46 protein-coding genes, 4 tRNA genes and 1 pseudogene are annotated in these 51,428 nt (G+C 73.7%); 7 read left to right on the forward strand and 44 right to left on the reverse strand.

Going from position 1 to position 51,428, the window contains the following annotated elements; translation table 11 throughout:
• Positions 1 to 63: 63 nt before the first annotated feature.
• From E9565_RS08820 to E9565_RS08900, 17 genes are all read right to left on the reverse strand, one after another.
• The gene (locus tag E9565_RS08820; protein WP_236826429.1) at positions 64 to 675 is read right to left on the reverse strand and encodes a hypothetical protein; all 612 of its coding nucleotides are present in this window, start codon (positions 673 to 675) and stop codon (positions 64 to 66) included.
• Positions 676 to 746: 71 nt separating this feature from the next.
• Positions 747 to 2,015, reverse strand: a complete 1,269-nt coding sequence (locus E9565_RS08825) for an MCE family protein (RefSeq protein WP_236826428.1) — start codon at positions 2,013 to 2,015, stop codon at positions 747 to 749.
• Positions 2,012 to 3,277, reverse strand: coding sequence for an MCE family protein (locus E9565_RS08830; RefSeq protein WP_236826427.1), 1,266 nt, complete (start codon positions 3,275 to 3,277; stop codon positions 2,012 to 2,014). Before E9565_RS08830 ends, E9565_RS08825 begins: the two co-directional genes overlap by 4 nt.
• Positions 3,274 to 4,530 (reverse strand): MCE family protein, encoded by a 1,257-nt coding sequence (locus E9565_RS08835; RefSeq protein ID WP_236834681.1) that lies wholly within the window; start codon positions 4,528 to 4,530, stop codon positions 3,274 to 3,276. The genes E9565_RS08830 and E9565_RS08835 overlap by 4 nt, the downstream gene beginning before the upstream one ends.
• Complete coding sequence (locus E9565_RS08840; RefSeq protein ID WP_236826425.1) at positions 4,530 to 5,519, reverse strand: MCE family protein; 990 nt, start codon at positions 5,517 to 5,519, stop codon at positions 4,530 to 4,532. The genes E9565_RS08835 and E9565_RS08840 overlap by 1 nt, the downstream gene beginning before the upstream one ends.
• Positions 5,520 to 5,557: 38 nt before the next feature.
• Positions 5,558 to 6,625 carry an MCE family protein gene (locus tag E9565_RS08845; protein WP_236834683.1) on the reverse strand — a complete coding sequence of 356 codons (1,068 nt, stop codon included), beginning with the start codon at positions 6,623 to 6,625 and terminating at the stop codon, positions 5,558 to 5,560.
• A complete protein-coding gene (locus tag E9565_RS08850) occupies positions 6,622 to 7,998 on the reverse strand; it encodes an MCE family protein (protein ID WP_236834685.1) in 1,377 nt (458 codons plus the stop codon). The genes E9565_RS08845 and E9565_RS08850 overlap by 4 nt, the downstream gene beginning before the upstream one ends.
• Positions 7,999 to 8,005: 7 nt before the next feature.
• Complete coding sequence (locus E9565_RS08855; protein ID WP_236826422.1) at positions 8,006 to 8,875, reverse strand: ABC transporter permease; 870 nt, start codon at positions 8,873 to 8,875, stop codon at positions 8,006 to 8,008.
• A complete protein-coding gene (locus E9565_RS08860) occupies positions 8,875 to 9,657 on the reverse strand; it encodes an ABC transporter permease (RefSeq protein ID WP_255725871.1) in 783 nt (260 codons plus the stop codon). Before E9565_RS08860 ends, E9565_RS08855 begins: the two co-directional genes overlap by 1 nt.
• 29 nt (positions 9,658 to 9,686) lie before the next feature.
• Positions 9,687 to 10,811, reverse strand: a complete 1,125-nt coding sequence (locus E9565_RS08865) for an ATP-binding cassette domain-containing protein (protein ID WP_308113110.1) — start codon at positions 10,809 to 10,811, stop codon at positions 9,687 to 9,689.
• A gap of 285 nt (positions 10,812 to 11,096) precedes the next feature.
• On the reverse strand, positions 11,097 to 11,492 hold the full coding sequence (gene rplL, locus E9565_RS08870) for a 50S ribosomal protein L7/L12 (protein WP_236826420.1): 396 nt from the start codon (positions 11,490 to 11,492) through the stop codon (positions 11,097 to 11,099).
• A gap of 17 nt (positions 11,493 to 11,509) precedes the next feature.
• Complete coding sequence (rplJ, locus tag E9565_RS08875) at positions 11,510 to 12,103, reverse strand: 50S ribosomal protein L10 (protein ID WP_091929128.1); 594 nt, start codon at positions 12,101 to 12,103, stop codon at positions 11,510 to 11,512.
• 401 nt (positions 12,104 to 12,504) lie between these two features.
• Positions 12,505 to 13,224, reverse strand: coding sequence for a 50S ribosomal protein L1 (rplA, locus tag E9565_RS08880; RefSeq protein WP_236826419.1), 720 nt, complete (start codon positions 13,222 to 13,224; stop codon positions 12,505 to 12,507).
• Between the two features lie 88 nt (positions 13,225 to 13,312).
• Positions 13,313 to 13,741, reverse strand: a complete 429-nt coding sequence (gene rplK / locus E9565_RS08885; protein WP_236826418.1) for a 50S ribosomal protein L11 — start codon at positions 13,739 to 13,741, stop codon at positions 13,313 to 13,315.
• 70 nt (positions 13,742 to 13,811) lie between these two features.
• Positions 13,812 to 14,717, reverse strand: coding sequence for a transcription termination/antitermination protein NusG (gene nusG, locus E9565_RS08890; protein WP_236826417.1), 906 nt, complete (start codon positions 14,715 to 14,717; stop codon positions 13,812 to 13,814).
• A gap of 119 nt (positions 14,718 to 14,836) precedes the next feature.
• On the reverse strand, positions 14,837 to 15,376 hold the full coding sequence (secE, locus tag E9565_RS08895; RefSeq protein ID WP_236826416.1) for a preprotein translocase subunit SecE: 540 nt from the start codon (positions 15,374 to 15,376) through the stop codon (positions 14,837 to 14,839).
• A 70-nt stretch (positions 15,377 to 15,446) separates the two neighbouring features.
• Positions 15,447 to 15,522, reverse strand: a tRNA-Trp gene (locus E9565_RS08900).
• A 239-nt stretch (positions 15,523 to 15,761) separates the two neighbouring features.
• Between E9565_RS08900 and E9565_RS08905 the strand changes: the two genes are divergently transcribed.
• Entirely contained in the window at positions 15,762 to 17,015 is a 1,254-nt protein-coding gene (locus E9565_RS08905) for a pyridoxal phosphate-dependent aminotransferase (protein ID WP_304505746.1), read from the forward strand.
• 25 nt (positions 17,016 to 17,040) lie between these two features.
• Here the strand turns inward: E9565_RS08905 and E9565_RS08910 are convergent, their stop codons facing one another.
• The 6 genes from E9565_RS08910 to E9565_RS08935 all read right to left on the reverse strand — a co-directional run bounded on the left by E9565_RS08910 (position 17,041) and on the right by E9565_RS08935 (position 20,941).
• A complete protein-coding gene (locus E9565_RS08910) occupies positions 17,041 to 17,448 on the reverse strand; it encodes a MaoC family dehydratase (RefSeq protein ID WP_236826415.1) in 408 nt (135 codons plus the stop codon).
• Complete coding sequence (locus E9565_RS08915; RefSeq protein ID WP_236826414.1) at positions 17,445 to 17,891, reverse strand: MaoC family dehydratase N-terminal domain-containing protein; 447 nt, start codon at positions 17,889 to 17,891, stop codon at positions 17,445 to 17,447. The genes E9565_RS08910 and E9565_RS08915 overlap by 4 nt, the downstream gene beginning before the upstream one ends.
• 31 nt (positions 17,892 to 17,922) lie before the next feature.
• Positions 17,923 to 18,087: a 50S ribosomal protein L33 gene (gene rpmG / locus E9565_RS08920; RefSeq protein WP_091770212.1), complete on the reverse strand. Its 165-nt coding sequence runs from the start codon at positions 18,085 to 18,087 to the stop codon at positions 17,923 to 17,925.
• Positions 18,088 to 18,192: 105 nt separating this feature from the next.
• A tRNA-Met gene (locus tag E9565_RS08925) sits at positions 18,193 to 18,266 on the reverse strand.
• A gap of 55 nt (positions 18,267 to 18,321) precedes the next feature.
• A tRNA-Thr gene (locus E9565_RS08930) sits at positions 18,322 to 18,394 on the reverse strand.
• 72 nt (positions 18,395 to 18,466) lie between these two features.
• Complete coding sequence (locus E9565_RS08935; protein ID WP_236834689.1) at positions 18,467 to 20,941, reverse strand: bifunctional diguanylate cyclase/phosphodiesterase; 2,475 nt, start codon at positions 20,939 to 20,941, stop codon at positions 18,467 to 18,469.
• A 734-nt stretch (positions 20,942 to 21,675) separates the two neighbouring features.
• Here E9565_RS08935 and E9565_RS08940 point away from each other — a divergent pair.
• Positions 21,676 to 22,107: a pilus assembly protein TadG-related protein gene (locus tag E9565_RS08940; RefSeq protein WP_236834691.1), complete on the forward strand. Its 432-nt coding sequence runs from the start codon at positions 21,676 to 21,678 to the stop codon at positions 22,105 to 22,107.
• Positions 22,108 to 22,164: 57 nt separating this feature from the next.
• On the opposite strand, the gene E9565_RS08945 is transcribed toward E9565_RS08940, so the two are convergent.
• Positions 22,165 to 22,246: transfer RNA gene (locus E9565_RS08945), tRNA-Tyr, on the reverse strand.
• 102 nt (positions 22,247 to 22,348) lie between these two features.
• On the opposite strand from E9565_RS08945, the gene E9565_RS08950 reads away from it, so the two are divergent.
• Together E9565_RS08950 and pstS are read left to right on the forward strand one after the other, a co-directional pair.
• On the forward strand, positions 22,349 to 22,840 hold the full coding sequence (locus tag E9565_RS08950) for a YajQ family cyclic di-GMP-binding protein (RefSeq protein ID WP_236826411.1): 492 nt from the start codon (positions 22,349 to 22,351) through the stop codon (positions 22,838 to 22,840).
• A gap of 127 nt (positions 22,841 to 22,967) precedes the next feature.
• Positions 22,968 to 24,068 carry a phosphate ABC transporter substrate-binding protein PstS gene (gene pstS / locus E9565_RS08955; protein WP_236826410.1) on the forward strand — a complete coding sequence of 367 codons (1,101 nt, stop codon included), beginning with the start codon at positions 22,968 to 22,970 and terminating at the stop codon, positions 24,066 to 24,068.
• Between the two features lie 17 nt (positions 24,069 to 24,085).
• Here the strand turns inward: pstS and htpX are convergent, their stop codons facing one another.
• Entirely contained in the window at positions 24,086 to 24,955 is an 870-nt protein-coding gene (htpX, locus tag E9565_RS08960; RefSeq protein WP_236826409.1) for a zinc metalloprotease HtpX, read from the reverse strand.
• Between the two features lie 215 nt (positions 24,956 to 25,170).
• On the opposite strand from htpX, the gene E9565_RS08965 reads away from it, so the two are divergent.
• Complete coding sequence (locus E9565_RS08965) at positions 25,171 to 27,156, forward strand: 2-oxoacid:acceptor oxidoreductase subunit alpha (protein ID WP_236834692.1); 1,986 nt, start codon at positions 25,171 to 25,173, stop codon at positions 27,154 to 27,156.
• Positions 27,153 to 28,244: a 2-oxoacid:ferredoxin oxidoreductase subunit beta gene (locus tag E9565_RS08970; RefSeq protein WP_236826407.1), complete on the forward strand. Its 1,092-nt coding sequence runs from the start codon at positions 27,153 to 27,155 to the stop codon at positions 28,242 to 28,244. The genes E9565_RS08965 and E9565_RS08970 overlap by 4 nt, the downstream gene beginning before the upstream one ends.
• A gap of 129 nt (positions 28,245 to 28,373) precedes the next feature.
• Here the strand turns inward: E9565_RS08970 and E9565_RS08975 are convergent, their stop codons facing one another.
• Entirely contained in the window at positions 28,374 to 29,750 is a 1,377-nt protein-coding gene (locus E9565_RS08975) for a PLP-dependent aminotransferase family protein (protein ID WP_236834694.1), read from the reverse strand.
• 91 nt (positions 29,751 to 29,841) lie between these two features.
• Here E9565_RS08975 and E9565_RS08980 point away from each other — a divergent pair, with 91 nt between their 5' ends.
• Positions 29,842 to 30,513: a pyridoxamine 5'-phosphate oxidase family protein gene (locus E9565_RS08980; protein WP_236826405.1), complete on the forward strand. Its 672-nt coding sequence runs from the start codon at positions 29,842 to 29,844 to the stop codon at positions 30,511 to 30,513.
• On the opposite strand, the gene E9565_RS08985 is transcribed toward E9565_RS08980, so the two are convergent.
• The 18 genes and pseudogenes from E9565_RS08985 to E9565_RS09070 form a co-directional block, all read right to left on the reverse strand.
• A complete protein-coding gene (locus E9565_RS08985) occupies positions 30,497 to 31,687 on the reverse strand; it encodes a sorbosone dehydrogenase family protein (protein WP_236834696.1) in 1,191 nt (396 codons plus the stop codon). The genes E9565_RS08980 and E9565_RS08985 overlap by 17 nt on opposite strands.
• 22 nt (positions 31,688 to 31,709) lie before the next feature.
• A complete protein-coding gene (locus E9565_RS08990; protein ID WP_236826403.1) occupies positions 31,710 to 32,765 on the reverse strand; it encodes a polyprenyl synthetase family protein in 1,056 nt (351 codons plus the stop codon).
• Positions 32,765 to 34,303 carry an NADH-quinone oxidoreductase subunit NuoN gene (nuoN, locus tag E9565_RS08995; protein WP_236826402.1) on the reverse strand — a complete coding sequence of 513 codons (1,539 nt, stop codon included), beginning with the start codon at positions 34,301 to 34,303 and terminating at the stop codon, positions 32,765 to 32,767. The genes E9565_RS08990 and nuoN overlap by 1 nt, the downstream gene beginning before the upstream one ends.
• Positions 34,303 to 35,892 carry an NADH-quinone oxidoreductase subunit M gene (locus E9565_RS09000; RefSeq protein ID WP_236826401.1) on the reverse strand — a complete coding sequence of 530 codons (1,590 nt, stop codon included), beginning with the start codon at positions 35,890 to 35,892 and terminating at the stop codon, positions 34,303 to 34,305. The genes nuoN and E9565_RS09000 overlap by 1 nt, the downstream gene beginning before the upstream one ends.
• Positions 35,893 to 35,944: 52 nt before the next feature.
• Complete coding sequence (nuoL, locus tag E9565_RS09005) at positions 35,945 to 37,852, reverse strand: NADH-quinone oxidoreductase subunit L (RefSeq protein ID WP_236826400.1); 1,908 nt, start codon at positions 37,850 to 37,852, stop codon at positions 35,945 to 35,947.
• 19 nt (positions 37,853 to 37,871) lie between these two features.
• Entirely contained in the window at positions 37,872 to 38,171 is a 300-nt protein-coding gene (gene nuoK, locus E9565_RS09010) for an NADH-quinone oxidoreductase subunit NuoK (protein ID WP_236826399.1), read from the reverse strand.
• Positions 38,168 to 39,022 (reverse strand): NADH-quinone oxidoreductase subunit J, encoded by an 855-nt coding sequence (locus E9565_RS09015; RefSeq protein ID WP_236826398.1) that lies wholly within the window; start codon positions 39,020 to 39,022, stop codon positions 38,168 to 38,170. The genes nuoK and E9565_RS09015 overlap by 4 nt, the downstream gene beginning before the upstream one ends.
• Positions 39,019 to 39,642, reverse strand: coding sequence for an NADH-quinone oxidoreductase subunit NuoI (nuoI, locus tag E9565_RS09020; RefSeq protein ID WP_255715213.1), 624 nt, complete (start codon positions 39,640 to 39,642; stop codon positions 39,019 to 39,021). The genes E9565_RS09015 and nuoI overlap by 4 nt, the downstream gene beginning before the upstream one ends.
• Positions 39,635 to 41,104 (reverse strand): NADH-quinone oxidoreductase subunit NuoH, encoded by a 1,470-nt coding sequence (nuoH, locus tag E9565_RS09025; RefSeq protein WP_236826397.1) that lies wholly within the window; start codon positions 41,102 to 41,104, stop codon positions 39,635 to 39,637. The genes nuoI and nuoH overlap by 8 nt, the downstream gene beginning before the upstream one ends.
• On the reverse strand, positions 41,101 to 43,611 hold the full coding sequence (locus tag E9565_RS09030) for an NADH-quinone oxidoreductase subunit G (RefSeq protein ID WP_236826396.1): 2,511 nt from the start codon (positions 43,609 to 43,611) through the stop codon (positions 41,101 to 41,103). Before E9565_RS09030 ends, nuoH begins: the two co-directional genes overlap by 4 nt.
• Positions 43,611 to 44,945 (reverse strand): NADH-quinone oxidoreductase subunit NuoF, encoded by a 1,335-nt coding sequence (gene nuoF / locus E9565_RS09035; RefSeq protein WP_236826395.1) that lies wholly within the window; start codon positions 44,943 to 44,945, stop codon positions 43,611 to 43,613. The genes E9565_RS09030 and nuoF overlap by 1 nt, the downstream gene beginning before the upstream one ends.
• A 3-nt stretch (positions 44,946 to 44,948) precedes the next feature.
• Entirely contained in the window at positions 44,949 to 46,031 is a 1,083-nt protein-coding gene (gene nuoE, locus E9565_RS09040) for an NADH-quinone oxidoreductase subunit NuoE (protein ID WP_236826394.1), read from the reverse strand.
• Between the two features lie 73 nt (positions 46,032 to 46,104).
• The gene (locus E9565_RS09045) at positions 46,105 to 47,436 is read right to left on the reverse strand and encodes an NADH-quinone oxidoreductase subunit D (protein WP_236826393.1); all 1,332 of its coding nucleotides are present in this window, start codon (positions 47,434 to 47,436) and stop codon (positions 46,105 to 46,107) included.
• A gap of 16 nt (positions 47,437 to 47,452) precedes the next feature.
• Entirely contained in the window at positions 47,453 to 48,202 is a 750-nt protein-coding gene (locus E9565_RS09050; protein ID WP_236826392.1) for an NADH-quinone oxidoreductase subunit C, read from the reverse strand.
• Between the two features lie 119 nt (positions 48,203 to 48,321).
• Positions 48,322 to 48,873: pseudogene (locus tag E9565_RS09055) on the reverse strand (NADH-quinone oxidoreductase subunit B family protein); the annotation flags it as partial.
• Between the two features lie 13 nt (positions 48,874 to 48,886).
• Entirely contained in the window at positions 48,887 to 49,249 is a 363-nt protein-coding gene (locus E9565_RS09060) for an NADH-quinone oxidoreductase subunit A (RefSeq protein WP_236826391.1), read from the reverse strand.
• An 89-nt stretch (positions 49,250 to 49,338) separates the two neighbouring features.
• Complete coding sequence (locus tag E9565_RS09065; RefSeq protein WP_236826390.1) at positions 49,339 to 50,607, reverse strand: geranylgeranyl reductase family protein; 1,269 nt, start codon at positions 50,605 to 50,607, stop codon at positions 49,339 to 49,341.
• An 88-nt stretch (positions 50,608 to 50,695) separates the two neighbouring features.
• On the reverse strand, positions 50,696 to 51,428 hold a 733-nt coding region (locus tag E9565_RS09070; protein WP_308196111.1), incomplete at its 5' end, for a phosphoribosyltransferase family protein.

Here is a 51,428-nt window from a genome sequence, read left to right on the forward strand (position 1 = left end):
GGTGCGGGCCGGGGGCGCGCCGTGGGGCGCGGGCGGTCTGCCGGTACCTGGCTCATCGGTGCCTCACCCTCCCCGGATGGCCGACAGCAGCCAGCGGCCGTCGACCTCGGTCAGCTCTACCTCGATCCGGTAGCGCAGCAGCTGGGCCTGCTCGTCGGCGTTGCTCTTCTGGGTCGACTCGATGACCAGGAGCGCCGTGGCCTCGCCGGCGTCGGCCCGGGTGATCCCCGCGCCGACGACCTCGGTGCTGACGACGGCCTCGGACTCGAGGATCTGCTGGCGGCGCTCCTCCAGCTGGGCGACCGTCTCCTCCCCCAGTTCGCCGGTCGCCACCTGCTCGATCTCGCGGATGTCGTCGTCGAGGGTGACGTGGTCGAACGAGGTCAGGTCCACGACGTGCGCCCGGGCCGCCTGCAGCGCGTCGACGTAGTCGCCGGTCCGGATCGTCGACGGCTCCGGGCGGGTGGACCAGAGGACGACGGTCGCGGCCACGAGCAGGGCCAGCAGGAGTGCGAGCAGCGGCACCACCGGGACCGCCGGCCCGGCGGCCCGCGCGCCGTCGCCCGCCGGGTCCGCGTCAGCCGTCCCGGCGGCGGGGACCGCGGGCTCCTCGTCGGCGGTGGCCGCGGGCGCACCGCCGCCCCCCGGTGTCCGGGGCCAGGCGTTCCTGATCACCGGCGCATCCTCCTCTGTCAGCTCGGGGCCCGGGCCCGCGGCGCGACCGCGACCGACCCGGACGGGTGGGGTCAGGCCGCGGTGCGGGCGAACGGGCTGGCGCCCAGCAGCTCGCCGAGCAGCTCGTCCAGGCCGGCCAGCACCGGTGGGCGGGTGCCACCGCCGCTCTGCGGCCCGGTGCCGGCGACGCCGCCGGAGCGCCCGATGTTCTGCTCGCCGCGGATGCTGGCGCCGGTCTCGTCGACGCCGTCCCCCGGGTTCGGGTCGGCTCCGTCGACGACCGCGCAGCGCACCGCGTCGGTGTCCAGCGCCTGCACCGCGCCGGGCCCCGGCAGGGCGCCGGTGGGGACGTAGCCGCTGGTGCAGGCGTGCGGGTCGCCGGCGTTCAGGACGAACCCGAAGTGCGCCCGCATCGTGCCGCCGTCGTCGCGCACGACGGTGAACCCGCCCGAGACCACGTCCGGGTAGGTCACCAGGAGCTGCTCGACGCCGTCCAGCCGCGGGATCGTGACCCGGTTGAGGACGTCGAGGTTGCGGATCAGCGGGCCGAGCCCGGGGCCGGCCTCCTCGACCAGGCGCTGCAGGGCGTCGCCGGCGGCGGGGGCGGTCACCAGCAGGCCGCGCAGGTCGGCGTCGCTGGCCACCAGCGTGTCGCTCACCAGCCGCAGGTCGGCCGCCCACTGCTGGATCGCCGAGCGACCGGCCACCTGGGTGTCCAGCACCGTCCGGCTGTCACGGATCAGCCGCAGCGTCTCGGGCAGCGACTCCTGGGCCCGGGCGAGCAGGAGGTCGCCGTTGTCGATGAGCCGGCCGAGGTCGTCCCCGGCCCCGGCGAAGGCCCGGCCCAGCTCGTCGACGACGATCCGCAGGTTCTCCTGGTCCAGCGAGCCGACCAGCTCGTCGACGTCGAGCAGCAACTGCTCGACCGGCACCGGGATCGCGGTGCGCTCCTGCGGGATGACCGCGCCGTCCTCCAGGAAGGGGCCCTCCCCGTCGTCCGGCACGAGGTCCACGTACTGCTCGCCGACCGCGCTCCGGGTGGAGACCACGGCCCTGGTGTCGGCGGGGACGGGCTCCGCGCCGGGGTCGATGGTGAGCGTCACGCGGACCCCGTCCTCGACCAGCTCCATGTCCGTCACCCGGCCCACGGAGACCCCCCGGTAGGTCACCTCGGCGTTCTCGAAGATCCCGCCGGAGTCCCGGAAGTCGGCGGCCACCTGGTAGCCCGTGCCGAGCAGCACCCGGTCCAGGCCGACGTAGGTGAAACCGAGGTAGGCCATCCCGAGGACGGCCACCAGGGCGAAGGCGGTCAGCTGCAGCTTCGTGGTGCGGGTGATCACGGCCGGCCTCCCAGCAGGTCGGGGAGGCCGACGAGGCCGCCCTCTCCGGGCACCCGGCCGACGATGCCCTCCGGCAGCAGCGCACCCGGCCCGGCCCCCCGACCGGGGTCGGCCGTGCCCGTGCCGCCTGCGGGCGCACCGGAGCCGTTGCCCGGCGGGGTGCCCGGGACGCCGCACCGCTGGCCCGTGGGGTCCTCGGGCGCGAGCTCCTCCAGCGCCCCGGTGAGCGGGTCGACGGCGTAGCGGCAGAGCACCTCGGTGAGGTCGAGGTCCAGCGAGGCGGTCATGTTGGTGAACAGGCCGTAGCCCCCGGTGCGCAGGTCCTGACGGTAGTTCAGCGCCGACAGCGAGCTGGCGGGGAACGGGTAGGTGAGCAGCAGGTCCAGCGAGCCGGCCAGGTCCGGGCCCGCGGAGGCGAGCTGGGTGAGGATCGGCTGCAGCAGCCGGAGGTCCTCGACGGTGTTCGCGCCCGCCTGCTCGATGACGCGGGTGCCGACGTCGCCCAGCCGGGCCAGGCTGTCGAGCATCGAGACCAGCAGGTCGCGCTGCTGGTTCACCACGTCCAGGCCGGGGCCGATGGTGTCCAGGGCCGTCTCGATGGTCCCGGTGCGCTCGGCCAGGCTCGTGGCGAGCGCCTCCACGCTGTCCAGCGCCCGGCTGATCTCCGACCGCTGGGCGTCCAGCCCGCCGATGAACGTGTCGAGCTGCTCCAGCGTGCTGCGGATCGCCGTCTCGCGGCCCTCCAGCGCGGTCCCGAGCTCCCGGGTGATCGTCTGCAGCTGGGTGAGCCCCCCGCCGTTGAGGACGAGCGACAGCGCGCCGAGCAGCTCCTCGACCTCCACGTTGCGGTTGGTGCGGTCCAGCCCGATCCGCGCGCCGTCGGCCAGCACGCCGCGCGGCTCCTCCCCGCCGGGGGGTGCCAGCTCGACGAACTTCTCGCCCAGCAGCGAGGTCTGCTGGATCATCGCGACGGCGTTGGCCGGCAGCTCGACGTCGCCGTTGACCGACAGCGTCACCACGGCGGTCCAGTCCTCGCCCAGCTCGATCTCCTCGACCCGGCCGACCGGCACGTCGGCCACGCGCACGCCGGACTGCGGCACCAGGTCCAGCACGTCCAGGAACTCCACCTGCACGGTCCAGGGCTCGTCCCCGAGGTCTGCCCCGCCGGGCAGGTCCAGGGAGTAGGCACCGCGGAAGCCGCAACCGGCCAGCAGCAGGACGCTGCCGGCGAGGGCGGTGACCCGCACCAGGGGCCGGGTCACCGCGGCGCTCCCGCGATCTCGGGCAGCCCGATGAGCGAGCCACCGGTGCGACCGCCGGAGGAGCCGCCGCCGAAGAGCGCGGTGAGCAGCTCCTGCAGGTCGCTCACCCCGTTGCCGTCGACGTCGTCGAGGGCCCCGTCGGCGTCCGCGTCCCCGGAGAGCAGCCGCGTGCAGATCTGCTCGATCGGCGGCAGCTGGAGGCCCTGGGTCAGCGGGTCGGTGAGCACGTCGGGCACCAGGTCGAGGTCGAGCCGCAGCCGACCGGTGGCGCCCAGGATCTGGCAGACGATGACCTCGGGGCTGGTGGCCCCCATCGAGTTGTCCCGCGTGTCCAGCGTCCCGTAGTCGGGGTTGTAGGCGTGCGCCAGGTTGCCCAGCGCGGCGGGTGCGACGTCGAGCACCTCGGCGAGCGCGTCGCGCTGCCGCACCAGCGCCAGCGTGACGTCGGCCAGCCGGTCGACGTTGGTGCGCAGCAGGTCGGTGTTGTCCCGGACGAAGCCCGCGACCTCGCCGAGCGCCTGCGACAGCAGCTGGATCGCCGTGGCGAGGTCCTCGCGCTCCTCCTCGAGCAGGTCCGCGACGGCCGCCAGGTTCTCGTTGAACAGCCCGACCTGGTTGTCGATGCCGGCCAGCGCGCTGGTGAACCGCTGGAGGTTCTCCACCGAGTCGAACAGCCCGTCGCGGTTCTCGGCGAGCGTCTCCACCGCCTGCGAGAAGCCGGCCAGCGTGCGGTTGAGGGCGTCCCCGTTGCCCTGCAGGTTCGCCGCGCCGACGTCGACCAGGTCAGCCAGCGCGCCGTCGGCGTTCGCCCCCGTCGGCCCCAGCGCCACCGCCAGCTCGTCCAGCGCGCCGTAGACCGCGTCGAGCTCCACCGGGGTCGCCGTGCGCTCGACGGGCACCTCCGCGCCGTCCTGCATCGTCGGACCGCCGGAGTACACGGGGGCGAACTGCACGTACCGGTCGGAGACCAGCGAGGGTGCGAGCACCACCGCGTCGGCGTCGGCCGGGATGGCGTAGCCGTCGTCGATCAGCATCTCGACGCGCACGCGGTCACCCTCGGGCCGGACGTCGGTGATCTCCCCGACGTGGATGCCGAGGATGCGGACGTCGGAGCCGGCGTAGAGCCCGACGGCCTGCCCGAACCACGCGGTGACCCGGTACTGACCGGCGGGCCGGAGCACCGTCCAGCCCAGGGCGCCGACCAGCACCAGCGCCGCGGCGAGCGCGACGCCGCGCTGCAGGGAGCCGCTCATCAGTTCCCCTCCCGGCAGGAGACCGGCGCGCCCACGACGCCCGGCCCGCCGCACACGATGCTGCCGACCACGCCGGGCAGCAGGTTGTCCACGAAGCTGTCGAACCACCGGCCGTTGCCCAGGGTGTTGGTGAACACCCGGACGAACGGCGCCAGCCGGTCCACGGTCCGGGCGATGTCGTCCCGGTTGCGCGCCAGGATCTCGGTGACCCGGGAGAGCTGCGCCAGCGCGGGCGTCAGCGCCTCCCGGTTGTCGGCGACCAGCCCGGACAGCTGCGCCGACAGCTCCTGGGTGCTGGTCAGGATCGCGTCGATCAGCTGCCGCCGTTCCTGCACCTCGGTCAGCAGCGTGTTCGAGTCGACGATGAGCCGGGTGAACTCGCCGTTGCGGTCGGCGAGCACGTCGGTCACCGTCCGCGTCGCCGAGAGCAGCTGCCGCAGCTGGGCGTCGCGGGAGGCGATGGTGTCCGACAGCCGGGCCAGCCCCTCCAGCGAGCTGCGCACCTCGTCGGGGGTCTCGGCGAAGGTCTCGGCCAGCACCTCGAACGAGCCGGCCAGCTGGGCGGTGTCGAGGTCCTGCACCGTCGTCGAGAGGTCGGCGAACGCCTCGACGACGTCGTAGGGCGCGGCGGTGCGCGTCAGCGGGATGCGCTCGTCGGGGTCCAGCGGCGCGCTCCCCCGCGGCACGAGCGCCAGGTACTTGGCGCCGAGCACCGTCTCGATCTTGATGGCGGCCTCGGAGCGGTCGCCCACGAACGCGTCCCGGACGCGGAACTCGACCGTGACCGCGCCGTCCTCCAGCGCGAGGCTCTCCACGCTGCCCACCTTCACGCCGGCGACCCGGACCGGGTCGTCGGGCCGCAGGCCGGCAGCCTCGGAGAACTGCGCCCGGTAGACCGTGCCGCCACCGACGAGCGGCAGCGACTGCGCGTTGAACGCCAGCAGCACCAGCACGGCGATGACCGTCAGGCTGACCGCGCCGATCGGCACGGGGTTTCGGCTCCGGAAGGGCCGGGACGGGCGGGCCATCAGCCGCACCCCCGCTCGCCGTTGCGCAGGCCCCCGGTCGGGACCTCGACCGCGTTCTCGCTGCCGTCGGGGTTGCTCACCGGCAGCACGACGTTGCCCGAGGCCCCGCAGAGGAAGAAGTTGAACCAGCTGCCGTTGACCGCCGTGCGGGTGACCAGGTCGAGCTTGGTGGGCGCGAGCTGCAGGAAGTCCTCGAGCACCTCGCCGCTGTCGGCCAGGGTCGTCGAGAGCGCCTCCAGCCCCCGGATGTCGGCGGTCAGCGGTGCGCGCACGTCGACGAGCAGGTCGGTGGTGGCCCGCGCCAGCCCGTCGACGGTCTGCAGGGAGTCGAAGATGGCCTGGCTGTCGCCGGCCAGCCCGGTGACGAACTGCTGCAGGCTCACGATCAGGCCCGACAGCTGCTCGTCGCGGGCGGCGACGCTGCCGAGGACGGTCGTGAGGTTGTCGATGACGCTGCCGATGACGGCGTCCTTGTCCGCCAGCGAGCCGCTCAGCGACGCGATGTGCCGCAGCAGGCTCTGCACCGTGCCGCCCTCGCCCTGGAAGACCTGGATGATCTCGAAGGAGAGCCGGTTGACGTCCGCCGGCGACAGCGCCTGCAGCAGCGGCTGGAACCCGCCGAACAGGGTGGTGAGGTCCAGCGCGGGGGTGGTCTGCGCGAGCGGGATCAACGCGTCCTCCTCCAGGACGCGACCGGCCGAGCCGTCCCCCTCCTGGAGCGCGACGTAGCGCTGCCCCACCAGGTTGCGGTAGCGGATGGTGGCCCGGACCCCGGCCGGCAGCGGGACGTCGGCGCTGACCTCAAGGGCCACCTCGGCGACGGGCCGCTCGGTCCCCTCGGCCAGCCCGATGGCGGTCACCTGGCCGACCCGGACGCCGGCGATCCGCACCTCGTCGCCCTCGACGAGGCCGGCGACGTCGGTGAAGTGCGCCCGGTACGCGCGCTGGTCCCCGTAGCCGGCGTTGGTGATCGTGCTGACCAGCACGTAGCTGGCCAGCACGGTGACGAGCGCGAACGCCACCAGCTTGGTCACCGGCGCGGCCATCCCGCGCAGCGCGCCCCTCACCGGAACGCCACCTGGGTGCCGCGCAGGACGGGCGCCAGCGAGGAGACCGCGAGGTCGGAGACCTGGTCGGGCCCGGTCCCGGTCTGGTGGGCGAGGATGCTGCGCACGAAGTCCAGCTCCGCCGTCGATCCGGCGAGGTCGTGGGGCAGGGAGTTGCCGGCCCGGGGGTTGGGGTCGCCGGCCCCCTCGGGCACGTCGTCGGGACCGCGCCCGCCGAGGCAGGTGGGGTTGCCCGACACCGGGTTGTCGGCCGAGTCGACGCCGTCCTCCGGCGGGGTCGGGCAGTAGTACTCGCCGCGCTCGGCGGCCCGGATCAGCCCGTCGATGTCGTCCAGACCCTGGCAGTCGGGGCCGCTGCGGTCGAGGTAGGCGGGCTGGTCGCCGGGCACGTAGGGGTTGCGCGGCGGAAGGGTCACGACGATGTTCAGGTTCAGCGACGGGTCGCCGTCTGCGCCGAACGCCTCGCTGATCATCGGGTTGAAGCGGGTGAGGCCCTCCAGCAGGCAGGGGTACACCGGCGAGTACTCGGCGAGGACGCCCAGCACCGGCCGCGAGGTCTCGGCGAGCGAGATGATGGTCCGCTCGTTGGCCTCCAGGAAGCCCGCGGTGGCGTCGCCGGCCGCCCGCCCGACGGTGAAGGTCCGGCGCAGCTGCTCCTGCTGGTCGACCAGGGTCGTGCTGGTCACGGCGAGGTTGTCGAGCACCGCGAGCAGGTCGTCGGCGGCCGACTCGTAGGTGTCGGCGAAGTCGGCCAGCCCGGTGATGTCGGCCTGGAGGTCCGGGAGCACGGTGTTCAGCTCGCCGACGTACTGCCCCACGGCGGCGAGGTTGGCGCCCAGCCGGTCACCCCGCCCGCGCAGCGCGTCGGCGACGGCACCGAGCGTGGTGGCCAGGTCCTGCGGCTCGACCGCCTGCAGCAGCGGCAGCAGGCCGTCGATGACCCGCTGCAGCTCGATGGCGTTCTCGCTGCGGTCCTGGCCGATCACGTCGCCGTCGGCGAGCCGCTCGGCGCTGGGCCGGTCGGGCAGCTCGAGGGAGACGAAGCGCTCGCCGAACAGCGTCTTGGGCAGCAGGCGCGCGGTGACGTCGGCCGGGATCTGCTCCAGGAACTCGGGCCGGATCGCCAGCTCGATCTCGGCGCCGTCGGCGCTGGCCCGCACCTCCCGGACGTCGCCCACGATCACGCCCCGCACCTTGACGTCGGAGGCCTCCTGCAGCTGGTTGCCGACCGTGTCCGCCCGCAGCGTCACCCGGGCCACCTCGGTGAACGCCTTCTGGTAGGCGGCCACGGCCAGACCCAGCAGCAGCGCGAGCACGACCAGGAAGGCCAGCCCCTGCAGCCGCCGGCGGACCACCGCCCCGCGCGTGCTCATCTCCCGCTCACCCCGCGATCCGGACCGTCGTCGTGGAACCCCAGATCGCCAGCGACAGGAACAGGTCGATGACCATGACCGCGACGATCGAGAAGCGCACCGCCCGGCCGACCGCCAGCCCCACACCGGCGGGGCCGCCGCCGGCGCGGAAGCCGTAGTAGCAGTGGCTCAGGATGATGACCACCGCGAAGACCAGGACCTTCAGGAACGACCAGAACACGTCCTGCGGCGGCAGGAACAGGTTGAAGTAGTGGTCGTAGGTGCCGGTCGACTGCCCGTAGGCCTGGGTCGTGATGGTGCGCGTGGCGAAGTAGCTGCTGAGCAGGCCGAGCACGTACAGCGGGATGACGGCGACGAAGCCGGCGACGATGCGCGTGGTCACGAGGAAGGGCAGCGACGGCACGCCCATCACCTCGAGGGCGTCGATCTCCTCGTTGATCCGCATGGCGCCGATCTGGGCGGTGAACCCGCAGCCGACCGTGGCCGAGAGGGCCAGCCCGGCCACCAGCGGGGCGATCTCCCGGGTGTTGAAGTAGGCGGAGAGGAACCCGGTGAAGGCCGAGGTGCCCAGCTGGTCCAGCGCCGCATAGCCCTGGAGCCCGACCTCGGTGCCGGTGAAGAAGGACAGGAAGGCGATGACGCCGACCGTCCCGCCGATCACCGACAGCGCGCCCGAGCCGAACGTCACCTCGGCCAGCAGCCGGAGGACCTCCCGCTTGTAGCGCCGCAGGGTGCGCGGCACCCAGCCCAGGGCGCGCCCGTAGAAGCCGAGCTGGTCGCCGAGGTCGTCGAGGGTGTCCAGCGGCCGCCGGTAGACGGTGGTGACCACGCGGCGCAGCCGGATCCGGACCCGGTCGGTGGGTGAGAGGAGCGCCATCACGCCCCCTTCGGGGGGACGAACTGGAAGTAGAGCGCCGTCATCACGAAGTTCACCGCGAACAGCAGCAGGAAGGTGATGACGACCGCCTGGTTGACGGCGTCACCGACGCCCTTGGGGCCGCCGCCCGCGTTGAGCCCCTTGTAGGCGGCGACGATGCCGGCGATGAGCCCGAAGACCAGCGCTTTGATCTCCCCGGACCAGAAGTCCTCCACCTGGGCCAGGGCGCTGAAGGAGGCGAGGTAGGCCCCCGGCGTGCCGCCCTGCAGGACGACGTTGAAGAAGTAGCCGCCGGCCACCCCGACGACGCTGACCAGGCCGTTGAGCAACGTGGCCACCAGCATCGCGGCCAGCACGCGGGGGACGACGAGGCGCTGGATCGGGCTGATGCCCAGGACCTCCATGGCGTCGATCTCGTCGCGGATCTTGCGCGCGCCGAGGTCCGCGCAGATGGCCGACCCACCGGCGCCGGCGATCAGGAGGGCGGTGACGATCGGGCTGGCCTCGCGCAGGACCGCGAGCACGGAGGCGGACCCGGTGAACGACTGGGCGCCCAGCTGCCGGGTGAGCGACCCCAGCTGCAGGGCGATGACGGCGCCGAAGGGGATCGCCACCAGCGCCGTCGGCAGGATGGTCACGCTGGCGACGAACCAGGTCTGCTGGATGAACTCCCGCACCTGGAACGGCCGCTTCGGCATGGCCCGCAGCACGTCGAGGGCGAAGGCGAACAGCTTGCCGCTCGCCGCCAGCGGCCGGGTCGGCGAGTACCTGCCGTCGAGCAGCCCCGGCGCGGCCGGCTTCCCCGTGGCGGTCACCCGTCGCCCCCGGCCCGGGGCAGCACGACCGTGGGTGCCGTCGCGCCGGGCTCCGGCGCCCAGTGCCGGCCGCCCGGGACCGGCGTCGGCCCGAAGACCCCTGCGTCGGCCTGCGCGAGCAGGTCCGCGGGCAGGGAGGCGCGGATGGCCGCGGCGGTGGCCGGGTCGAACGTGTGCAGCATGCGGGCGACCCGCTCCTGCCTGCGGCGCACGGCCCTGCGCTCCGGCAGCCCCGGGGACGGGTCCAGCTGCGGCGGGACGGCGTCGCCACCCGTGGCGCCCTTGGGCCCGATGCCGTTGTGCTGGTCCCCGCCGCGCGCCTCCAGGGCCGCCATCTCCGCCTCGACCTGGGCGACGTCCTTCTCCTCGCTCATGCCGATCGGGCCCTCGCGGCGGCCGTTGAGGAACTGGCGGACCACCGGCTCCTGGGAGGTGAGCAGCTGCTCGCGGGGGCCGAACATCGCCAGGTGGCGGCGGAAGAGCAGGCCGAGGTTGTCGGGCACCGTGCGGGCGGTGCCGATGTCGTGGGTGACGATGAGGAACGTCGCGTCGATCTGGGCGTTGAGGTCGACGATCAGCTGGTTGAGGTAGGCCACGCGGACCGGGTCCAGCCCGGAGTCCGGCTCGTCGAACAGGATGATCTCCGGGTCCAGCACCAGCGCGCGGGCGAGCCCGGCGCGCTTGCGCATGCCTCCGGAGATCTCGCCCGGGAGCTTGCCCTCGGCACCCTGCAGCCCGACCATGTCCATCTTCTCGAGGACGATCCGCCGGATCTCGGACTCGCTCTTGCGCGTGTGCTCGCGCAGCGGGAACGCGATGTTGTCGAAGAGGTTCATCGAGCCGAAGAGCGCGCCGTCCTGGAACAGCACGCCGAAGAGCTTCCGCACCTCGTAGAGGCGGGCCTCGCTGGTGCGGACGATGTCGGTGTCGGAGATGACGATCGAGCCGCGCTCGGGCTTCAGCAGGCCGACCAGCGACTTGAGGAAGACCGACTTGCCGGTGCCCGAGGGCCCCAGCAGGACCGAGATCTCGCCGGGCGGCAGCGTGAGCGTGACGTCGCTCCAGATGTTCTGGCTGCCGAACGACTTGGTCAGCCCCGAGACCTCGACTGCGACGCCCACGTGTCCCCTGCCTCCCGTCCCGGCCCTGCCACCGGCTCCCCGCACCGCCGCACCGGCCCCGGCGGTCCCTGCGCCTCGATCCCCCCGCGTACGGCGGGATCCCAGCGCGTCACTACCGGTCAGTAACGATCACGCCCGGCGAAGGTTACGTGTGTCACGGGGTTTCGGTGACGCGGGTCTCCACGGACGGCGGCAAACCACCCGGACATGCGACAGGGGCCGTCCTCCCGAAGGAGGACGGCCCCTGCCGTGGTGGTGCGTTCCCCGGTCAGGCCGGGGAGGGGGTCACTTGACGGTGACGGTGGCGCCGGCGCCCTCGAGAGCGGCCTTGGCCTTCTCGGCGGCGTCCTTGGCGACCTTCTCCAGGACCGGCTTCGGGGCGTTGTCGACCAGGTCCTTGGCCTCCTTGAGGCCGAGCGAGGTCAGGCCGCGCACCTCCTTGATGACCTGGATCTTCTTGTCGCCGGCGCTCTCGAGGATGACGTCGAACTCGTCCTGCTCCTCGGCAGCGGCACCGGCGTCGCCGCCGCCACCACCGGCGGCGGGGGCGGCCGCGACGGCGACCGGGGCAGCAGCGGTGACCTCGAAGGTCTCCTCGAACTGCTTCACGAAGTCGGACAGCTCGAGGAGGGTCATCTCCTTGAACGCGTCGAGCAGCTCCGCGGTGGACAGCTTGGCCATGGTGTCTCCTTCTGGGGTCAGTCGGTGCTGGCCGCGGCGTCCGCGGCGTCAGCGTCGGGGGTGGTGTCAGCAGCAGCGGCTTCGGGAGCGCCGGCCTCGGCGGGCTTCTTCTCCTTGAGCGCCTCGGCGAGCCGGGCGACCTGCGACAGCGGGGCCTGGAACAGCCCGGCGGCCTTGGTCAGGTTGCCCTTCATGGCGCCGGCCAGCTTGGCCAGCAGCACCTCGCGCGGCTCGACGTCGGCCAGGGCGGTGACCTCGGCGGGGCCGACGGTGCGGCCCTCGACGACGCCGCCCTTGACGACGAGCAGCGGGTTGGCGCGCGCGAAGTCGCGGATGGCCTTGGCGGCCTCGACGACGTCGCCCTCGATGAAGGCGATCGCGGTCGGGCCGTTGAGCAGCGGGGCCAGGTCGGAGTGCCCGACCGAGTCCGCCGCCCGCTTCGTCAGGGTGTTCTTGACGACGGCGTAGCTGCTGCCCTCACCGAGGGAACGGCGCAGCTGGGTCAGCTGCGCCACGGTCAGCCCGCGGTACTCGGTGAGCACCGCCGCGCTGGACGACTGGAACCGCTCGGTGATCTCGTCGATCACCGCGGCCTTCGCCTGCGTGGGCATGGGCCTCCTCTCGTCTGTCGGGCGACTGCTGGACGCTGCACGACTGCGTGCGACGGAGGGCCCGGAGACGAGGAACGCCCCGGCGCAGGGCGCACGGGGCGAGGGGCGGGCGCGGACGCCTGCCGATCGAACCGTCCTCCTGCGCGGGTCGCCCGGAGCTCCGGGACCTTCGATCGCACGCGGACGTGCGACGACCAGCGGTCTTGGGGGGAACGGGAGCAAGAGTACGCGATGAGCGCGGGAAGGCGGTACCCGCCCGGGTGGAAGACGCCGAGATCACGTGGTCTCGGCGCGTCACGAGCCCGGAAGCCCCGAGATCGCGGGATCTCGGCAGGGGGGTCGAAACGAGCGGGGCCCCGTTCCGCGGCGCGGAACGGGGCCCCGGTCGGGCGACGAGCTGCTTACGCGCTGGGCTCGTCCACCGTCAGGTTGCGGGTGCGGTTCGGGTCGACCGGGATGCCCGGGCCCATGGTGGTGGAGATGGTGACCTTCTTGAGGTACCGGCCCTTCGCCGAGGACGGCTTGGCGCGGAGCACCTCGTCGAGGGCGGCGGCGTAGTTCTCCACCAGCTTGGCCTCGTCGAAGGACGTCTTGCCGATCACCAGGTGCAGGTTGGCCTGCTTGTCGACGCGGAAGTTGATCTTCCCGCCCTTGATGTCGTTGACGGCCTTGGTGACGTCGGGGGTCACCGTGCCCGTCTTCGGGTTCGGCATCAGGCCGCGGGGCCCGAGGATGCGGGCGATGCGACCGACCTTGGCCATCTGGTCCGGCGTCGCGATCGCGGCGTCGAAGTCCAGGAAGCCGCCCTGGATGCGCTCGATCAGGTCGTCGGAGCCCACGACGTCGGCGCCGGCGGCCTCGGCCTCGGCGGCCTTGTCACCGGTCGCGAAGACGATGACGCGGGCGGTCTTGCCGGTGCCGTGCGGCAGGTTGACCGTGCCGCGGACCATCTGGTCGGCCTTGCGCGGGTCGACGCCCAGGCGCATGGCGACCTCGACGGTGGCGTCGTAGGCGGTCGTCGACGTCTCCTTGGCCAGCGAGGCGGCCTGGAGCGGGCTGTACAGGTTGTCGCGGTCGACCTTCTCGGCCGCTGCGCGGAACTTCTTGCCGTGCTTCGCCATGGTGGTTCCTCTCCCGGGGTCCGTGCCCCGGTCCTGTGGTGAACGGGCCGGCGAAGGCCCTCCCACGCGATCTGTGTGTGGTGGTGCGTCAGACGACCGTGATGCCCATCGACCGGGCGGTGCCGGCGATGATCTTCTCGGCCTGGTCGAGCGAGTTGGCGTTGAGGTCGGCCATCTTGGTGGTGGCGATCTCGCGGACCTGGTCACGGGTGACCGTGGCGACCTTGGTCTTGTGCGGCTCGCCCGAGCCCTTCTCGACACCAGCCGCCTTGAGCAGCATGCGCGCCGCCGGCGGGGTCTTGGTGACGAACGTGAAGGACCGGTCCTCGAAGACCGAGATCTCCACGGGGATGACGTTGCCGCGCTGCGACTCGGTCGCGGCGTTGTACGCCTTGCAGAACTCCATGATGTTGACGCCGTGCTGGCCCAGCGCCGGACCCACGGGCGGCGCGGGGGTGGCCGCACCGGCGTTGATCTGGAGCTTGATGACCGCGGTCAACCGCTTCCTGGGGGGCATGACTTCTTCCTTCGATCGGAACTACGTGATGTGTGCTGCAGGGCCTCGGTGCAGCGGGAGCACCGAGGTCCTACAACTTCTGGACCTGGCTGAACGAGAGCTCGACGGGCGTCTCGCGGCCGAAGATGGAGACGAGCACCTGCAGCTTCTGCTGCTCGGCGTTGATCTCGTTGATGGTGGCGGGCAGCGTGGCGAAGGGGCCGTCCATGACGGTGACCGACTCGCCCACCTCGAAGTCGACGACGGCGGCCGGCGCAGCGGCGGCGCCGCCCGTGCTCGCCGTCGCGGTCTCGGTGGCCCGCGGCGCCTGCGGCGTGGTGGCCGGGGCGAGGATCTTCACGACCTCGTCGATCGTCAGCGGCGAGGGCTTGGAGGTCGCGCCGACGAAGCCGGTGACGCCGGGGGTGTTGCGGACCGCGCCCCACGACTCGTCGTTGAGCTCCATCCGGACCAGCAGGTAGCCGGGCAGGACCTTGCGGTTGACCTGCGAGCGCTTGCCGTTCTTGATCTCGGTGACCTCCTCGGTGGGCACCTCGATCTGGTAGATGTAGTCCTCCACGTCGAGGGACTGGATGCGTGCCTCGAGGTTGGTCTTCACCTTGTTCTCGTAGCCCGCGTAGGAGTGGACGACGTACCAGTCGCCGGGGGCGATGCGCAGCGCCTTGCGCAGTGCCTCCACCGGGTCCTCGTCCTCCTCCGCCGCGACGTCGGAGTCCTCGGCGGGCGCGACCTGCGGGTCGGTGGCCAGGGTGGCGGGGTCACCGGTCTCGATCTCCGGCGCTGCGTCGGCGACCTCGCCGTCGGAGATCGCGGCACCCGCGGCCAGGTCGGCGGTGTCGCCGGACCCCTCGGCGGCACCGGCCTCGCCGGCGCCGGTCTCGACGTCGGCGGTGCCGCGCTCGTCGAATCGGGCGTCGTCCAGGTCTGTGCCCTCGACCGCGTTGTCGGTCTCGAAGGGCTCGCGGGGGTCGGTCACTACTTCTCCTCGGTGGCGCTCGTCGGCGTCGTGACCGACGGTGCTGCGCTCATCGGTGATCTCGCAAGCTCGATCACGGGGGTCTCTTCCTTGTCAGGGGCGTTCGGGCGCGGAGCGGGTCAACCGAAGACGGCGAGCACGCCCTGCGCGAAGAGCAGGTCGAGGCCCGCCACCAGCGCGACGATGAACGCAACGAACACGATCACCACGGTGGTGTAGGTGATCAGCTCGCGCCGGCCGGGCCAGATGACCTTGCGCAGCTCGGCGACCACCTCGCGCAGGAAGCGCATGATCGACCGGCGCGGCCGCATCTCCTCGGAGCGCGCCCGCTCCGCCGCGGCCCGGGACCGGGTCGGGGTGCCCTCGCGGTCCGGCGTCGCGGCCGACCGCGCGGCACGGCGGGAGGGCGTGGCGGGCTCGTCGTCCTCGTCGCCACCGGCCGTGATCCGGCCCCGCCGACGGGTGGCCCGGTCACCCCGCGGCGCGGCGACGACCTTGTCCTCGTCGGCCTCGGCCTCGCCGGCCACCTCGTCCTCGGCGGCCTCCAGGGCGGCGGCGTCGTCGACCCCCGGCGCCTCGCGGTCCAGCTGCTCGTCGGTGAGCTCGGCGTCGGAGGCGGCGCGCGCGTCGTCCTCGCGGCCCGGCTTCTCGTCGCTCACTGCGCCTCGCTCGCCTCGTCGGTGGTGGCCACTCCCGCGAGGGCCGTCGGTCGGTCGTGCCGTGTCGTGCTGGCAGGGGTGACAGGACTTGAACCTGCAGCCTGCGGTTTTGGAGACCGCTGCTCTGCCAATTGAGCTACACCCCTGTGCCCTCGGGAGGGCCCCGGGCGTCTCGCCGCCACGGTGGCGCCGGGCCCCAGGAGGGGATCCGGGGCACGCCGGTGGCGGGGTCAACAGGCCCCGGTGCAGCCAGTGTACGGGACCGCGGCGGCCGGGAGCCAACGTCCCACCGGGCACACCCCCGGCGAGGGCACCGCCGCGTGCGGTTCCCCGTGCGGGACCGGGCGGGCGGCCCCCGGGGCGTGGTCTTTGACACGATGGGCCCATGACCGACGCCTCCGCCCCGGAGACCGCCCGCACCTCCGAGCTGCCGCCCGCCGCGCGCCGCATCTCCCGTCGCATCGGCGCCATCGCCGAGTCCGCGACGCTCGCCGTGGACGCGAAGGCGAAGGCGCTGAAGGCCGCCGGGAAGCCGGTGATCGGTTTCGGCGCGGGGGAGCCGGACTTCCCGACGCCGGACTACGTCGTCGAGGCCGCGATCACCGCCGCCCGGACGCCGTCGATGCACCGGTACACGCCCGCCGGCGGCCTGCCCGCGCTCAAGGAGGCGATCGTCGCGAAGACCGCGCGCGACTCCGGGCTGCAGCTCACCCCCGCCCAGGTCCTGGTGACCAACGGTGGCAAGCAGGCGGTGTACGAGGCGTTCGCGACGATGCTCGACCCCGGCGACGAGGTCCTGCTGCCGGCGCCGTACTGGACCACCTACCCGGAGGCCATCCGGCTGGCCGGCGGCGTCCCGGTGCCGGTGGTGGCCGACGAGCAGAGCGGCTACCTGGTCTCGGCGGCGCAGCTCGAGGCCGCCCGCACCCCGCGCACCAAGGCGCTGCTCTTCTGCTCCCCGTCCAACCCCACGGGCGCGGTCTACCCGGCCGAGCAGGTCGAGGAGATCGGTCGCTGGGCCCTCGACGCCGGCCTGTGGGTGCTCACCGACGAGATCTACGAGCACCTGACCTACGGCGGGCTCACCGCCCCGTCGATGCCGGTGCTGGTGCCCGAGCTCGCCGACCGCTGCGTCGTGGTGAACGGGGTCGCCAAGACCTACGCCATGACCGGCTGGCGGGTGGGGTGGATCGCGGGCCCGGCCGACGTCGTCAAGGCGGCGACCAACCTGCAGTCGCACGCGACCTCCAACGTCGCGAACGTCTCCCAGGCGGCCGCGATCGCCGCGCTGACCGGCGACCTCTCGGCCGTGGCCGAGATGCGGGCGGCGTTCGACCGGCGCCGGAAGACCATCGTGTCGATGCTGCGCGAGATCCCCGGCGTGGCCTGCCCCGAGCCGCACGGCGCGTTCTACGCCTATCCGTCGGTCAAGGGCCTGCTCGGCCGGCCGATCGGCGGGCGGACCGCGGAGACCAGCGCCGAGCTGGCCGAGCTGATCCTGGAGCAGGCCGAGGTCGCGGTCGTGCCGGGCGAGGCGTTCGGGACGCCGGGCTACGTCCGGATGTCGTACGCGCTGGGCGACGACGACCTCGTCGAAGGCGTCTCGCGGCTGCAGCGGCTGCTGTCCACGGCCGGCTGAGCGGCGGGGCCGGCGGGGACCCGGTTCAGCCCAGCCGGACGACGGCGCGGGCGAGGGAGAGGACCTTCTCCCCCTCGCTGGTGACGGTCAGGTCGACCCGCGCCCGCCCGTCCTCCAGCAGCGCGGCCACCGTGCCCCGCACGGTCAGCTCCGCACCGCGGTCGTCGTCGGGGACGACGACCGGGCGCCCGAAGCGAACCTGGTACTCCAGCAGCGCCGCCGGGTCACCGGTCCAGCCGGTGACCGCCCGGGCGGCCAGCGCCATGGTGAGCATGCCGTGGGCGATGACGCCGGGCAGGCCGACCTCGCGGGCGACCCGCTCGTTCCAGTGGATCGGGTTGAAGTCGCCCGAGGCACCGGCGTAGCGGACCAGGTCGGCGCGGGTGACCCGGACGACCAGCTCGGGGAGGGCGGTGCCGGCCTCGGGAGTCACGCCGGCCCCCGCGCGACGAGCATGGAGGTGGACGTGCAGACCGCCTCGCCCGCCTCCGTCGCCAGCTCCACCCGGGCGGTCAGCAGGTCGTTGCCGGCAACGGTGCGGGCCGCGTCGATCGTGGTGGTGGCGACCAGCCGGTCGCCGGCCCGGATCGGGCGGTGGTGCGTGAACTTCTGCTCACCGTGCACCACCCGGCTGTAGTCCAGGCCCACCTCGTCGTCGGCGAGCACCACGAACGCGGCCTCCAGGCTCACCACGATGGCGAAGGTGGGCGGTGCGATCACGTCCGCGTGGCCCGCGGCACGGGCGGCCTCGGCGTCGTGGTGCACCCGGTCGGTCGCGCCGACCGCCGCCGCGAACTCGGCGATCTTCGCCCGGCCCACCTCGTAGACGGCAGAGGGCGGGTAGCTGCGCCCGACCAGTGCCCGGTCCAGCGCCATGCTCCCGCCCTCGCTCAGCAGCCGCGGACCGTCAGCGGGTCTCGCGGTGCAACGTGTGCTTGCGCTCGCGCGGGCAGTACTTCATCAGCTCGAGCCGGTCGGGGTCGTTCCGCCGGTTCTTGCGGGTGATGTAGTTGCGGTTCTTGCACTCCTGGCAGGCCAGGGTGATCTTCGGACGGACGTCGGTGGCTGCCACGGGAGCGCTCCTAGCCTTGTGGGACAGGACCCGGATCCGGGCCCTGCTGCCGCACCGGCGGGAGCCGACACGGCGACGGACCCGGCTTGCCGGGTCCGTCGGGAGTAGCGGTGACCGGACTTGAACCGGTGACACAGCGATTATGAGCCGCTTGCTCTACCAGGCTGAGCTACACCGCCGGGATGACCACGCGGGCCGGTCTCGCGACAGGACCGGTAGGTCGGGTACTACCAGAGCCCCTTTACGGAATCGAACCGTAGACCTTCTCCTTACCATGGAGACGCTCTGCCGACTGAGCTAAAGGGGCGTGCTCCGAGGAGCCGTCGAAGACTCTACCTGATGCCCCGGGCCGCCTCGCGGGGGGTCCCGGCGAGGTGCGTCACGTCCGGACGAACAGGCGCCGGTGGCTGGCCCCCGGAGCGGCGGAGCGGACGCCGGTGCGCGCGAGCAGCCACTTCTCCAGCCGGTCCTCCGGCAGCGGGCGGCTGATCAGGAAGCCCTGGAGCTTGTCGCAGCCCATCGCGATGAGCTGGTTGCGGGTCATCTCGTCCTCGACGCCCTCGGCCACCACGCACAGCCCGAGGTTGTGGGCCAGCTCGATGATCGACCGCGCGATGAACGACTCCCCCTGGCTGGTGGCCATGGACAGCACGAAGGACTTGTCGATCTTCACCTCGTCGATCGGCAGCTGCCGGAGCTGGGAGAGCGACGAGTAGCCGGTGCCGAAGTCGTCCATCGACAGCCGCAGCCCCAGGTCGTGCAGGTCCTCCAGCACGGAGCTCTCCCGGACCGAGTCGTCGACGACGCTGCTCTCGGTGAGCTCCAGCACGAGCAGCTCACCGGGGACGCCGTGCCGCTCCAGGGCGCCGCGGATGCGGTCGACCAGGTCGGGTTCGCTGAGCGAGAACGCCGAGACGTTGACCGCGACCGACAGCGAGATCCCCTGGTCCAGCCAGCGCCGGCAGCGGGCCAGCGCGAGGTCCAGGACGTGGTCGGTCACCGCGCCGATCCGGCCGATCTGCTCGGCCAGCCCGATCACGTCCTCGGGCGGGATGCTGCCGAAGCGCGGGTGGGTCCAGCGGACGAGGGTCTCCACGGACACGATGTCGGAGGTCTGCGCGTCGATGACCGGCTGGAAGACCACGCCGATCTGCCCGTCGGCCATCGCCTGGGCGAGCTCGGTGCCCAGTTGCAGGCGGCGCAGGCTCTGCTGGTCGAGCACCGGGTGGTAGCTGGCCACGCCACCGGACCCCCCGGCGGCCAGCAGGGCGACGTCCGCGCGCTGCATCAGGGTCCCCGCATCGGTGCCGTGCTCGGGCGCCGCGGCGACGCCGATGGTGAGCGAGACCTCCAGGTCCAGCCCGGCCACGCGGACCCGTGTCGCCGCCGCCTCCCGCAGCCGCCGGGCGGCCTGCTCGGTGGCGGCGAGCGAGAGCCCGGGGAGGAGGACCGCGAACTGCTCGCGCTCCATGCGGGCGAGGAGGGCGCGCGGCGGTGCGTGCTCGCGGAGCAGGCCGGCGGTGACCAGGAGCAGCTCGTCGCTGGCGGCGTGCCCGAGGGTGTCGGTGATGTCGGCGTAGGTGCCGAGGGAGGCCAGGATGAGCCCGGCGCCGGCGGCCCCCTCGGCCAGGAGGGCGTCGACCTCCGCGGCGAGCCGCTGGCGGTTCGGCAGCCCGGTGAGCCGGTCGTGGTCGGCGTCGAACCGGATGCGGGTCAGCAGCTGCTGCTGCCGGATGGCCGCGTTGACGTGGGTGAGCATGGACTCCAGCGCGCCCCGCTCGCTGCGGCCGAAGGAGACGATGTCGCTGCGCCGGTCGCAGACCTCGAGATAGCCCGGTTCGCCGGCGGCCGTGGTCACCGGCGCGCCCAGCAGCTCGGACACGCCCCGGCGCGCCAGTGCGACCGTGTCGCGCTCGTCGGCGCGGCCCGCCGAGACGCGGATCGCGCCGCCCGTCGAACCGACCGCGCGGCGGCGCAGCGGGTCGCCGGAGTCGCCGGGCCCGTCGTACCAGTCCGCACCGTCCTCGGTGGCCACCACGAGACGCGGCCCCTCGTCGAGGTAGGGCGGCAGCCAGAGGGCCACCCGCTCGGCGTTGAGCAGCTCGCGCACGGCGTGGACGATCTGCCGGGTGCCGGCGTCGTCGGGCTCCACCTGCTCGACCCGGCGGGCGAACTCGTAGACCCGCTCGAGGGAGTGGCTCTGGCGGGTGACCGCGGCGAAGCGGCGGTAGACCAGCACGAGCGCGACGACCATCGGCACGACGAGCAGCAGCGACCACACGGTCGTGTGCAGCAGCAGGAGGATGGCCAGGCCGATCGTGACGGCGACCGGCTGCACGACGACGACCGGGACGAAGAGGCTCGTCCAGATCGCCCGACCGGGATACCCCTGGGTGAGGGTGATCGCCCCGGCCACGAGGCCCGCGCCGACCACGTTCGCGGCGAACACGGCGAGCAGGCTCGACAGCCAGGTCGACGGGGTGGCGAGACCACCGGACGGCAGGAGCGCCAGGATGGCGGTGGCCACCCCGGCCTCCAGCACGGCCACGGCGGTGTTGAAGACGACCTTGGCCGTGGGGAGCCGGTGGGCCAGCAGGACGACGGCGACCGCAGCGGCGCGCGTGGCGGCGGTCCACGCGCCACCGACCTCCAGGAGCGCGATGACGAAGGCCACCTCGCTCGCCGAGCTGTGGAAGCTCTGCCGGCGGAACTCGACGTGGACGTTGACCCCTTCCGCGGCCACCGCGGCGACGAGCACCAGCAGGAGGACGGCGGACGGGACGACCAGCGGCTGGTTGGTGAGCAGCAGCAGGGCCACCGGGCAGGCGAGCGACAACCCGAGCAGCGCCGGCATCCACGGGCTGCGCACCGCGGGCGGCCGGCGAGGCTCGCGAACGTCCTGCTCAGGCTCCTGCAACTGCGCTCTCTCCCGGGTCGTGGGGCGGGCGAAGGCTAGCAGCGACCGCGATCACCACCAGCCTCGTCCGCCCCGGAAGAGTCAGTCGACCCGGAAACCGGACAGCGCGTCCATGGGCAGTGACGCTCCGGGGTGCCGCTCGGTGGAGCGGCCACCCCGGAGGCGAGCGCGAACGGTCAGGACGACCGGCGGGTCCACTTCACGCCGCGGGTCCACTTCACGCCGCGGGCCTGGGTGTTGCGCTGCACGGTGCTGTTCATGACGTCTCCCTGTGGGCACGACTGATTGGCTGGTGCGGCAGCCATCCATACGCGCGGGGGCAGAGCGTCGTCGAATACGGACCGCGCGGGAGACACTCCTTCCCGTCACGGACGGCCACAAGCATCTCGATCACGACACGCCGCGGGAGACGCCATGTCGTGACCATCCGCCACGCTGTTCACACGAAGAGTGATCCACTTCACCGGTCGGTGGGCGTCCGGCAGCACGGATGCGACCGGGGCGGCCGCACCGCGCCGGCCGTCCTCGACCGCGCCACCGGCATCCGCCCACCGCGCCGTCCACAGGCGGCGACCGGGGGACACGAGGACGGGTGAACCTCCGTCCACAGTGTCCACAGATCGTGTCCACAGGCGGTGGACGACGGCGGCCGGCTGCCTACGCTCCCGCACGTGCACCCCGACCGGGACGATCGCGAGCGCGGCTCGACGCTCCCGTTCGTCCTGGTCTGCTGGCTCGTCGCGGCCCTCATGGCCTTCGGTGCGATCGCCGCCTCCGACGCCTTCCTCGAGCAGCAGGAGGTGCAGTCGGTCTGCGACGGCGCTGCCCTGGCGGCGGCCAACCAGGCCGACGAGGCGGTCGTCTACGCGCACGGGGTGGGCACCGAGCTGCCGCTGACGCGCGCCGCCGCGCAGGCCGCGGTCGGCGACCAGCTCGCCGACGGCGGGACCGCGCTGGACAGCTGGGCGGCCGAGACCGACGGCGCCGAGGTGACCGTGCGCTGCACCCGCCACGTGGAGATCGCCTTCGGCTGGCTCTTCCTCGGCGGGGAGCGGCTCGAGCGCACCGCCGTCTCCAGCGCTCGGGCCCCGACGGCGCCCTGACCCGGACCGGGAACGGCGACGGCCCCCGACCTGGTGGTCGGGGGCCGTCGTACCGCGTGGCGGGTGAAGGATTCGAACCTTCGTAGGCTAAGCCGACGGATTTACAGTCCGCTCCCATTGGCCACTCGGGCAACCCGCCGCGATGGGTACGCGGGAGAGAGTAACAAGCCAGGGGCCCGGCACGTGACGGGTCCCCACCGACGGGCGCCCCGGCGCCCGTCCCGCACGGAGAGGAAACGACATGGCCGACTCATCCTTCGACGTCGTGAGCAAGGTCGACCGCCAGGAGGTCGACAACGCCCTGAACCAGGCGGGCAAGGAGCTCTCCCAGCGGTTCGACTTCCGCGGCACCAACGCGTCCATCGCGTGGGCCGGCGAGGACGGCGTGACGCTGCAGGCGGACACCGAGGAGCGCGTCTCGGCGGCCCTCGAGGTGTTCAAGGAGAAGCTGATCAAGCGGAACATCTCGCTCAAGGTGCTCGACGCCGGCGAACCCCAGGCCTCCGGGAAGTCCTACAAGATCGGCGCGAAGATCAAGCAGGGCATCGAGTCCGACACGGCCAAGAAGATCGCCAAGCTGATCCGCGACGAGGGCCCCAAGGGCGTCCAGGCGCAGATCCAGGGTGACCAGCTCCGCGTGAGCGGCAAGAAGCGGGACGACCTGCAGGCGGTGCAGCAGCTGCTCCGCGGCGCCGACCTCGACGTCGCCCTCCAGTTCGACAACTACCGCTGAACCGCCGGGACGGACGCCGGAGGCCGGGCACCCGGAACCGGGCGGCGGGCGCGGCCCCGGCGCGTCGGGCCGTACCCTCGTGGACCGGCGTCCGTCCCGGCCGCCCGACGACCCGTGGAAGGCCGCAGTGACTGCCCGCAGGAAGATCGCCGCCCTCGGCGGCGCGGTGGCCATCGGCGGCTTCGCCGTCTTCGCGGCGAACTTCGTCCCGCTCAACGAGCGGGCGAGGGTCGACGAGGGGGCGGAGCTGCTCACCGGCTCCCTCGTCGGCGCCGGCTCCAGCGCCCAGCAGGCGGCCATGCAGGGCTGGTCGGCCGGGTTCACCGCCGTCCAGCCCCGGCTGGACGTCAGCTACGACCCGATCGGCTCCGGTGGCGGCCGCGAGCAGTTCCTCGCCGGTGGCACCGACTTCGCCGGGTCCGACGCCGCGTTGGACGCCGACGAGCTCGCCCAGGCCCAGGAGCGCTGCGGGCCGTCCGGCGTCTTCGAGCTGCCCAACTACATCTCCCCCATCGCCGTCGTCTACAACATCGAGGGCGTCGCGGAGCTCAACCTCTCCCCCGGGACCCTCGCCGGGATCTTCGACCAGCGGATCACCACCTGGGACGACCCGGCGATCGCCGCGGACAACCCCGGCACCGCCCTGCCCGCGTTGCCGATCGCCCCGGTGAACCGCGCGGACGAGTCCGGCACCACCGAGAACTTCACCGAGTACCTGGCCGAGGCCGCGGACGGCGCGTGGCCGCACGAGCCCGACGGCAGCTGGCCGGTGCCCGGCGGTGAGGCGGCCCAGGGGAACTCCGGCGTCGTGGCCGCCGTCCGCGGCGGGCAGGGCACCATCGGTTACGCCGACCTGAGCCAGGCGGGCGACCTCGGCATCGCGAACATCGGCGTGGGCGGGGAGTTCGTCGCCCCGTCACCGGAGGCCGCCGCGGCCGTCGTGGAGAACTCCCCGCGCCTGGAGGGCCGCGGTGCGCACGACGTCGTCATCGAGCTGAACCGGGACACCACCGGATCCGGCGAGTACCCGATCGTGCTGGTCAGCTACCACATCGGCTGCATGGAGTACGACGACCCGGCGGTCGCCGACCGGCTGCAGGCCTTCATGAGCTTCGTGGTCAGCCCCGAGGGCCAGCGGGCGGCCGCCGAGGTCGCCGGCTCGGCCCCCATCTCCGACGGCCTCCGGGAGCAGGCGCTGGACGCGATCGACGCGGTCCGCGCGACCTGACCCGGGGCCCGGGCCGATCAGCGCTGGCCGAGCTCGCGGGCCATCTGCTCCAGGCGGGCGATCCGCTGCGGCATGGGCGGGTGGCTCGCGAACAGCGAGGCCAGGCCCTGCCCGCGGAAGGGGTTGGCGATCATCAGGTGGCTCTGGGTGACCAGCCGGTCCTCCTGCGGCAGCGGGCGGGCGGCCGTCCCGCGCTCGATCACCCGCAGGGCGTCGGCGAGCGCCAGCGGGTCCTGCGACAGCTGGGCCCCGGAGGCGTCGGCCTGGTACTCCCGGCTGCGGCTCACCGCCATCTGCACCAGCCCGGCGGCCAGCGGCCCGAGCAGCATGAGCAGCAGGCCGCCGAGGGCGTTGCCGCCGCCCCGGTCCTCGTCCGGGCGGCCACCGAACAACGAGGCGAACATCGCCATGTGCGCGAGGTAGGTGATCACCGTGGCCATCGCGCCGGCGACCGAGCTGATCAGGATGTCGCGGTTGTAGACGTGCGAGAGCTCGTGCGCGAGCACGCCGCGCAGCTGCCGGCGGTCGAGCAGCTCGAGGATGCCCTGGGTGACGCAGACCGCCGCGTTGCGCGGGTTGCGCCCGGTGGCGAACGCGTTGGGCTGGTTGGTCGGGCTGACGTAGAGCCGCGGCATCGGCTGGCGCGCCTCGGTGGCGAGCTCGCGCACCATCGCGTACAGCTGCGGCGCCTGCGTCTCGGTGACCGGGAAGGCCCGCATCGCGCGCAGCGCGAGCTTGTCCGAGTTGAAGTAGGCGTAGCCGTTGACCGCCAACGCGATGACCAGGGCGATGAACAGGCCCCCTCGGCCGCCGATCAGGGCGCCGGCCATGAGGATCAGCCCGCCCATCAGGCCCAGCAGGAGGGCGGTCTTCAGTCCGTTGGTCATGCGTTGCACGACCCGTCCAACGCCGTCCTCGCACCCCCCGTTCCCGGACGGCGGGCGACCGCTCCCCCGGCAGGGGGTGCCCCGTGGAATGACGGGGCGCACGCAGCCGTTGCCCCGGCGGACGCGGTGGGATCCTCACCGCTGCGGCGTGTCCGGTTGCACATCCCGGGCGCGTGGACACGCACGTAACCTCGCCCGGTGGAGGTAGACCGCTGATGACTGGCACCAACCCGACCGTCGCGCCGTCGGGACCGAACGGCGCCCCGGCCAGCCCGGTGCCCACGTCCGCCCCCGGCGGGCTCGTGAAGAGCGTCGTCGAGCTCGACCGCGTGGTGATCCGGCTGGCCGGCGACTCCGGCGACGGCATGCAGCTGACCGGCAACCGGTTCACCAGCGAGACGGCGTCGTTCGGCAACGACCTCAAGACGCTGCCGAACTTCCCCGCCGAGATCCGCGCGCCGACGGGGACCCTGCCCGGCGTCAGCTCCTTCCAGCTGCAGTTCGCCGACCACGACGTCATGACGCCGGGTGACGCCCCGGACGTGCTCGTCGCCATGAACCCCGCCGCGCTCAAGGCCAACCTGGCCGAGCTGCCCGGCGGTGGCCTGCTCATCCTCGACTCCGACGAGTTCACCCCCCGCAACCTCGCGAAGGTCGGCTACGCGACCAACCCGCTCGAGGACGGTTCGCTCGAGGGGTGGCAGACCGTCAGCGTCCCGCTCACCTCGATGACCCTGGACGCGCTCGCGGACTCCGGCCTGGGCAAGAAGGAGGCCGAGCGCAGCAAGAACATGTTCACGCTCGGCCTGCTCAGCTGGATGTACCACCGGCCGACCGAGGGCACCGTCCGCTTCCTCGAGCGCCAGTTCCGCCGCAAGCCCGAGATCGCCGCGGCCAACATCGCCGCGTTCCGCGCCGGCTACAACTACGGCGAGACCACCGAGGCCTTCGCCGTCTCCTACGAGATCAAGCCGGCCCCGATGAAGCCGGGCCGCTACCGGAACATCTCGGGCAACCAGGCCCTGGCGCTGGGGCTCGTCGCCGCCGGCCAGCGCTCCGGGCTGCCGGTGTTCCTGGGCGCCTACCCGATCACCCCGGCCTCGGACATCCTCCACGAGCTCTCCCGCCACAAGGCCTTCGGCGTCCGCACCTTCCAGGCCGAGGACGAGATCGCCGGCATCGGTGCCGCGCTCGGCGCCTCCTTCGGCGGCGCGCTGGGCGTGACGACGACGTCGGGCCCCGGCGTCGCCCTCAAGGCCGAGACCATCGGCCTGGCGGTCATGACCGAGCTGCCGCTGGTCATCGTCGACGTGCAGCGCGGTGGCCCCTCCACCGGGCTGCCCACGAAGACCGAGCAGAGCGACCTGCTGCAGGCGATGTTCGGCCGCAACGGCGAGGCCCCCGTCCCGGTCATCGCGCCGCGCTCCCCCGGCGACTGCTTCGACGCCGCCGTCGAGGCCGCGCGCATCGCGCTCGCCTACCGGACGCCGGTCATGCTGCTGTCGGACGGCTACCTGGCCAACGGGGCCGAGCCGTGGGCGATCCCGGACGCCGACTCGCTGCCCGACCTCAGCGGAGCGGTCGGGTTCGCCACCGAGCCCAACGGCGAGGACGGCGAGTTCCTCCCCTACCTGCGCGACCCCGAGACCCTGGCCCGCGCCTGGGCGATCCCGGGCACCGCCGGGATGCAGCACCGCATCGGCGGGCTGGAGAAGGCCGACCGCACGGGGAACATCTCCTACGACCCGGCCAACCACGACTTCATGACCCGCACCCGCCAGGCGAAGGTCGACGGCATCGCCGCCACGATCCCGCCCACCGACGTCGACGACCCCGACGGCGACGCCCGGGTCGCGGTCATCGGGTGGGGCTCGACCTACGGGCCGATCGGCGCGGCCGCCCGGCGGATCCGGAGCTCGGGCCGCAAGGTCGCCCAGATCCACCTCCGGCACATCAACCCCTTCCCGGCCGACCTCGGCGAGGTGCTGGCCCGGTACGACCGGGTGATCTGCCCGGAGATGAACCTGGGGCAGCTGGCCCTGCTGCTGCGCGCCAGGTACCTGGTCGACGTGCAGAGCCACACGCAGGTGCGCGGCCTGCCCTTCCGCGCGGCCGAGCTGGCCGCGGTGATCCAGGACGCGATCGACACGGTGCAGCCAGCCGCCGTGACCTCCGCAGCTGTGAACGGAGCCCAGCAGTGACCACCGTCGACATCGGCATGCCGGACGCGCCGACCCCCATCGACGCCGCCATCGCCCGCTCGCTCGAGCAGCACGGTCCGAAGCTGACCGAGCTCAAGGGCAAGGACCTCAAGACCGACCAGGAGGTGCGCTGGTGCCCCGGGTGCGGTGACTACGTCATCCTCAACGCCGTCCAGAGCTTCCTGCCGAGCCTGGGCATCGCCCGCGAGGACATGGTCATCGTGTCGGGCATCGGGTGCTCGTCGCGCTTCCCGTACTACATGAACACCTACGGGATGCACTCGATCCACGGGCGCGCCCCGGCGATCGCGACCGGCCTGGCCGCCGCGCGCCCCGACCTGTCGGTCTGGGTGGTCACCGGTGACGGTGACGCGCTGTCCATCGGCGGCAACCACCTGATCCACGCGCTCCGCCGCAACGTCGACATGACGATCCTGCTGTTCAACAACCGGATCTACGGCCTCACCAAGGGCCAGTACTCGCCCACCTCCGAGGTCGGCAAGGTCACCAAGTCGACGCCGATGGGGTCGCTGGACCACCCGTTCAACCCGGTGTCCCTCGCGATCGGCGCGGACGCCACCTTCGTCGGCCGGGCGATGGACTCCGACCGGAAGGGCCTCACCGACGTGCTGCGCCAGGCCGCGGAGCACAAGGGCACGTCGCTGGTGGAGATCTACCAGAACTGCAACATCTTCAACGACGGCGCCTTCGAGCTGCTGAAGGACCCGGCCACCGGCCCGATGTGGACGATCCCGCTGCGGCACGGCGAGCCGCTGGTGTTCGGGCCGGACGGCGCCTCCTGCGTGGTCCGCGACGACTTCGGTGGCCTCCGGGTGGCCGAGACCAACCAGGTCGACGCGGGCGAGATCGTCGTGCACGACGCCACCCGCCAGGACCCGTCGTACGCGTTCGCGCTGTCGCGGCTGTCCACGCAGGACCTCCGCTACACCCCCATGGGCGTGTTCCGGAAGGTCGAGAAGCCCAGCTACGAGGCGATGATGGCCGAGCAGCTGCACGAGGCCCGGCTGCAGGGCCCCGGCGACCTCGACGCGCTGCTCGCCGGCGGCGACACCTGGACCGTGGACTAGATCGACGGGGCGCACCCCGGGGCCCGCGGGCCCCGGGGTGCGCCCGGACGCCCTACCGGCCCGCTTCCGTCCAGGAGGCGGGCCGGTGGCGTCCCCGGGTGGTCGGGGCCGTCGAGGGCGGCGGGTGGCTCAGGGCCGGGCGTGCTCGCGCAGCACCGCGGTGAGCACCGGCAGTGCCCGGCGCAGCTCCTCCCGCGCGGGGGCGGCGAAACCGACGACCAGGCCCGACCGGCGGCCGGCCCCGTGCACCGTGTGCCGGCCCAGCCCGTCCAGCGCGACGCCCCGCGCCGCGGCGGCCGCCCGCACCTCCTCCTCCGCCGCGGGATCCGGCAGCGGCACGAGGACGTGGGCCCCCGCGGCGTCCCCCTCGGCCCGGCAGCCGGCGGCCGCGACCGCGGCCCGCACCTCGTCCGCCCGCGCGACCAGCTCGCGCCGCAGCCGGCGGAGGTGGCGGGCGAGGTCCCCCGAGGCCGCGAACGCCGCGAACACCCGCTGCCCGGCCCGCGCCGGCCGGGTGCCCGTGGCCGTGCGGCGGGCCAGCAGCGCCGCCCGCAGCGGGCCGGGGGCGACGACCCAGCCGACCCCGAGCGTGGGGCTGAGGATCTTCCCGGTCGTGCCCAGGTGCACCACGACGTCGGGCCCCAGCGCGCCCAGCAGCGGCAGCGGCGCGACGTCGTAGCGCAGCTCGCCGTCGTAGTCGTCCTCCAGCACCCACCAGCCCTCGGCGCGGGCCCGTGCCACCAGGGCCAGCCGGCGCGCGGCGGACATCCGCCGGCCCAGCGGGTACTGGTGGGCCGGCGTGCAGTAGACGGCGGCCAGGTCCGGCGGCAGCGCCTCGACGACCAGCCCGTCGTCGTCCACGGCGGCCGGCACGACCTCGAGCCCGGCATCGCGCAGCGCGCCGACGACCCGCTGGTAGCCCGGGTCCTCCACCGCGACCCGGCTGCCGGGCGGCAGGGTCCCGGCCACCTCGCCCACCGCGGCGGAGGTGCCCGCCGTGGCCAGCACGTCGTCGGGCCCCGCGGCCAGCCCGCGGTGGCGCAGCAGGTGCGCCACGACCGCCGACCGGAAGGCCGGGTCCCCGGCCGGCTCCGGGTGGGCGTCGGGTGCGCCGTCGCCGGCGGCCCGCCAGGCCCGGCGCCAGGCCGCCCGGTCCAGCACCTCCAGGCACGGCGACCCGGCGTGCAGGTCGACCAGCGCCGCGACCTCCGGCGGCCGGGTGGCGGGGACCGGGGCCGCCGCCGGGGCCGCCGTCACCGCGCCGAGGACGTAGGTGCCCGCACCGCGGCGCCCGCCGAGCCACCCCTCGGCGAGCAGCTGGTCGTAGGCGGCGACGGGAACGGTGCGGCTCACCCCGAGGGCGGCGGCGAACGCGCGCGTCGAGGGCAGCCGGTCGCCCGGGCGCAGCCTGCCGTCGGCGGCCGCGGAGCGCAGCGCGTCGGCCAGCTGCACCGACAGCGGCCTCCCCGAGCCGCGGTCCAGCAGGACCGGCGGGACGTCGATCACGGCGCTCCTGCCGACGAGGCGAAGTGGACTGGCTGGAATCTAGCGGATTGGCCGTTCCAGCGGTCCACCCGCGTCGCCCAGGATCGACGTCGTGGACTCCGCCGCCCCCCTCTCCCCGACCGCCCGCAGCACCGTGCGCCGGGGCGCGAAGCGCGCCCGCACGGACCGGACCGACCTGCACGCCGTCCTGGACGCCGGGTTGGTCGGCCACCTCGGCGTGCTGCTCGGCCAGGCGCCCGTGGTGCTGCCGACCGGTTACGGCCGGCGCGGCGACACCCTCTACCTGCACGGCTCGACGGGCGCGGCCACGCTGCGGGCAGCCGCGGCGGGGGCGCCGGTCTGCTTCACCGTCACCCACCTGGACGGGATCGTCTACGCGCGCTCGGCCTTCCACCACTCGGTCAACTACCGCTGCGCGGTGGTGCACGGCGCGGCACGGCCCGTGACCGACCCGGACGAGCGGCTGCTCGCCCTGGAGGTGCTGACCGAGCACCTGGCGCCCGGCTCGTGGGCGGCGACCCGCCGGCCCGACCGCAAGGAGCTGGCCGCCACCGCGGTGCTCGCCCTGGACCTCGCCGAGGCGAGCGTGAAGATCCGCACCGGCCCGCCGGGCGACGACGAGCGCGACCTGGCCGGCCCGGTGTGGGCCGGCGTGCTCCCGGTGCGCACGGTGCTGGGCGAGCCGGAGCCGTGCCCGCTCCTGCCGCCGGGCGCCGCGGTGCCGCCGCGGGTGGCGGACCGGGCGCTCAGCCCTGCGGGGTGACGCGCAGCAGCTGGTCCCGGTCGTCGCCGTTGTCGGTGGTGACGTAGAGCGCGCCGTCGGTGCCCTGCTCCAGGGCACGGATGCGCCCGTGCGTCCCGTCCAGCTCGGGCAGCCGGAACTGCTCGACCACCTGCCCCTGGTCGTCCAGCCGGAGCGCCAGCACGTGCTGCCCGCGCAGCGCCCCCAGCAGGAGCAGCCCGTCGTAGTCGCCCCACTGGTCGCCGTCGAGGAAGGTGCCGCCGCTGGGCGCGATCGGCGGGGCGCCCGAGTCCCACACCGCGGGCACCGCGCCCTCGATCGCCGGGTCGGTCATCGGCACGCTCTCGTCGTAGCTGCCGCCACCGTCGGGGTCCCAGCCGTAGTTGCCACCCGGCTGCAGGAGGTTGACCTCGTCGTTGCGATCGGGGCCGTGCTCGACGGAGTACGTCTGGTCCGTGCCCGGCCGGACGGCCAGCCCCTGCACGTTCCGGTGCCCGTAGGTCCAGATGAGGTCCTCCGCGCCGTCGTCCGGGGCGGCGAAGGGGTTGTCCGGCAGCGGCTCACCGGTCGCCGGATCGGCACGGAGCACCTTGCCGGCCAGCGTCCCGAGGTCCTGCGGGGTCGTGCCGACGGCGTTGTCGCCCGTGCCGACGAGCAGCGCCCCGTCCGGCCCGAACGCCAGCCGGCACCCGCCGTGCCGCCCGGAGCCCTGGTTGACCGGGATCCCGCCGATCAGCGGGTCCTCGACCCGGGTGGCGGCGCTCCAGTCGTCCGCGGCGGCCCAGGCGATCACCTCGATCGAGGCACCCTCGCCGCCGGTCACGCCCTGGCAGGTGTAGAACCGCCGGTTCTCCTCGAAGCCCGGGTCCAGCGCCAGCCCCATCAGGCCCGTCTCGCCGGTGGCGAACAGGTCGCCGAGGTCGGCTTGCACCTCCCGGACCGTGCCGTCGGGGAGGACGGCGGTGAAGCCGCCCGCGCGCTCGTCCACCAGCAGCGTGCCGTCCTCGGCCTGGGCGACGTCCCAGGGGTGGTCGAACCCCTCGGCGACCACCTCGACGTCCAGCGACGGGGCGCCGGCGGGGGCCTCGGTGGTCGGTGGCGCGGCGACCGAGCCGGCGTCCCCCTCCGACCCGCCCGAGCAGGCGGTGACGAGGAGGGTCAGCGCGAGCGGACCGGCGAGCGAGGCACCACGCATGCCCCTCCGGTGCCCAGCACCGCTAGCTGGTACGCGTGACCACGTAGTCGCAGAGCGCCGACAGGGCGTCGCGGACGTCGCCGGGCGGCACCCCGTCCAGCCGGGTCCGCGCCCGGTCGGCGTACTCGCGCAGGACGCCGGTGGCGCGCGCCAGCGAGCGCGAGGAGCGCAGCAGCGCCAGCGCCTCGGCGTGCTGCGCGTCGTCGGTGACCGGGCCGGCCACGAGCTCGCGCAGCCGGGCCTCGTCCGGGTCGTCGCCGGCCAGGGCGAACAGCACCGGCAGGGTGGCGATCCCCTCGCGGAGGTCGGTCCCGGGGGCCTTCCCCGAGACGCCGTCGGTGCTGACGATGTCGATGAGGTCGTCGGAGATCTGGAAGGCGACGCCGACCTCCTCGCCGAACTCGGTGAGCGCGGCGACGAGCGCGGCGTCGACCCCGGCGAAGGAGGCGCCGAACCGGGCCGAGGTGGCGACCAGCGAGCCGGTCTTGTCGGCGAGCACCTGCAGGTAGTGGGCGACCGGGTCCTCGCCCGGCTGGGCACCGACGGTCTCCTTGATCTGCCCGGTGACCAGCCGCTCGAAGGTCCGCGCCTGGATGCGCACCGCCTCCGGACCGAGGTCGGCCAGGATGTCGGAGGCCCGGGCGAAGAGCAGGTCGCCGGTCAGGATGGCGATGCTGTTGCTCCACCGGCTGTTGGCGCTGGGCGCCCCCCGGCGCACGGCGGCCTCGTCCATGACGTCGTCGTGGTAGAGCGTTGCCAGGTGGGTCAGCTCGCAGACCACGGCGCCCTGGGTGACCTCCGCGGCGGAGGCGTCGCCCAGCTGCGCGGCCAGGAGCGCCAGCATCGGCCGGAACCGCTTGCCCCCGGCGGCCATCAGGTGCCCGGCCGCCTCCCGCACGAACGGGTGCTCGCTGCCCACGGCGAGGGCCAGCTCGGCCTCCACCCGGGCCAGCCCCGCCGCCAGCGCCTCCCCGAGGTCGCCGTCGGGCAGCCAGGGGCCGATGGTCGACGCCGGGGTGGAGATCCGGTGCCAGACCTCGGGGGGAGTGCCGTCGACTGCGGCACGGGCTCCGGTCATCAACCAACGAAGATAGCCGCCCGCCCGGCGAGGTCGAGCACCGCCCCGGGGACGACCCCGAGCGCGAGGGTCGCCGCCGCGGTCACCGCGAGCACCAGGGTGGTGGGCACGCCGGGCACGCCCACCGTCGGCCCGTCGGCGACCGGCTCGGAGAAGTACATGAGCACGACGACGCGGAGGTAGAAGAAGGCGGCCACGGCGCTGGCCAGCAGCGCGACGACGGCCAGCGGCCAGGCCCCCTGCTCGATCGCCGCCCGGAACACCGCAAACTTCCCGGTGAAGCCCGCGGTGAGCGGGATCCCCGCCAGCGCCAGCAGGAACAGCGTCATCACGGCGGCGGTGATCGGCGAGCGCGCGCCGAGCCCCGCCCACTGCGACAGGTGGCTCGCCTCGCCGTCGCCGTCGCGCACCAGCGTGAGGACGGCGAAGGCCCCGAGCGTGGTGATGCCGTAGGCGAGCAGGTAGAACATCGTCGCCGCGAGCCCCGAGCCGGTGCCGGCCGCGCCCAGGCCGATGACGCCGGTGAGCAGGAAACCGGCGTGCGCGACCGACGAGTAGGCCAGCATGCGCTTGAGGTCGGTCTGGGTGAGCCCGAGGACCGCGCCCACGACCATGGACACGATCGCGGCGGCGTAGACCAGCGGTCGCCAGGTCCACTCCGCGGTGCCGAAGGCGACGTACAGCAGGCGGAGGATCGCGCCGAAGGCCGCGACCTTGGTGCAGGCGGCCATGAACGCCGTCACCGCGGTCGGGGCGCCCTGGTAGACGTCGGGGGTCCAGGTGTGGAACGGGGCCACGCTGGCCTTGAAGAGCAGCCCGACGACGAGCAGCGCCAGCCCGAGGACCAGCAGCACCCCCCCGCCGTCGGTGCCCACCGCCTCGCGGACCTCGCTCAGGCGGACGCTGCCTGCGGCCCCGTAGACCAGGGCCAGGCCGTAGAGGAAGAAGGCCGAGGCGAAGGCGCCCAGCAGGAAGTACTTGACGGCCGCCTCCTGGGACAGCAGCCGGCGCCGGCGGGCCATGCCGCTGATCAGGTACAGCGGGAGGCTCAGCACCTCGAGGGCCACGAACATGACCAGCAGGTCGTTGGCCGCGACGAACAGCATCATGCCGCCGATCGCGAAGGTCGCCAGCGGGTAGACCTCGGTCTGCACCCGCGGCACGGTGGCCAGCTCCCGGTCGCGCGGGCTGCCGGCGGGGACGGCCGCGCTCACCACGAACGCCGAGCGCGCCGGGTCCAGCGACCGCTCGGCGAACAGCAGGAGGGACAGCGCGCCCAGCCCGGCGATCGTCGCCTGCAGGAACAGGGCGGCGCCGTCGACGGCGAGGGCCCCGACCGCGGTCACCTCGCGGGCGCCCGCGAGCAGCACCGTCGCGGCCAGCGCGCCGAGGGTGCCCACCAGCGCGAGCCCCACCTGGACCGGGTGCCGCACCGACCGCGGCACGAAGGCCTCGACCAGGATCCCGGCGCAGGCCGCGCCGAACACCAGCAGCAGGGGGGACAGCGCCCCCCAGGAGATGTCGGGTGCCTCGATCATCAGTCGGTCCCTCCGGAGGCGCCCATGTCGTCGAGGGTGGCGACGACGGCCGGTTCGATCAGGTCGATCAGCGGCTGCGGGTAGAAGCCGAGCACGAGGATCAGCGCCACCAGGGGCGCGACCACGGCCAGCTCGCGCCGGCCGAGGTCGGCGACGCGCAGCGAGCGGTGCGGGGCGGTGCGCGTGGCGGTCGCGGTCGCGCCACCACCACCGGCGGGCAGGGGCTCGGCCGGGTCCTCCTGCAGCAGCACGCCGCGGGCCGGCCCGTGCATGGTCCGCTGGTACATCAGCAGCACGTAGAGGGCGGCCAGGATGATGCCGAGCGTCGCCAGCACCGTGAACACCGGGCGCTCGGGGAACGAGCCGATCAGCACGAGGAACTCGCTGACGAAGCTGTTGGTACCCGGCAGGGCCAGCGAGGCGAGGCCGGCCACCAGGAAGGCGCCGGCCAGCAGCGGTGCCTTCGCCGCCACCCCGCCGTAGTCGGCGATCCGGCGGGAGCCGCCGCGGGCGATGAGCATGCCGACCACCAGGAACAGCAGGCCGGTCGCCAGGCCGTGGTTGACCATGTAGAGCACCGCACCGGTGCCGGCCTCGGTCGTGAAGGCGAAGATGCCCAGCGCGATGAAGCCGAAGTGCGAGATCGAGGTGTAGGAGACCAGCCGCTTCATGTCGCTCTGCCCCATCGCCAGCAGCGCGGCGTAGAGGATGCCGACCACCGCCAGCACCAGCACGAAGGGGGCGTAGAAGCGGGACGCGTCGGGGAACAGCGGCAGGCAGTAGCGCAGGAAGCCGAAGGTGCCCACCTTGTCCAGCACGCCCACCAGCAGCACCGCGCCGCCGACCGGGGCCTCGGCCCCGGAGTCGGGCAGCCAGGTGTGGAAGGGCACCAGCGGCGCCTTGATCGCGAACGCGATGAAGAAGCCGAGGAACAGCAGCCGCTGGACGTCGGGGTCGATGTCCAGCCGCGTCAGGGTGTCGAAGGCGAAGGTGCCCTCGCCGAGGACGGCGGCGCTCACCACGTAGAGGCCGATCACCGAGGCCAGCATGACCAGCCCGCCGACCAGGCTGTAGACGAAGAACTTGACCGCCGCGTACTGCCGGCGCGGCCCGCCGAAGCTGCCGATCAGGAAGTACATCGGGACGAGCATCGCCTCGAAGAACACGTAGAACACCAGCACGTCGGTGGCGACGAAGACGCCCACCATCATCGCCTCGAGCAGCAGCAGCCAGGCGAAGAACACCCGCACCGGGCGGTGCCCGCCGTCGGCCTCGTGCCAGGAGGCCGCCACGACCAGCGGCACGAGGACACCGACCAGCAGCACCATCACCAGCGCGATGCCGTCGACGCCGAGGGCGAAGTCGGAGCCGAAGTCGGGGATCCAGGGCACCGAGGTGGTGAGCTGGAACCGCGGCCCGCCCGCGTCGAAGGCCAGCGTCGTCAGCACGGCCAGGAGCAGCACCACCAGGCTCACGCCCAGGGCCACCTGCTTGGCCAGCAGCGCCCGCTCGCGGGGCAGGGCCGCGACCACCGCCGCCCCGATCGCCGGCACGGCGATCATCGCCAGCAGCCAGGGGAAGTCGCTCACCGCAGCACGTCCTCTCCGAAGTACCCGTCGGCGCTCCCGACCACCAGCGCGCTCATCCCGCGGTCACCGCCAGCAGGGCCCCGGCCACGACGACCGCGCCGCCGAGCATGCCCAGGGCGTAGCTGCGCACGAAGCCGGTCTGGGCCCGGCCCAGCCGCGACGAGGAGCCACCCAGCCCCGCGGCCAGGCCGTTGACCGCGCCGTCGACACCGCGGTTGTCCACCCACACCAGCGCGCGGGTGAGCCACTGGCCGGGGCGCATGAACAGCGACTCGTTGACCGCGTCGGCGTAGAGCGCGTTGCGGGCCGCGCGGGTAACCGGCGAGACCCGGACCGGCGCGGTGACCGGCACCTCGCGGCGGCCGACGAACAGCCAGGCGGCGAGCACGCCGAGCAGCATCACCAGGGTGACGACCAGGCCGATCACGGCGGGGGCGACCACGTGCTCGGCCTCGGCCGGCTCGCCGAACACCGGCTCCAGCCAGCCCGACAGCGGGGCGGCCGAGACCAGCAGCGCACCCGAGGCGACCGACCCGACGGCCAGCACCACCATGGGCGCGGTCATCACCGGCGGCGCCTCGTGCGGGTGGACACCCTCCTCCCACCGGGCGCGGCCGAAGAAGGTCATCAGCATGAGCCGGGTCATGTAGAAGGCGGTCAGCCCGGCACCGAGCACCGCCACGCCGCCGAGCACCCAGCCCCAGACGTCGTCGCGGTCCAGCGCCGCCTCGATGATGGCGTCCTTGGTGTAGTAGCCGGAGAGGAACGGGAAGCCGATCAGCGCCAGGTAGCCCAGGCCGAACGTCGCGAAGGTGATCGGCAGCCTGTTCCACAGCGCCCCGAACCGGCGCATGTCCACGGAGTCGTCCATCGCGTGCATGACCGACCCGGCGCCGAGGAACAGCCCGGCCTTGAAGAAGCCGTGGGCGAGCAGGTGGGCGAGCCCCGCGACGTAGCCGGCCGGCCCCAGGCCGACGGCGAGGAACATGTAGCCGATCTGGCTCACCGTCGAGTAGGCCAGCACCTTCTTGATGTCGTCGTACGCGCAGCCGGCGATCGCCCCGATCAGCAGGGTCAGCGCACCGACGGCCAGCACCACCGCCCGCGCGGTCGGCGTCAGGTCGTAGATCGGCGCCGAGCGGGCGATGAGGTAGACGCCGGCGGTGACCATGGTGGCCGCGTGGATAAGCGCCGAGACCGGGGTGGGGCCCTCCATGGCGTCGGGCAGCCACGCCTGCAGCGGGAACTGGCCCGACTTGCCGCAGGCCCCGAGCAGCAGCAGGAGCCCGATCGCGGTGATCGTCCCCCCGGCGAGGGTGCCCACCGTGCCGAAGACGCCCGCGTAGGAGGTCGTCCCCAGCTGGGCGAACATGATGAAGATCGCCAGGGCCAGGCCGACGTCGCCGACCCGGTTCATGATGAACGCCTTCTTGGCCGCGGTCGCCGCGCCGGGGCGGGTGTACCAGAAGGCGATCAGCAGGTAGGACGCCAGGCCGACGCCCTCCCACCCGACGTAGAGGGCGACGAAGCTGTTGCCGAGGACGAGCAGCAGCATCGCCGCGACGAAGAGGTTCAGGTAGGCGAAGAACCGGCGGCGGCCCGGGTCGTGCGCCATGTAGCCGATCGAGTAGACGTGGATCAGCGAGCCGACCCCGGTGATCAGCAGGACGAAGACGGCCGACAGCGGGTCGAAGAGCAGCCCGGCGGTGACGTCGAGCTCGCCGGTGGCGACGAAGGTGAACAGCTCGACGTCGGCCGGCGCCCCGTCCTGGCCGGCCAGCTGCAGCGTGCACAGGACGGCCAGCACGAAGGCGGTGGCGACCGTCGCCGTCCCCAGCAGGTGGCCCCAGCGGTCCGTGCGGCGGCCGCCCAGCAGCAGCACCGCGGCGCCGGCCAGCGGCAGCGCGATGAGCAACCAGGACCAGCCGAGCAGCCCGTCCGCGGGCAGCGTCTCAGACACAGGTGTCCCCGTCTCGCCGTCAGTACTTCAGCAGGTTGGCGTCGTCGATCGAGGCGGACCTGCGGGTCCGGTAGATCGACATGATGATCGCGAGACCGACGACCACCTCGGCGGCGGCGACGACCATGACGAAGAGCGCGATGATCTGCCCGTCGATGGTGCCGGTGGACCGCGCGAAGGTGATCAGCGTCAGGTTGACGGCGTTGAGCATCAGCTCGACGCACATGAACACCACGATCGCGTTGCGCCGCACCAGGACGCCGACGGCGCCGATGGTGAACAGGATCGCCGCGAGCACCAGGTAGTAGGAGAGGTTCACCGGTGCTCACCGACCTCGCGGCCGCCCGGGGTGTCGCTGAGCGTGGGGTCCAGCGCACCCAGCGCGGCGTCCGGGGAGCCGAGCTGGTGCCGGCCGGCGCCCCGTGGGAGCCGCTCCACCTGCTGGGGCTCGATCCCGGTGGCGAGGCTGTCCTCCGCGATGCTGCCGTCGGGCAGCGCGCCGGGCGCGGCCACCGACGTCGCCCGCGCGTAGACGCCGGGGCCCGGGAGGGTCTGCGGCCGGTCGGTGAGGAAGCGCGCCCGCGACAGCTCCTTCTGACCGCTGCGGCTGCCGGGCGCCCGCTCGACCTGCGTGAAGACGAGCGCGCCGACGGCGGCGACGATCAGCAGCGCCCCGGTGACCTCGAAGGCGAGCAGGTAGCGGGTGTAGAGCAGGGCAGCGATCGCCTCGACGTTGCCGGCCGCCGGCCCGCCCGGTCCGGCCTGCACCGCCTCCAGCCCCACCACGGGCAGGTCCTGGGTCGCCCGGGCGATGCCGGCACCGACGAGCGCGGCGAACCCGATGCCCAGCAGCGTCGCCGCCACGCGCTGCCCACGGAGGGTCTCGACCACCGAGTCCGAGGAGTCCCGGCCGACGAGCATCAGCACGAAGAGGAACAGGATCATGATCGCGCCGGTGTAGACGATGATCTGGACGGCACCGAGGAAGGGCGCGGACTGGACGACGTAGAAGACGCCCAGCGAGAGCATCGTCAGCACCAGCCAGAGCGCGGAGTGCACGGCGTTGCGGCTGAGCACCATGCCCAGCGCGCCGGCCAGCGCGACCGGGCCGAGGATCCAGAAGACGACCGCCTCCCCGGTGCCGATGACGACCGCGGCATCCGGCGTCACGACCGGACCTCCGGTTCGCGCACGTAGTAGTCCTTCTCGTCGTCGCCGAGCCGCATCGCGTGCGGGGGCGCCTCCATGCCGGGCAGGAGCGGGGCCATGAGCTGCTCCTTGGTGTAGATCAGGTCGCGGCGGTTGTCGTCGGCCAGCTCGAAGTCGTTGCTCATGGTCAGCGAGCGGGTCGGGCAGGCCTCGACGCACAACCCGCAGAAGATGCAGCGCAGGTAGTTGATCTGGTAGACCGCGCCATACCGCTCACCGGGCGAGTAGCGGGCGTCCTCGGTGTTGTCGCCGCCCTCCACGTAGATGGCGTCGGCGGGGCAGGCCCAGGCGCACAGCTCGCAGCCGACGCACTTCTCCAGCCCGTCGGGGTGCCGGTTGAGCACGTGCCGCCCGTGGTAGCGCGGCTTGGTCACCTTCGGCTCGAACGGGTACTGCTCGGTGGTCACCGTCCGGAACATCTGCGCGAACGTGACCCCGAAGCCCTGGGCGGGCGCCGGCACCAGCTTGTCGCGCAGCCCGGGCCGGTCGACGTGGCGCGCGGGCGTCGCACCCGCGGGGCGGTCCACCTCGGCGCCCACCCGCGGGGCGGGGGCCCGCTCGCCGCTGCGGTCGTCACTCATCGCCGTCCTCCTGGGAAGTGGTCGGGCTCGTGCGCCGCCCGGTGCCGACGACCGCGCCGTCGGTGGCGACCGGCTCGCGGCGCAGCCTCGGGGAGGGCGGCACCACGAGGTCCATCGGCGGGACGGGGAAGCCGCCCTCGGACCGGCTGGGGGTGCCGGCCGGGCGCCGCCCCCCGCCGGCCGGCGGCAGCACCTCGGGCTCGGGGTCGGCGGCGTGCACGCCCCCGGCCGCGGCGTCCTCGGCCATGAGCCGGGTGTCCCGGTTGGCCGAGCGGCCGGCGAACGCCAGGCCGAGCAGCACCAGGACCGCGACGGGGACGCCGACGAACAGCGCCACCTGGCCGGTGGAGAGGTCCGCCTCGCGGGAGAGGGTCCGCATCGTGGCGACGACGAGGATCCACACCAGCGCGACCGGGACCAGCACCTTCCACCCGAACCGCATGAACTGGTCGTAGCGCAGCCGGGGCAGGGTGCCGCGCAGCCAGATGAAGACGAACAGCGCGGCCACGACCTTGAGGAAGAACCACAGCAGCGGCCACCAGCCGCTGTTGGCGCCGTCCCAGATCGAGATCGGCCAGGGCGCCCGCCAGCCCCCGAGGAAGAGGGTCGCCGCCAGCGCGGAGACCGTGACCATGTTGATGTACTCGGCGAGGAAGAACAGCGCGAACTTCAGCGACGAGTACTCGGTGTGGAAACCGCCGACGAGCTCGCTCTCGGCCTCGGGGAGGTCGAAGGGCGCGCGGTTGGTCTCGCCGACGACCGCGATCGCGTAGATGACGAAGGAGACCGGCAGCAGGACGGCGTACCAGCTGGGGCCGGTGAACTCCCACCCGAAGAGGGAGACCTCGTTGCCGTCGGCCTGGGCCGCCACGATCTCCGAGGTCGACATCGACCCGGCGTAGAGGAAGACCGCGACGATCGAGAGCCCCATCGCGATCTCGTAGCTGATCATCTGGGCGGCGCTGCGCATGCTGCCCAGCAGCGGGTAGGTCGAGCCCGAGGCCCAGCCGCCGAGCACGATGCCGTAGATGCCCATGGCCGACATGGCCAGGATGATCAGCACGCCGATCGGGGCGTCGGTCAGCTGCAACGGCGTCTGCTCGCCGAAGATGCTCACCACCGGCCCCATCGGGATGACCGAGAAGGCGACGAACGCCGGGATGGTCGCGATCACCGGGGCCAGGAAGTAGACCGGCTTGTCCGCCAGCGCCGGCATGATGTCTTCCTTGAACGCCAGCTTCAGCCCGTCGGCGAGGCTCTGCAGGGAGCCGCGCGGCCCGACGCGGTTGGGGCCGACCCGCTGCTGCATGCGGGCGACGACCTTGCGCTCGAGGACGATGGCGAACAGCGTCATCAGCACCAGGACGGCGAAGACGCCGACCACCTTGATCAGCACGATCCACCAGACGTCCTGGCCGAACTCGGCCAGCGTCGGCTGCTCGGGCGAGGCCCACGGAGTCATCGCGCGTCCCCCAGCGGGTGCGTCGTGGCGCCGGCCGGCACCGGGGCGGCCGACAGCCGGACGACGCCGCCGGGCCCGGTGCCCAGCGTCGTCCGCACCTCGCTGCCGGGTGAGCGCATGGGCAGCCACACCACCTGGTCGGGCATCTCGGTGACCGCCACCGGGAGGCTGATCGAGCCGGTCGCCCCGCTCACGGTCAGCCGGTCGCCGTCGGTGAGGCCCAGGCGGGCGGCGGTGCCGGCGCCGACGCGGGCCACCGGGGGCCGGGCGGTGCCGGCGAGCTCCGGCTCGTCGCGCTGCAGCGTGCCGACGTCGAGCAGCTGGCGCCAGGAGGCGAGCACCGCCTCGTCCTCCCGCAGCGCCGGTGCGCCCGGCGCGGCGACGTCGGGGAGCTCGCCGCCGGCGGCCGAGCGGCGGACGCCCAGGCTCGCGAGCGCGGCCCGTGCGACCTCGGGCGCGGGGAGGCGCAGGTCCACGCCCATCGCGTCGGCGAGCCCGTGCAGCACCCGGCCGTCGCCGAGCTGCCCGGTGCCGTGCAGCGTGGCGTCGAAGGACCGTCGCCGGCCCTCCCAGTCCAGGTAGCTCCCGGCCTTCTCCGGCGCCGCCGCCACCGGCAGGACGACGTCGGCGCGCTCGGTCACCTCCGTCGGGAACATCTCCAGGCTCACCACGAACGAAGCGGCGTCCAGCGCCGCCAGCGCCAGCGCGGGGTCGGGCAGGTCCGCGGGGTCGACGCCGCCGACGAGCAGGCCGGGCAGCCGGCCGGCGCGGGCGGCGGCGAGGATGCCGGTGAGGTCGCGGCCGGGCGCGGCGGGCACCGCGTCGGGGTCCACGCCCCACACCGCGGCCACCTCCGCGCGCGCGGCGGGGTCGTCGACGGCGCGACCACCGGGCAGCAGCGTGGGCAGGGCGCCGACCTCCACGGCGCCCCGCTCCCCGGCCCGGCGGGGCACCCAGGCCACGCGGGCACCGGTCGCCCGGGCCAGCGCCAGCAGCGCGGTCAGGGCACCGGGGGCCTCGGCGAGGCGCTCGCCGGCGAGCAGCACCGCCCCGGGCTGCCGGAGGGCGTCGACCGCGGGCCCGCCCCAGCTCCCCTCGGCGAGCGCGTGCAGCGAGCGGGCCTCGGCGCCCGGCAGGGTGGTGAGCACCGTGGCCTGCAGCTTCTCGGCCGCGCGGGTGGCGAAGGGCGCGAGGTCGAACACGGCGAGGCCGCCGGTGCGCACGGCCCGCCGCAGGCGGAGGAAGAGGATCGGCGACTCCTCCTCGGGCTCCAGCCCGGCGAGCAGCACCGCCGGGGCGGACCCGAGGTCCTCGTAAGTCACCGCTCCCGTCGCGGGACCGGTGCCGGCCACGACCGCGGCGAGGAAGGCGAGCTCCTCGGGCGAGTGCGCGCGGGCCCGGGCGTCGACGTCGTTGGTGCCCAGCGCCACCCGGGCGAAGGTGGCCCAGGCGTAGGCGTCCTCGACCGTGAGCCGGCCGCCGGGCAGCACGCCGACGCCGCCCTCGGCGCGGGCCCGCCGCAGTCCGTCGGCCGCCACCGCCCACGCCTCGGGCCAGGACGCCGGCTCGAGCACACCGTCGCGCCGCACCATGGGCGTCATCAGCCGCTCGTTGGCCGTGGCGTAGCGGAAGGCGTAGCGGCCCTTGTCGCAGGTCCACTCCTCGTTGACCGCCGGGTCGTCCCCGGCCAGCCGGCGGGTGACCTTGCCGCGCCGGTAGTCGGTGCGCATCGCGCAGCCGGAGGCGCAGTGCTCGCAGACGCTGGGCTCGCTGCGCAGGTCGAACGGGCGGGCGCGGAACCGGTACTGCGCGCTGGTGAGCGCCCCGACCGGGCAGATCTGGGTGGTGTTCCCGGAGAAGTAGGAGGAGAAGGGCTCGTCCTCGTAGATCGCCACCTGCTCCAGCGCACCGCGCTCGAACAGCTCGATGAACGGGTCACCGGCGATCTGCTGGGAGAACCGGGTGCACCGCGCACAGAGCACGCAGCGCTCGCGGTCGAGCAGGATCTCGCTGCTGATCGGCAGCGGCTTGGGGTAGGTGCGCTTCTCGTCGACGAACCGGCTCTCGGCCCGGCCGTTGCTCATCGCCTGGTTCTGCAGCGGGCACTCGCCGCCCTTGTCGCAGACCGGGCAGTCCAGCGGGTGGTTGATCAGCAGCAGCTCCATGGTGCCCTGCTGCGCCTTGTCGGCGACCGGGCTGGAGAGCTGGGTCTTCACGACCATGCCGTCGGTGACGGGCATCGTGCAGGAGGCGGCGGGCTTGCGCTGGCCCTCCACCTCGACGAGGCACTGCCGGCAGGCGCCGACGGGCTCGAGCAGCGGGTGGTCGCAGAACCGCGGGATCTGGATCCCGACCATCTCGGCGGCGCGGATGATCAACGTCCCCTTCGGGACCGCGACGTCGAACCCGTCGATCGTGCAGTGCACCGCGTCCGGCGGGGTGTGCGGGCCGGGTGCGCCCGGCGGGACGGCCGGCGCGGGCTGGGGGCTGGTGGGGGTGAGGGACATCAGGCGGCTCCGGCCGTGACGGGCTCGATCGGCAGGCGGGTCCGGCCGAGCCGGGCCTGCTCCTCGGGGGGCAGCAGCGCGACGTAGTCGTCCCTGAAGTACTTCAGCGAGCTGGTGATGCAGCTCGTGGCGCCGTCACCGAGCGCGCAGAACGAACGACCGAGGATGTTGTCGCAGGTGTCCAGCAGGATCTCCAGGTCCTCCGCGCGGCCGCGGCCGTGCGCGATCCGCTCCAGGACCTGCACCAGCCAGTAGGTGCCCTCCCGGCAGGGCGTGCACTTGCCGCAGCTCTCGTGCGCGTAGAACTCGGTGAACCGCAGGGTGGCCTCGACGATCGAGTCGGTCTCGTCGAACACCATGAGCGCGGTGGTGCCGAGCATGGAGCCCGCAGCCGCCACCGAGTCGAAGTCCAGCGGCACGTCGAGGTGCTCGGCGGTGAAGTACGGCGTCGACGAGCCGCCCGGCGTCCAGAACTTCAGCTCGTGCCCGGGGCGGACGCCGCCGGCCATCTCCAGGAGCTCGCGCATCGTCGTCCCCATGGGGGCCTCGTACTGGCCCGGCCGCACCACGCGGCCCGACAGCGAGTAGATCTTCGGTCCGGGTGACTTCTCCGGCCCGAACGCCTTGAACCACTCGGCGCCGCCGCGGACGACGAACGGCACGCTGGCCAGCGTCTCGACGTTGTTGATCACCGTCGGGGCGCCGTAGAGGCCGGCGACGGCGGGGAACGGCGGCTTGAGCCGGGGCTGGCCGCGGTAGCCCTCCAGCGAGTCCAGCAGCGCCGTCTCCTCGCCGCAGATGTAGGCGCCGGCGCCGGCGTGCACCACCAGCTCCAGGTCGTAGCCCGAGCCGAGGATGTCGGTGCCGAGGTAGCCGGCCGCGTAGGCCTCGCCGACGGCGTTGAGCAACCGCCGGTGGGCGTGCACGGCCTCGCCGCGGACGTAGATGACGGCGAACGCCGAGCGGATGGCGTAGGCGGAGATGATGACGCCCTCGATGAGCGAGTGCGGGTCGGCCATCATCAGCGGGAGGTCCTTGCAGGTGCCGGGCTCCCCCTCGTCGGCGTTGACCACCAGGTACTTGGGCATCGCCGCCGGGCCGGTCGGCTCCTCCCCCGGCTTCGGCTGCGGGATGAAGCTCCACTTCATGCCGGTCGGGAAGCCGGCGCCGCCGCGGCCGCGCAGCCCCGACTCCTTGACCATGGTCACCAGCTCGTCGGGCGCCATCGACAGCGCCGTGCGCAGCGCCGAGTAGCCGTCGAGCCGCTCGTAGGTCGACAGCCGCCACGAGTTCTCGGCGCCCCAGCGGGAGGTGAGGACGGGGGTGAGGGGCATCGGTCAGCGCCTCCGCTTCGGTGCTCGGCCCTGGATGGTGCGGGAGGGCCCGTCGGAGCCCTCACCGGCCGGCGGCGGGACGTCGGGCGCCTGGTCGCCGGTGCCGGGCTCCGCGCCCGCGGGCGTCTCGGTCCCGGTGCGGCCGTCGGGGAGCCGCCGGCCGGCGGGCTCGGGGGCGTCGGGGTGGGAGCCGGCGGCGCCGGCCTCCTCCGCCGGGGTGTCCGCGGCGGCGACGCGCGCGTCCGCGGCCTCCTGCCCGGGGGTCTCGCCGGTGGTCCCCGACGGGCGGACGGTCTCGCGCGGCTCGACCGCGTCCGCCGGCCGGGGCTCCGGCCCCTGCATCGGGGGCGCGGACTCGCCCCGCTCGGCGGCCAGCCGCAGCCCGCGCAGGGTGGGCCCGTACTCGCCGGGGGCGTCGACGGCGGCGGCCGCGGCGGCCTCGTCGGCGTGCTGGGAGAACCCGGCGAGCTGGCGGGAGACACCGCGGAAGTCGGTCAGCGGGGCGCCGCGGGTGGGTAGCGGCTTCTCGCCCCGGCGCAGCGCGGCGACCAGGGCGCGGGCGCTCTCGACGTCCTGCTGGTCGTAGAACTCGTAGTCGACGGTGACCACGGGCGCGTAGTCGCAGGCCGCGAGGCACTCGGCGTGCTCGAGGGTGATCGAGCCGTCGGCGGCGGTCTCGTCGTGGTGCACGCCGAGGTCGGCCGAGAGCGCGTCCATGATCCGCTGCCCGCCCAGTACGGCGCACAGCGTGTTGGTGCAGACGCTGACCAGGTGCCGTCCGGTCGGGCGGCGCTTGTACATCGTGTAGAACGTCGCGACCGCGCCGACCTCGGCCTTGGTCAGCCGCAGCTCCTCGGCGCACAGGGCGACGCCCTCGGGCGTCACGTAGCCCTGGTAGCTCTGCACCAGGTGCAGCATCGGCAGCAGCGCCGACCGGGCCACCGGGTAGCGGGCGATGATGTCCCGCGCCTCGAGGCGGGCGCGCTCGGGCAGCGGCGGCACCTCGGCGAGGGAGCCGGCGTCGACCGGGCTGGAGTCCAGCCCGGTCACCGCCGTCCCCTCGGGGCTGCCTGGCAGTGCGCTCACGTCATCTCCTCGCTGGCGCTCGTCGACACCGCTCGCGGCGCTGCCGTGCTCCTGGGCGAACTCGCACGCTCGTTCACCTGTCCACTCCCCCCATCACGGGGTCGATCGAGGCGATCGCGGCGATGACGTCGGCGATCATGCCGCCCTCGCTCATCGCCGCCGTGGCCTGCAGGTTCACGAAGCTGGGGTCGCGCACGTGGACGCGCCACGGGCGGGTGCTCCCGTCGCTGACGACGTGGTAGCCGAGCTCGCCGCGCGGGGACTCGACCGGCACGTACACCTGGCCCGCCGGCACCCGGAAGCCCTCGGTGACCAGCTTGAAGTGGTGGATCAGGGCCTCCATCGACTGGCCCATGATGTGCGCGACGTGCTCGTGGGAGTTGCCCATGCCGTCGGGGCCGAGGGAGAGCTGCGCCGGCCAGGCGATCTTCCTGTCCTCCACCATCACCGGGCCCGGCTCCAGCCGGTCGAGCGCCTGCTCGATGATCCGCAGCGACTCGTTGACCTCGGCCATGCGGACGAGGTAGCGGCCCCAGGCGTCGCAGGTGTCCGCGGTCGGCACCTCGAAGTCGTAGGTCTGGTAGCCCAGGTAGGGCTCGACCTTCCGCAGGTCCCAGGGCAGCCCGGCGGCACGCAGCACCGGCCCGGTGACGCCGAGCGCGACGCAGCCGGTGACGTCGAGGTAGCCGACGTCCTTGAGCCGGCGCTGCCAGATCGGCTGGCCGGTCAGCAGCCGGTGGAAGTCGGCGACCCGCTTCGGGAAGAACTCGAGGAACTCGCGGATGTGCTCGACGGCGCCCTCGGGCAGGTCCTGCGCCAGCCCGCCGGGGCGGATGTAGGCGTGGTTCATCCGCAGGCCGGTGATCTCCTCGAGCAGGTCGAGGACGAGCTCCCGCTCGCGGAAGCCGTTCGTCATGCCGGTCAGGGCGCCCATCTCCATGCCGAAGGTGGCCAGGGCGACCAGGTGCGAGGCGATCCGGTTGAGCTCCATGACCAGCACGCGGATGGTCTGGGCGCGCGGCGGGGCCTCGACGCCGAGCAGCTTCTCCACCGCGAGGCAGTAGCCGGCCTCGTTGAACAGCGGCGAGAGGTAGTCCATGCGGGTCACGAAGGTCGTGCCCTGCACCCAGTTGCGGTACTCGGTGTTCTTCTCGATGCCGGTGTGCAGGTAGCCGATGACGACCCGCGCCTTGGTGACGGTCTCGCCCTCGAGGTCGAGGACCAGCCGGAGCACGCCGTGGGTGGACGGGTGCTGCGGGCCCATGTTGACGACGAGGCGCTCCTCGCCGTGCGGATCGGCCCCGAGGGTGACGTCCCAGTCCCCGCCGGTGACGGTGTAGACGCGGCCCTCGGTGGTCTCCCGCGAACCCGCGTACGGGTCGGCGGGGTCGTAGGTGGTGCTCATCGACGCCCCTCCTCGGTCACCGGTAGGCCCGTCGCGTGTCCGGCGGCGGGATCGTCGCGTCGTGGTACTCCACCGGGATCCCGCCGAGCGGGTAGTCCTTGCGCTGCGGGAAGCCGTCCCAGTCGTCGGGCATGAGGATCCGGGTCAGCGCCGGGTGGCCGTCGAAGACGACGCCGAACATGTCGTAGGCCTCCCGCTCGTGCCAGTCCGCCGTCGGGTAGACCCCGGTGACCGACGGGACGTGCGGGTCCTCGGCGCTCACCGCCACCTCCAGCCGGATGCGGCGCCGGTAGGTCATCGACGTCAGGTGGTAGACGACGTGCAGCCGGGGCCGGCCGGGCGCGACGGCGGGGCCGCCGCTGTCGAGGTAGTCGACGCCGGAGACGCTGCTGCACAGCTCGAAGCGCAGCGCCTCGTCGTCGCGCAGCGCCTGCACCAGGGTGAGCAGGTGCTCGCGCGCCACGAAGTAGGTGATCTCACCGCGGTCGACCAGCACGCGCTGCACCGCGGCCGCGTAGGTGCCCTCGCCGACGGCGTCGATCAGCGCGTCGGTGACCTCGTCGAACCAGCCGCCGTAGGGGCGGTCGGTCGAGTGCAGCACGACCGCACCGCCCGGCTCGACGCGGACGAGGCCGCCGAAACCGGAGGTGTCGCCGCTGCCGGTGACGCCGAACGCGCCCTTCCGGAAGCCCCCCGCGGGCGCCGTGCTGGCGTCGTACCCGGCCTCCTCGCGACCGGGGACGACCGCCCCGCCGTCGTTGCTCACCGGGCACCCCTCTCCCCGGGCAGCAGGACGGCGTTGCCGCCGCGCTGCTCGATGGCGAACTGGCCGGTGCGGCCCTGGGCGGCCGCCTCCTCGTAGGCGCGGCGCTGCTGCTTGTCCACGCGCACGGTCGAGGGCATCTCGACGAGCAGGTCGCGCGCGGTGCCCTCCTCGCGGGCCCGCTCGAGCTCCCGCGCCCGCTTGGGGCCCAGCGGCTCGTGCTGGATCTTGTGGTGCAGCTTGAGGATGGCGTCCATGAGCATCTCCGGCCGCGGCGGGCAGCCGGGCAGGTACATGTCCACCGGGACGACGTGGTCGACGCCCTGGACGATCGCGTAGTTGTTGAACATGCCGCCGGAGCTGGCGCACACGCCCATCGCCAGCACCCAGCGCGGCTCGGGCATCTGGTCGTAGATCTGCCGCAGGACCGGGGCCATCTTCTGGCTGACCCGCCCGGCGACGATCATCAGGTCGGCCTGCCGGGGCGAGGCCCGGAAGACCTCCATGCCGAAGCGGGCCAGGTCGTAGCGGCCGGCGCCCGAGGCCATCATCTCGATCGCGCAGCAGGCCAGGCCGAACGTCGCCGGCCACAGCGACGACTTGCGGGTCCAGTTGACCAGCTTCTCGACGCTGGTCAGCAGGACGCCGCTGGGCAGCTTCTCCTCGAGTCCCATCAGTCCTCCCCCGTCAGTCCCACTCGAGCCCGCCGCGCCGCCACTCGTAGGCGAAGGCGAGGAAGACGGTGCCGATGAACAGGACCATCGCGACCAGCCCCCACACGCCGAGCGCGTCGTTGGCGACGGCCCACGGGTAGAGGAAGACGATCTCGATGTCGAAGACGATGAACAACATCGCCGTCAGGTAGTACTTCACCGGGAACCGGCCCCCGGTGAGCGGCTGGTCGACCGGCTCGATGCCGCACTCGTAGGCGGCGAGCTTGGCGCGGTTGTGGCGCCGCGGTCCCACGAAGGGGGCGACGGCGACCGAGAACAGCGCGAACGCCGCGGCGAGCACGAAGAGCCCGACGATCGGGGCGTAGGTCGAGAGCATCAGCGGCACCCTAGGGTGAGGGAGGTCACGTACGGGTCACGGTCCGGCGACGGAGCGTCGGTGTCGGGGCGGGACGTCACGGCAGCCACTCAGGTCGCCGGGGTGAGTCGCAGGAGCACGGCGAGCGCGCGGTCGACGAGGTCGCCGTCGCGGCCGTCGGACAGGTTGCCCATCACCCGCAGCATGGCGTCGGTGACGGCCGGCCGGCGCAGCCCGCGGGCCATCGCCACCCGCACCACGGCCGGGCGGGCCAGCAGCGCCAGGAAGCCGAGGCCCAGCCGGTGGTGGCGGCCCAGCTCCGCGCGCAACCGGTCGGGGTAGCGCTGCAGGACCGCCTCCCGCGCCGCACCCGCCGGCCGGGCGAGCGCGGCCGCGGCGGACTCGGCGGCCATCCGGCCGCTCTCGATCGCGGCGCTGATCCCCTCGCCGTTGCAGGGGTTGACCGTGCCGGCGGCGTCCCCGGCCAGCAGCAGCCCGCGGGTGTAGGCCGGGCCGCGGCTCAGCGCCATGGGCAGGCCGGCGCCCCGGAGCGGACCGACGGCGTCCCGCTCGCCCAGCCCCTCCTCGGCGGGGAAGAGGTCCAGCCAGCGGCGGAGCACCGAGCGGCGGTCCGCCCCCGTGCCGCGCCGGGTGTCGAGCAGCCCGTAGCCGACGTTCGCCGTCCCGTCGCCCATGCCGAAGATCCAGCCGTAGCCGGGCATGGTCTCCCGGGACGGGCCGTCGGGGGTCAGGTCGAAGGCGATGTCGAGGTACTCGTCGTCGCTGCGCCGGCTCCGCACGTACCCCCGCAGGGCGACCCCGAGCGGGCGGTCGGTCCGCCGGAGCAGCCCGAGCGCCTTCGCCAGCCGGCCGGAGAGCCCCTCCGCGGAGACGACCAGCGGCGCCCGCCAGGTGACCGGCTCGCCGTCCCCGGCCTCGCCCCGGACGCCGGCCACCCGGCCGTCGTCGTCCAGCAGCGGCTCGGTGACGGTGGTCCCCGTGACCAGCCGGGCGCCGGCTGACCGGGCGTGCTCGGCCAGCAGCGCGTCGAGCTCGCGGCGCGTGCGGACCAGGCCGTGGTCGGGCCAGGAGTCCAGGCGGGGCCAGTCGACCTCGGCGACGCGCCCGCCGCCGTGCACCCGGAGCCCGCGGCGACGCACCCAGCCGGGCCCGTCGGTGCCGACGCCCATGTCGTGCAGCGCCTGCACGCCGCGGGGGGTCAGCCCGTCGCCGCAGACCTTCTCCCGGGGGAACTCGGCCTTCTCCAGCAGCGCGACGTCGAGCCCGGCCGAGGCCAGGTGCCACGCGGCGCTGGAGCCGGCCGGACCCGCGCCGACGACCACGACGTCGGCGGCGTGCGCCGCTGCGGTCCGCGCCATCTCGCCCCTCCGGTCCGTCGCCGAGTCCAGCGCACCTTGTGAAAAGGTTCACAAGGTGGTCGGTCCCGAGTCTAGGCGGTGCTGTGATCTAGCCGACAGTCCCCCCTCGGCGCAGCGCCTCGAGCACCTCCTCGTCGGAGGTCTCCGAGAAGTCCTCGTAGGCCTGCCCGACCGAACGGAAGCCCGCCGGGACGAAGGGGCACTCGAGGTCGTCGACGACGCCGGAGAGCTCGGCGAGGGCCGACCGCGGCGCCACCGGGACGGCGACGGTGAGCCGCGCCGGCCCGCTCGCCCGCACGGCGGCGACGGCGACCCGCATGCTGGCGCCCGTGGCCAGGCCGTCGTCGACGAGCACGACGTGGCGCCCGGCCACCACGGGGGCCGGACGGCGGCCGCGGTAGGCCTCGCTCCGGCGGCGGAGCTCGGCGAGCTCGCGGTCCCGCACCGCGTCGACCGCGTCCGGCGCCGGGTCGATGCGCTCGCGCACCGAGGCCACCCAGACGGTCTCCACGCGGTCGCCGACCGCGGCCAGCGCCCCCATCGCCAACTCCGGGTGCCCGGGTGCGCCCAGCTTGCGGACGACGAGGACGTCCAGCTCCGCGCCCAGGGCCACGGCCACCTCCGCGGCGACGACGGCACCGCCGCGGGGCAGCCCGAGCACCAGGGCGCCGGCGTCCACCCGGTCGGCCAGGGCGGTCGCCAGCGCCCGGCCTGCTGCGCGCCGGTCGGCGTACCTGGCCCCGGGCACGGCGACCGTCCTCAGACCGGCTGCGGCCCGGACGGCGGCGGCACCACCGGGTCGGCCGGGTCGGGGGCGGGGG

Source organism: Blastococcus sp. KM273129 (assembly GCF_021698995.1).
Taxonomy (GTDB): domain Bacteria; phylum Actinomycetota; class Actinomycetes; order Mycobacteriales; family Geodermatophilaceae; genus Blastococcus.

Coding starts and splice junctions, on each gene's coding strand:
- E9565_RS08835 (WP_236834681.1), bottom strand. CDS start 4,530: ATGAGCGGCTCCCTGCAGCGCGGCGTCGCGCTCGCCGCGGCGCTGGTG.
- E9565_RS08850 (WP_236834685.1), bottom strand. CDS start 7,998: ATGAGCACGCGCGGGGCGGTGGTCCGCCGGCGGCTGCAGGGGCTGGCC.
- E9565_RS08855 (WP_236826422.1), bottom strand. CDS start 8,875: ATGGCGCTCCTCTCACCCACCGACCGGGTCCGGATCCGGCTGCGCCGC.
- rplL (WP_236826420.1), bottom strand. CDS start 11,492: ATGGCCAAGCTGTCCACCGCGGAGCTGCTCGACGCGTTCAAGGAGATG.
- rplJ (WP_091929128.1), bottom strand. CDS start 12,103: ATGCCCACGCAGGCGAAGGCCGCGGTGATCGACGAGATCACCGAGCGG.
- rplA (WP_236826419.1), bottom strand. CDS start 13,224: ATGGCGAAGCACGGCAAGAAGTTCCGCGCAGCGGCCGAGAAGGTCGAC.
- rplK (WP_236826418.1), bottom strand. CDS start 13,741: ATGCCCCCCAGGAAGCGGTTGACCGCGGTCATCAAGCTCCAGATCAAC.
- E9565_RS08905 (WP_304505746.1), top strand. CDS start 15,762: ATGACCGACGCCTCCGCCCCGGAGACCGCCCGCACCTCCGAGCTGCCG.
- E9565_RS08915 (WP_236826414.1), bottom strand. CDS start 17,891: ATGGCGCTGGACCGGGCACTGGTCGGGCGCAGCTACCCGCCCTCTGCC.
- E9565_RS08935 (WP_236834689.1), bottom strand. CDS start 20,941: ATGCCGGCGCTGCTCGGGTTGTCGCTCGCCTGCCCGGTGGCCCTGCTG.
- E9565_RS08950 (WP_236826411.1), top strand. CDS start 22,349: ATGGCCGACTCATCCTTCGACGTCGTGAGCAAGGTCGACCGCCAGGAG.
- htpX (WP_236826409.1), bottom strand. CDS start 24,955: ATGACCAACGGACTGAAGACCGCCCTCCTGCTGGGCCTGATGGGCGGG.
- E9565_RS08965 (WP_236834692.1), top strand. CDS start 25,171: ATGACTGGCACCAACCCGACCGTCGCGCCGTCGGGACCGAACGGCGCC.
- E9565_RS08985 (WP_236834696.1), bottom strand. CDS start 31,687: ATGCGTGGTGCCTCGCTCGCCGGTCCGCTCGCGCTGACCCTCCTCGTC.
- E9565_RS08990 (WP_236826403.1), bottom strand. CDS start 32,765: ATGACCGGAGCCCGTGCCGCAGTCGACGGCACTCCCCCCGAGGTCTGG.
- nuoN (WP_236826402.1), bottom strand. CDS start 34,303: ATGATCGAGGCACCCGACATCTCCTGGGGGGCGCTGTCCCCCCTGCTG.
- nuoI (WP_255715213.1), bottom strand. CDS start 39,642: ATGAGTGACGACCGCAGCGGCGAGCGGGCCCCCGCCCCGCGGGTGGGC.
- nuoH (WP_236826397.1), bottom strand. CDS start 41,104: ATGACTCCGTGGGCCTCGCCCGAGCAGCCGACGCTGGCCGAGTTCGGC.
- E9565_RS09030 (WP_236826396.1), bottom strand. CDS start 43,611: ATGTCCCTCACCCCCACCAGCCCCCAGCCCGCGCCGGCCGTCCCGCCG.
- nuoF (WP_236826395.1), bottom strand. CDS start 44,945: ATGCCCCTCACCCCCGTCCTCACCTCCCGCTGGGGCGCCGAGAACTCG.
- E9565_RS09045 (WP_236826393.1), bottom strand. CDS start 47,436: ATGAGCACCACCTACGACCCCGCCGACCCGTACGCGGGTTCGCGGGAG.
- E9565_RS09060 (WP_236826391.1), bottom strand. CDS start 49,249: ATGCTCTCGACCTACGCCCCGATCGTCGGGCTCTTCGTGCTCGCCGCG.
- E9565_RS09065 (WP_236826390.1), bottom strand. CDS start 50,607: ATGGCGCGGACCGCAGCGGCGCACGCCGCCGACGTCGTGGTCGTCGGC.